Raw genomic sequence first — 57,487 nt, forward strand, 5'->3', positions numbered from 1 at the left:
GCACAGCTTCACCTATAAGCTCATAAGAAGCCGCCCCAATCAGGACTCCTGTACCAAATGCCATAATAAAGCCAATCACTTTTTTAGGGAGTGAGAAAAACATAGCAACCAGGGACCCGAGCAAAACCGCCGACCCCGAAACCGCACCCCACATTGCTGCATGCCACATAGAAACGCTCCTTTCATATAAAAAATTACCCATTAATTTTTAGAGCAAACGTAATAAATGAATGCAGAGAATCCTGAGGAGAAACAAAGAGGAGATACACTTAGACTTTCCCAATAGAAAAGATATTATTTTCACCTGTGTAAAGAAAAAAATCTTTTTTTATGAAAATATATTAATAGAATTACAGGGTCTGCAGTTGTAAAATTAGTAGTAAACAATTTGAGATTCATTTTTAAAAAGGGGAAAAAGCGAAACCTTACTTATAAATTGACCGTTTTCAGGGTTAAAATTATCTAAAAATTCCTAAATTTAAAGAAAATAAGAGGTTGATGAAGTTGAAAATGGATGTTAAAGAACAAACAATTTTTAATCACTCGGGAAATAAAATCATGACCGAAGATAGAGAAATTAATATAATTGCCAGATTACATGAACCATTGATCGTGGTTTTAGGAAATGTTTTAAGCCATGAAGAATGCGATGAATTAATTAGGATGTCAAAAGATCGATTGCACCGTTCAAAGCTTGCGGATGGTTTGGAAGTAGATGAGCTCAGAACAAGCAGCTGTATGTTTTTCGAAGAAGGAGAAAATGATTTTGTTGCCAGGATTGAAAAAAGAGTATCACAAATCATGAATATCCCGGTTGAACATGGTGAAGGCCTGCAAATTTTAAATTATAAAATTGGCCAGGAATATAAAGCACATTATGACTTTTTTACATCAAAAAATAAGGTCGTAAGCAATCCTCGAATCAGTACGCTCGTCATGTACTTAAATGACGTAGAGGAAGGCGGGGAAACCTACTTCCCTAAACTGAATTTCTCCGTATCTCCACAAAAGGGTATGGCCGTGTATTTTGAATACTTCTATGACGACCAAACATTAAACGACCTTACTTTACATGGCGGAGCACCCGTGATCGTCGGAGATAAGTGGGCCGCCACACAATGGATGAGGCGAAAGAAAGTTTAGGAACATGGGGACGGTTCTCGCGTTCCTTTCTGGAACACGAGAACCGTCCCCACGTATTAAGTTTATAGGAGTGTTTTGGTCATGATTAAGTCTGTTTGTTCTTCGTCTCCCATATAGAAAGAGTGTGCCCCAGTTTGAACAAATCCCATATTCTTATAAAAAGCTATGGCATTTTCATTCTTTTCCCATACCCCTAACCAGATGGTCCTTTTATTCTCATTCACTGCTATTTCGATCGCTTTATTGATGAGATATTTGCCGAGCCCGTGTTTTTGAAATTTGCTCCTTATATAAACCCTTTCGATTTCAAGTGATTCATCGCCCATTTTTTCAGATTGAGCATCCCCGGTGTTGACCTTTAAATAGCCCGCGACTTCATCATTAAAAGAAACAAAATAGAATTGCGAAGAAATATTAGATATTTCTTTTTCCAACTGTTTTAAGTTAAAAGCCTTTTCCAAATAGGCATTCATATTTTCGGGTGTATTCTGTTCCTTAAATGTCTCATTAAATGTTTCATAACTAATTTCTTGAAGTTTGCATGAATCTTCAAGGGTACACTTATTAATATATATAGTCATTAAATTTGCCGCTCCTTTATAAAATCAATAATTTCTCTTGTTTCCTTTTTTAACTAATTGCCAATCCTTTTCAACGTTTTTTCTTACTCTGAGAAGGAGATTGAATATGGTTTCTGCTTCTTTTTCGGAAAACCCCTCTAATGCCACGATATTTGAATAATCATGCTCTTTTTTTATAAAAGGATATACATTTTCCCCTTTCTCAGTTGGAAAAAGCTTTTTAATTTTTTTGTTTTGTTGGTCTACTTTCTTTTCGATAAACCCATTCAATTCAAGTTTTTTTATAGCACGAGCTGCGGTTGTTCGATCTACTTTTATCATCTCAGCTAACTTTTCCTGAATGATTCCTGGATTTTCACAGATTCGCACAAGGTATAAATACTGACCTTTTGTAAGGTCATATTCTTTAAATTCTATATTACTGATAGAATCCAATGCCCTTGCAATCATTCCAATTTCAAGTAAAATTTCCTTCATAGGTAGCTCCTTTGTATATATTTTTGTTGCAAATGCAATAAAAATTAATATGTATATAATTTACCTTGTATTTGTTGTATTTGCAACAAAAGGGAATGGGTTTTAGGCTGACTTCTAATGGGAAGACAAGATAGATAGTTGAACCAATAGGAGGTATGCAAGATGAGTAAGACGATTTTTATCACAGGGGCTGGGAGTGGACTTGGCAGGGGTGCGGCTATTGGTCTTGCTAAGAATGGGCACAGTGTCATCGCGACGACGGAGCTGACTGCCCAGAAAACAGATTTGCTTCGTGAGGCAGATGAACTGGGCTTAGATATGGAAGTAGTCAAGCTTGATATTACGAACGAGCGGGATCGAGAGCAGATTGAAAAATATGATTTCGATGTGTTTGTGGCGAATGCTGCAATCAATGAAGGCGGACCGCTGGCGGAAGTGCCGATGGACCGCGTCCGTGCGCTATTCGAAGTTAATGTTTTCGCCACTCTGGAAACCGTGCAAATGGCTGCGCGAAAGCTTGTGGAAAAAGGCAGCGGAAAGATTGTCTTCATGAGTTCAATGGCAGGGATCTCGGCAACGCCATATGTCGGTCCATATACAGCGACTAAACATGCTATCGAAGGAATCGCCCAAACGATGAAGTCAGAGCTCGAGGGGTTTGGGGTTCAAGTAGCCACCATCAATCCTGGTGCGTATAATACAGGCTTCAACGACCGAGCCGCTGAGGAAAAATGGAAATGGTTCGACGAGTTCAAGCATTTTACCCGAAAAGAAGATATGAAAAAGCAGGAAGAGGGACTCGGAAATCAGTTTGATCCAGAGGATATGATTCAAAAAATGATCGAAATCATTCCGGCCGACCACCATAAATTCCGCACCGTTTACCCGGAGGAAACAGAAAATCAGCTGAAGAATACGGAGAAGGAACGATGGGGGATGGAGATTTGATACGCGGGGACGGTTCTCATGTTTCATTCTGAAACGTGAGAACCGTCCCTGTGTTCTATATCTAAAGCACGCGTATGTTTAAGTACATTTTTTCACCTGGTTATTTAGCTCTTTTCTTTTTCTTGTTCTTGGATTTTCTCTTTGACCTTGGTTTTAGCCAGAAAAGAGTACGGTCGTAATCTCTTTTCTTCAAGATGACGATCCAAATGAAAGCGAATAGTTCCCAAAGGGCTAGTAAAGCAAGATAGGAGAAGCAAATGTATGCTACCCATTTTAAAACAAATTCAATTGCATCACCCAGTTTATAACCCTCCTCAGAATCTTTCCTTAACATAACTGCACCGTTAGCGTAACAAGAAAAAGGGCTGCCACCGCAACCTAATTCAAATATCTTGCCCTCGTTATTGAATGAGCATTTATCCAAAAATGGTGCAACTCGCTCCTAGTTTACTTTATAATGATTTCTAACAAGGGGGAGTTAGATGGAACAAGAAAATATTTTAACAAAATTAAGAAACTATGCAAGAAAACTAAAACAAAATTTATTCGTTCTTTATTTATCATACAAAGATAACAGAGTGTCTTGGTACGCTAAATTAGTTGCTATTTGTGTAGTCGCTTATGCGTTTAGTCCTATCGATTTAATCCCTGACTTCATTCCTGTTATAGGTTATCTCGACGACCTAATTATTGTTCCGCTAGGCATTTCATTGGCATTAAAATTAATACCATCTTACATTATTGAGGAAAACAGAGAAAAGGCTGAAGAAATCAGGAAAAATGGTAAACCAAAAAACTGGTTTGTTGGCGTAATATTCATTCTGATTTGGATCTTACTTGCGGTTTGGGTAGGTAAATTATTATATGGAATATATTATTTAAAATAGTACCCTTAGCGACATTGACTTCACCGCTTTTATATCTTCAAACGAATTATTAGTTTTGTATTTGTAGCAACTTTTATCCCGGGAAAAATGTATTCACTATCATATGAGGTTACTTTTAGAGTCAGCCTTCCTTTTGTTCATCATAATAATTTCCAGTTCTTTTTTGGTGTCAGGATGCAGTATGATTTTATCAGAAAGGTCTAAAGTCGCTGCCTTTTTCTTCCTGCCCCAATTTCTTGAAAAGGACCGCCAATCACAAACCATTTCCAGTAAATACTTTCTTGGCATTGGTACTGCTAGCTTTTTATTCGGGTCAACAACCCAATACTCCCAGTGATGCTTATTTTTATGTTGGTGATTCAGCCACGCATATCTCCATCTTAATTCATCATCTTCACTTAGTTGTTTACTAGTAAAAAATTTCTTAGCATATGGAAAAAATTCTTTCGGGGAAAACTTTGATAAATCGTGGGTAAGTCCTTGAATGTATAATCCCTCTTTCCAACATTCAACTAGAACATTCATTTTATGGTTAAGTATGTATAGGACATTCTTCCAATAGGCTCTCAACATATAAATACCCACCCAATCTAATAAACTTTAATCTATATTCTGTGTGGATATTTACATTTCCTTCCTAAAATTAATAAGAGGTGTTGTTTTTCCCACTTACAGGAGGGGATCAGAGAAACTTTTAATAAAACTTCTGAGAGCTTCAGCTAATTCATTCTTTTTACTAAGCCAAATATAATGATCTGCCCCTTTAATTTCAATATATCTAGAGCCATTTATAAGGTTGTGAATTTGTTCAATTGACCAAGAAGGGCGAATATCATTTTGGGCATAAATAAACAATGTAGGTAAGTTCAGTTGTGTGATTTCTTTTAGGAGTAGTGGTTGTTTAATAAAAGATCTCCAAGAATCGATTAGCGAGCGGTGAACAATCTCATTTGCTTCAAACTCAAAATCTGGTTTCAATTCATCTATTAACAATTTTTTTTGATTATAGGCTGCCTTCCAATCTCTATCATTTTGGATACCAGTTCCCGAAATAGATACATATCCTAATATGGACTGGGGAAATAATAGGGAGTAAGCCAATCCTAAATCAGCTCCCCAAGAGTGTCCGATTACTATCCACTTTTTATATCCATACTCTTCACGAATGCTTTCGATGTCTTGAAGAGAAGATTCTAAATCGTACCCATATCCATCATAACTTGAACGACCGCAGCCTTTTGGGTCGAACATAATAACCTCACAATGATCCTCTATAAGAGAACAAACCGGTTCTAAATAATTACAAGAACCAGGTCCTCCACTTATTAAAATGACGGGAACACCCTGCCCACTTTTTTCAGTCCAGATCCTGGCATTTTCAACTTTAATGTACCTTTCAACCACAATACCACCCTATTTTATCTGAGTTTTATTATTGAATATTTAACCTATATGACTAAAAATCCTTTTTCAACTTGCCCCTATAAAAAAAGCCATTCCCCTTGTTAAAGAATAGCCCCCAGTTAGGTCAATAAGAAAGCAAGGTATTAAAAATAATGCGAAAGATGCTAACCTAAAAAATCACTGGCAACTTTCACATCAAAAAGTCCACTCTCTTTTAAAAATTGTAAAAGTAAATGGAGATGTCCAGCACCATATAAAACAAAAATTCGTTCTTTATTTGAATCAATTAAACTTACCAAGTTTTTATAAATTAGCATATTACGGTAATACCAATACTTTGCAGTCCACATTGCTCCAGCTGGGTTGCTTTTACTACCTACTAGAGCCAGTTTCAAATACATTTCTTGTCCTTTTAATACATTTTGTGTGTCATTAAGCCAAAGTAAGAATTCTCTTACCGAATGATTTTGTAAGAATGTATTTGATTGAAATATTAATTCCTGCCCGGTCTTTGTAAAAGCTTTGAACTCGTCTGTGTCTGCCCATTCACCTAAATCTGTTATATCGTTAAAGTCTTCTTGGCTTTTATTCCAATCCACTGCATAAACATGTTTAAGGTTGCATTCCTTTGCTAAACGGAATCCTATTTGATGGACCTCATTAAGGGGTAATGAATAATCACCATTTATATAAGAAAAAAAGTTCTCATTCAATGCCTCTTCTTTCTCTGGTAATACTTCTAATGCAACCTTTGTGTGTTCGTATTTTTTCAAACAGGTGATGACCTCGCTAATTTCGTTTTGCCTTGTTTTCGATAACATATCCTCTTTTTCAGTCATAAATAAATCACTGTTATTTTGTTCGGAAAAATGGTCAGTTCCAAGGATTAATATAGATGGCTTAATAATAAACACCGCCCTAAATGTATTACTTAATAGACTTCCTAATTAACTTCCACAAAAAGGGAGCGATATCCTTCATGAAGTTTTCTGTTCCGTTAACACAATAAAAACAGGGCAATCTCCATGATAGCCCTGTTTTTAGAATCTTTCTCCGGTAGTATAAATACAATCTTTTACCTATTCTCCATCATCTTCCGATCAAGAAGCTCAAGGATCATCTTCCAGGCTTCTTCATGCCCATTTTTCGACTCTTCATCTGGAAAGCCCTTATGGCTAAGGTTCAAAAGTGTACCGGTATGGCGAGGTTCCAGCTTAATAGTGAGGACAGTTTCTGCACCCTTTGTGCCGCCAGCACCCGTTAACCATGTAAGCTCAATCAGCTGATCTGGGACTAAGCGAAGGAACCTGCCATAATGAGGGTGGCGCTGAGCTTCACTTTGCCCATCGGGTTTAAAGACGGTTTCAAAGAAAAAGGCAGAGTTGACCTCCGGTTTCATGATCAGCGTCCCAGGAGCTGCGAACCATTGATCGAAATTCTCTGTCCACGCTCTATAAAGCACATCAGGCGCGTTTTCCATTAAACGTTCAACCTGCAAATTATTTGGCCTTGCAGAAAGGTCAGGTGTTGTAATAGGTTCCATAGATTAATCCTCCAATTCATTCACTTGAAGAACATGGGGACGGTTCTTGCGTTCCTTTCTGGAACACGAGAACCGTCCCTGTGTTCTGCCCTGTGTTCTGCCGATTCATTCATTTGGGTAGGTTTCTTTTAAAAATGCAACGGATTGGTTAATTAAAGCTTTTAACACTTCGGTATCAATGTCGGCTATCTTATTTATGTACACGCATGCTTTTCCGGTGGTATGTTTGCCAAAATTCTTTAGAAGCTCTTCTCGTTTCGTGTCACCAGTTGCAAAATACAGACTGATCTTGGCCTTGCGAGGGGAGAAGGCAGCCAGAGGAGCATCACCTTCGTGACCGGATTCATACTTATAATGATAGGATCCAAATCCAATAATGCTCGGACCCCACATTTTCGCTTTATAGCCTGTCGTTTCCGTAAAAATATCCAATAATTTATAGGCATCCTCCCGCTTTTTCGGATGATCGAGCATCTCAATGAACTCAAGCACACTACAGTCATTTTCCTTCGTTTTCAGCTCGTACATATTTGCTCCTTTCTTGAAGCAGAGGGACGTTTCTTTTGCTTCCATGTCTATTTGATTGATTCTTCTGTTTCCCTGACAATCACCCAGCTGCCATCAATAAGCTGCCAGTTCGCCTGCTTCTAAAAGCCCCGTGGTCACTCCGCCCACAGCTTTTTCCTTTGTGTGTGAAGTCGTTTTCGTATGCATCTCTACATTTCTAGCAAGGTCGAAGCACAAGTCGATCGGAGCTTGTATATATTGCTCATGTCTAATGAAAGGCATTTGCATTCTCCTTTAAAAATAGGAATCATAACTCTTTTCTCTGCTGCTGCCCTAAAATCCTTTTAACTTGTTTTGGGAACTTATGTAAAAAGGAACGGTAGAAGGCGATATAGAAGAAGATGGAGAAGAAGTAGTAATAACTCTATTCGGTTACACAGAGGATGGACGAACAGTCGTATCCATTGTGTTCAAGCATGAGGAATTTATCGAGATGGACGATAAGGAACATGGGGACGGTTCTCTTGTTCCAAAATTAAAAAGCTCGCCGTGAAAAGCGAGCTTTGGTTTTATTTATCCTGGTCCATCTTGCTGTTCTTTTTATCTGTAATCTCAATGTATTTAATCGTTTCTTTCTGAAGCTTTCGATAAGTGGCTGTAAGTACAGCTGCTCCGGCTGAAATCATTGATGCCAGCAACAGTTTCTTTTTCGTCTTATCCATGATCACCCTCCATTCTTTAAATGTTTATTTCCCTAATTTCACCCGCATGAAAAGCGACTGTGTTGATTTTTTTACACAAAATGGCCTCTGTCATAATTCGTTCAAAACATTTCAACAGAATTGTGAAATCATTCACAAAAACCCCTATTATCAAGATAAATTTGTTAAATTATAAGTGTAATAATAATAAATCATTTTTGGAGAGTGAAAATCATGGTTGCAAAATGGTTAAGGGAAAACAATATTGCTGCTGGCCTATTGACTGTATTAAGAGTTTGGCTTGGATATAACTGGATGCACGCTGGATGGGGCAAGCTGACCGGCGGTGGATTCGACGCTACTGGATTTTTGAAAAATGCGGTGGCCAATCCGGTGAAAGGTCCAGACGGTAACATGGTGTATAGCTGGTACGTATCTTTCCTTGAAAACTTTGCTTTGCCAAACATTGATCTTTTCAACTTCATTGTTCCAGTAGGCGAATTTCTGATTGGCCTTGGCTTGATCCTTGGCTGCTTAACAACTGCCGCCATGTTCTTCGGCTTAGTGATGAACTTCAGTTTCTTCCTTGCCGGAACTGTATCTCACAACCCAACTGACATCTTCTTAGGATTCATCATCCTGTTTGCTGGCTACAACGCTGGCCGCTATGGCTTAGACCGTTGGGTAGTGCCATTCCTTCGTAAAAATGTTTTCAAACGAGCAGGGGAACTGGCGCATAAAGCTGCATAACCAAAGTTAAATTCCCCTTTTATATAGACGGCTGCCGAGAAATCTCGGCAGCTGTTTTTTTATGGGCGTGGGGACATATCTTATGCTTCCATTTACTAATACATCCATACTTTTACGCTGAACAAAACTCATTAAAAGAAGCAAAGGTAACGCGAGAACCGTCCCCATGTTCCTGGAGGAGTTTTGGTTATCTGAATCGAATTAGAATAGGATGGGGGTGTGGGTTATGAAGAGGATTGAGAAGGCTTGGATAAAGCTTAAACAGAATATTGATTCTGAGGATTATGAGTTGATTCAGCAGCTTCAGGAGCGGTGTTTGGAACATGATAAGACCGCGCTAAAAGTGGAACTGGATTATAAGCTTGGTGTTGCTGGTGCACGGAGCGGTGTGCAAAGTATTAATGAATTCATGTATTTTGATGGAGAGCGGCTGATTGGCTACATAGGGATTTGCAGCTTTGGCGGCCCTTGGGAAGTGAATGGCATGGTCGATCCGGAATACAGGGGGCAGGGCGTTTTTACAAAGCTTTTTGAGCTCGTCCTGGCAGAAGCTAAACGAGTAGAAACAAAAGGGATGCTGTTATTAAGCGACCGCCTGTCGGATTCAGGACAGAAATTCATCGCTGCAACAGGTGCACGGTATAACCATTCGGAATATGAAATGTTTCTGAAAGGGGAGGCGAGCCAGCAGCAGCCAGGCCTCTCGTTTCGAAAAGCGACCAATGCGGACGCAAAGGAAATTGCGCGCCAGAACGCGATTTATTTTAACGATGAGCGAGAAGAAGAGGTAAAACCTGAGGACATGATCATGCCTGAAGAGGAAGAAAAGCGGGGGATGACGTGTTATCTTGTTGAAAAAGACGGAGAAATCATCGGGAAAGTGAACCTGCAGCTGACATCCAAGCTTGGTGCCATTTTCGGTCTCGGCGTCTTGCCGGAGCACCGCCGCAAAGGATATGGAAGATCTCTACTTCTAATGGCGATTGAAAAGCTAAAGGAAGCAAACGCAAAGGACATCATGCTCCAGGTGGCGGCAGAAAACGAAAATGCCCTCAATCTCTACAAGTCCTGCGGCTTTGAAGAAACGTCTACGATGGATTATTATTTTTTACAGAATTAAGATGGGGACGTACCTTATGCTTCCATTTTCTTTATAGAAGCATGGGGACGTACCTTAAGCTTCCATTATTTATTGGGCGATAGCTTTCTGTTGAAGTTACCAAGAAAAAGAAGCGGTAAGAGGTTGAAGACTTTAGGTACTGCGTGCAGCAGCGGTACATTTGGCGATCCCTTCGTCATGAGGGTTTTGTCGTAAAAGAGGCTTTCAACAGGGAAAACAAAACCACTCGTGATCCTCACGAGTGGTTTTTTAGGCGCTCTTATCGCTATTTCTTTTCCGCAAGTGGCCTGTCCTGTAAATATAGCTCCAGATCCGGGCTGTTACCTTTTATTATATCCTCCGCAATGATTTTCGCCAGCATTTGGCTGTATACAGTGCCGTTGTCGCCAAACGCCAAGAGGAAATAGCTGTTCGGATATTCGTCATAAATCCCAATGATCGGAAGGCCGTCCGTCGTCCCACCGTAAAAAGCGGCTAAAGCATACTCCGGTTCAAATTTGATAGAAGGGAACATCTTGTTAAACTCTTCGACCAGCTTATTTCTCTTGTGAATCAGTTTACTGTCCCGGTCTTCGGGATAATTGGTATTGTCGTCCAGTCCGCCAATAATGATGCGGTTATCAGCAGTTGTCCGTAAATATAAATAGGGTCTGGCAGTTTCCCATAAAAGCGTGCGATTGTACCAGGATGATAGGTCGTCCACAGGCTTTGACGTTATGGTATACGTACTGACAAAAGAAACGAGCTTTTCCTTTCTGATGTCTATTCCCTCATAGCCGGCGGCAAAAATAACCCGGCCTGCAGAGATGGAGTGGTCCCCTTTAGTAGAAACAATCATTCGTTTTGTTTGTGAATCATAATGATGACCATTCATTTCGGTGTTTTCAAACACCTGGATCCCCTTGCTTGCTGCATGGTCCATTAACGCATGAGTAAACTTGAAAGGGTTCAGCTCGGCGTCATCATAGGAATAGATAGCCGCATCCCTGCTGAAGGGATATTTCTCCTCAATCTCTTCTTTTAGTAGAAAATCCACGTTCAAGCCTTGCTGCTTTAAATAGTCATATTCTTTTTTTAGCTTATCGATATCCTCACTGCAGCTTGCAGAATAAAGCGAATCTCTTCTGGAAAATTCACTAGGTATGGCAGCCGCCTTGGATGCTGCTTCTATTTCATTGATCGCTTCCTGCAGCAGCTGTAAATGCCTTGAAATATACTCTTTGCCAAAGGAGTTGATCAGGTTTGTGAACATTTTCTCCCCAGAATACTGAATGAGTGCTGTATTCGTACTCGTGCTGCCGCTCCCAATCTTCCCTTTCTCGATGACAGCCACTTTTAAGCCACAGTCCGCAAGATAATAAGCACATTGCGCAGCTGAACTGCCTCCTCCAACAATCAAAACATCACAGTCAAGATCCCCCTCTAAATGGGGATAGGAGGGAGGAGAAGGGAATGTTGCAGGCCAATAATACGTACCAGACATAATATCCATGTGTTTCCCCCAAATTATCAAAAAGAATAGTGATATTATTTCCTTTCTTTAGAAAGACATTCAGGGGTTTTGTTGGGGACGGAAGCACGGGGACGTATCCGATGCTTCCATTTGGGTTGAACGATTTGTTTTCCTTTTACTCTAAATTTTCATGTGAGTTCAATGCTTTAAATCCTGACCAGTATGAATCCAGGAGAAAGAAGCAAAGGGTACGTCCCTTGCTATGGAATTGAAGTTATGTTCAAAGATGAGCCTGTTACTTCATTTTCTCCTAATGCTTGCACCTCTAGATGATCTTGTAAATGCCCTGGAATCTTCCAGGTTAATGAGAAATAGTCATCCCCATCATCTTTAATGTCATAGCCAATAAGCTTTCTTTCATTCCATTGTTGAGTCCCGGTTGGAATGATCCAAAATAAGACCGTTTCTGTGTTCTTTGCTTCAACATATATGGTAATCTCGTCTGTACCTTGGGGGACAGAAACCCAATTGTCCATTTCGATAATGCTCGTATAAAATTTTTCGATTTTAGGCGACGGAGGAATATACTCCTGTTGGTCTTTAATAGGAAGATTCATTGCTAAGTTCATAGCAAATAAGGTTTTTAAAAACATGAAAGCCACCTCAGAACTAGCGTCTCCAAATATAGCTAGGTTATGAAGTGTACATGAGGTTCTGGTGTTTAATTTTTAGAGAAGAATCATGAACGTGAGAACCGTCCCCATGTTTATGTTTTATAATTCTTTGGTCATGAAAAGACTATTTGGGTCTTCTGCATAGTCGCCAAAAGGAGGGCAGTAGTGGAAGCCGTATTTTTCATAGAGCTTCCTTGCGGGTGTGAATGCCTCCATTGAGCCAGTTTCGAGGCTAAGTCTCGTATAGCCGCGCCGCTCGGCTTCTTTGATGATGTGTTCGAGCATTCTTTGTGCGACGCCTTTTCGGAGGTGGGCAGAGGCCGTCCTCATGGATTTGAGTTCTCCATGGTGACGGTCAAGCTCCTTCAAGGCACCGCAACCCATCAGCTGTTCTCCGTTCCATGCTGTCCAGAAAGTAATTTCGGGTCTTTTCAGCTTCTCGAGACCGAGGGCATGAATGCTCTCCGGGGGTGAGTGGAGCGTCATTCCATGCAGGTGTTCGTTAATGAGGGAAATGACTTCAGGTTTTGTCAGGTCATCAATATTAATATCCATATGATTCTCCGTTTCGTATCGATTATGTTGAACCAGTAAATTATCAATATCATAACCTTTTTATTGGAAGGTAGACAATGAGTTTTTGGATGAGTTTCTGCATGAAAAGGTAATCTTCAAGGAAAGGTTGTTGTTAGTCTTTTCAGGCATAATCGCCATTCATGCGCAATTGCTGTTTTGTGATGATGAGTTCCATTACAATTGAAGTGGGTGTTCCTTTAGTTAACGTCAGGGAGAATGGAGCACGGGGACGTATCTTGTTTTTTCAATTAAACCTTATATATTATTAAGAGAAGCAAAGGGTACGTCCCTTTGCTTCGGCTCGAAGGAGGAAAGAAAATGGACAATCCTGTAGTCATTGTTGGTGCTGGTTTGAGTGGCCTTCGGGCTGCGTCTCTACTTAGTGCACAGGGTATTAAATGTATGGTTCTAGAAGCTAGAGATAGGATTGGCGGTAGGGTCTTGAGTACTTCCGAGCCAGACAGACCTGACCTTGGCAAATTTGATCTTGGGCCGACATGGTTCTGGCCACAGTATGAGAGGGCTATTACTAAACTTGTTAAAGAATTGAATTTAGGAACTTTCGTTCAGTACAACAAAGGGGCAATGCTTTCAGAACGATCCGAAAATGAAGCACCCGAGCGTTATGTAATACCAGAAAATTCTGTTGAAAAATCGTTTCGTCTCATAGGAGGTATACAGTCCCTAATTGATGCTGTAGCAAATACGATTCCTTCAGGGATAGTTGAGCTAAAAACGCGAGTTACAGCCATTCGACTGGATGAAGCCGGTGCGGTCACGGTTGAAGCAGACCTTGCTGATGGAAAGAGAAAAATAATTTCGGCCAGTGCAGTTATCCTAGCATTGCCGCCTCGAATTGTTGCGCGTCATATTGAATTCTCTCCTTCTCTCCCTCCTAATATTATGACTGATCTGTTAAGCAAACCTACTTGGATGGCAGGACAGGCCAAGGCAGTTGCAATTTATGATCGTCCCTTTTGGAGGGAATCAGGACTTTCTGGATTCGTAACGAGCTGGGTTGGCCCCTTACAAGAAATCCATGATGCTTCTCCTGAAACAGGATCTGGTGCCTTATTTGGTTTCTTCGGAATGCCAGCGAAAACGCGGCAAGAACTGGGGGAGGGTGAAATTTCAAATTTGATCATTGATCAATTGGTTAGGCTCTTTGGAACCTCCGCCCGAAACGTAAGGGCTGTCCTATACAAGGATTGGTCCAGAGATTCCGAAACAGCTGTTGAGGAAGACCTGGATCCGCTAAGAGATTTTCCGAGTTATGGACAACCACCCAAAGCAGGAATATGGGAAAAGAAAATCATTTTTGCTGGTACAGAGACTAATTCACAATATGGGGGACATCTTGAAGGTGCACTCTTGTCCGCTGAACAGGCAGTTTTTAAAATCACTAATTAGCATGGGGACGTACCTTGTGCTTCCGTTTCGTTTTTTTTAGGCCAATCCTTATCGGCTGACCAAAAGAAGAATGAAAAGAAGCAAAGGGTACGTCCCTTTGCTTCCGCTTTGCTTCTATAATGATCCAAATTTTGTGGCGGATATAGCACCGGCTTCATTGGCAAATTGGGTATATTCCGTTAATTGAGCTTCGTTTGCAGGGATCCCCTTGTCATGGAAGCAGGATAGAAGGGTGGCCATAAAAGCGTCTCCTGCCCCTGTGGTATCAACCGTCTTAACAGGAATTCCGGGAACCTGGACCGTCAGATTTTGATGAACGGCGCACGCTCCGTCCTTACCTTTTGTGATAAAAAGGAATGGGATCTCCAGTTTCGCTATCTGCTCCAAGCCTTGATCGAGGGTTTCTGTTTCAGTTAAAAATAGCAATTCATCTTCGGCCATTTTTACGATATCTGATTTTCTAACATAGGATAAAATTGTTTCTCTGCACTGGTTCTCGTTTTCCCACCGTTTCAGCCGGATATTCGTATCAAAGGCTATTCTTAAATTTGCTTCGTTGGCATAAAGAAGAGCCTGGTCGGTTGTTTTTCTGGCGACGGAGTGGAATAGAGTGCCGGACCCAAAATAAAAAATCTTGCTGTTCATAAACGGCTTTTTATCAAGCTCATCCGCGGTAATCCACTCATCAGGAGTTTCGTTTACGTACGAATGGAAATACCGTTCGCCTAGCTGATTTAAGTGAATATAAACCGAGCAGATTCTCTTATTTAAATGATAGGAACAAAAGGAAAGATCCACATTTTCATTCATTAATCTTTCCGCTACAAACCCACTTGTTTCATCCTTCCCCAATTTGCATAAATAATAGGAAGGAATGCCACGTCTCCTGACTCCCACTGCCACATTAACAGTAGCTCCACCTAATAATCGCTGATACTGTGTATTGGATGGATCTGCTGCAATAAAGTCTACTATTGCTTCCCCCAGTGATGTAATCCCCTGCTTTTTCAATATGGCGCACCTTCCATCAAATATCTATTTTACAAATATATTAACAGCCATTTTAGTAGTTTGGGAAGCATGGGGACGTTTCTTTTGCTTCCGTTAATTCCAAGCTAAAAGTCTATAAAGTGAAGCACTGGGTACGTCCCTTTGCTTCACGAAAAAAACCACCGGGAGCGTCCCTTTGCTTCAAGGTGTAGAACATTGTTTTTTTTGCCCCCTGCTGTATAATTATTCCTTGTGATCCTGCATTTATTTACCTATTTATCGTAATAAAGCATAGATACAAAGGAGGTTCGAAATGAATAACTCTACGATTATTCAATTTAAAAATGTTACAAAGCAATATGACAATGACCACCCTGTGCTGGATGATGTCAGCTTTGAGATTGAGCGAGGGAAATTCTATACACTGCTGGGTCCTTCGGGCTGTGGTAAAACTACGATTCTAAGATTAATAGCCGGTTTTACCGAAGCGACGTCAGGTGACATCCTTTTTAATGATAAAAGAATCAATGACCTGCCTGCGAACAAGCGCCAGGTGAATACCGTTTTCCAGGATTACGCTCTGTTTCCTCATCTAAATGTATTTGAAAATGTCGCGTTCGGTCTGCGCATCAAGAAAATGAAGAACGCGGACATCGAGGCGAAGGTAAAAGAAGCTCTTCAGTTCGTCAATCTATCTGGCTATGAAACTAGGGAAATCCGTGAAATGTCGGGCGGCCAGCGACAGCGTGTTGCGATTGCGCGTGCGATTGTCAACGAGCCGGAGGTCATCCTGCTTGATGAACCTTTGTCAGCCCTCGACCTGAAGCTGCGCACCGAGATGCAGTATGAACTACGCGAGCTGCAGCGCCGTCTTGGCATCACGTTCATTTTCGTCACGCATGATCAGGAGGAAGCTCTTGCAATGTCCGACGAAATTTTCGTCATCAACAAAGGGAAGATCATGCAGAGCGGCAGCCCGACAGATATTTATGATGAGCCAATCAACCGTTTTGTTGCGGACTTTATCGGTGAATCCAATATCGTCAAAGGAACGATGATCAAAGACCATCTTGTAGAATTCACGGGCAAGCGTTTCGAGTGTGTCGACAAGGGCTTGAACCCGAATGAGCCGGTGGAAATCGTCATTCGTCCTGAGGATCTTGAAATCACAACGGTTGAGAACGGCAAGCTTCAGGTAAAAGTCGATTCACAGCTGTTCCGCGGCGTTCACTATGAGCTGAGCTGCTATGACGAGGAAGGCAATGAGTGGCTCGTCCATTCGACGAAAAAAGCAGGAGTTGGTGACCAGATTGGTCTTTATTTTGACCCAGAGGCGATCCACGTCATGCGCCTCGGCGAAACGGAAGAGGAATTCGATGCCCGCTTAGAAGCATATGAGGATGGAGAAGTGAAATGAACACGAGACTGACACGTTCATGGTACACGCTTCCTTATACGCTCTGGATGGTTTTCTTCGTCATCGCCCCGATTGTGCTCGTCGTCTACTATTCATTCCTGAATATCGACGGCCAATTTTCGCTCGTGAACTACCAGAAATTCTTCACGCCGGTCTATTTAAAAATGACCCTGAGCTCGTTCTGGTACGCATTTTTGATTACATTTTTCTCATTCCTGGTTGCCTATCCAACCGCCTATATTTTAACAAAAACGAAGCACAAGCAGCTTTGGCTCTTGCTGATCATCGTTCCATCCTGGATCAACCTTTTGTTAAAAGCGTACGCCTTCCTTGGCATATTTGGAACGTATGGCATCAGCAATCAATTATTAGAAGCGATCGGGATTGGCACGCAGCAAATCCTGTTCACCGATTTCAGCTTTATTTTCGTGTCGGTCTATATCTTTATCCCATTCATGATTTTGCCGATTTTCAACTCATTGAATGAAATGAATCCGACCGTGATCGATGCCGCTAATGATTTAGGTGCGTCAAAATGGACGACGTTTACCCGTGTTATTTTTCCGCTGACAATCGAAGGGGTAAAATCAGGCATCCAGGTCACGTTCATTCCAGCATTGTCACTGTTCATGCTGACGCGTCTGATTGCCGGAAACCGGGTAATCACGCTCGGTACAGCGATTGAGCAGCATTTCCTCGTCACGCAGGACTGGGGAATGGGCGCAACCATTGCAGTATTCTTAATTATCATTATGTTCGCCATCATGGCAGTAACAGGCAACCGAAAGAGAGGTGTGTAAGGTGGAGAGAAAAACGTCCAAGCTAGCCAATGTATTTTTACTCATCGTTTTCTTCATTCTATATGCACCGATCTTTTTCCTGATTTTTTATTCGTTCAACAGCGGGGGAACGATGTACAACTTTGAAAGCTTCACGCTTGATTGGTACAAGGAATTGTTTTCGGATGTGCGCTTGTTCATCATCGTGCTGAATACACTTGTCGTTGCGCTGCTGTCCGCGCTGTTTGCGACCATTATCGGTGTCATTGGTGCGCTTGGCATCCATGCGGTAAAAAGACAATCGACCCGCAACACATTGCTTTCATTAAATAACGTGCTGATCGTCAGCCCGGACGTCATCATCGGGGCATCGTTCCTGATTTTGTTCACGATTTCCGGCTACAAGCTTGGATTCTATTCGGTATTGCTATCCCATATCGCTTTTAGCGTGCCGATCGTCGTGCTGATGGTGCTGCCGAAGCTATCGGAAATGAGCTCATCATTAGTTGATGCAGCAAGGGACTTAGGGGCAAGCAGCTGGGATGTGCTGACGAAAGTCATTCTGCCGTTCATCTCGCCAGGAATCATGGCTGGGTTCTTTATGGCTTTGACCTACTCACTGGACGATTTTGCTGTGACATTCTTCGTGACAGGCAACGGCTTCAGCACATTGTCAGTCGAAATCTACTCCCTGGCACGCCGAGGAGTTTCATTGAACATTAACGCCCTATCGGCACTGTTGTTCTTATTCACGATCATCCTTGTCGTGGTCTACTACTTTATCACTCAGCGCCAGAAGCTGAACGCAGTGGGGGTGAAGAAATGAAGCAATTAGTGCGCGAATTCATTGCCATCACACTTGTTTCTGTCCTGTTATTAGTGGCCATTTCGAAATTGAATGACACGCAGGGATACTCAGGCGGCAATACTTTGACCATCTACAACTGGGGCGATTACATCGATCCAGACCTGATCAAACGCTTTGAAAAAGAAACCGGCATCAGCGTCGTGTACGAAACATTCGATTCCAACGAAGCGATGATGACAAAGGTCAAGCAGGGCGGAACATCCTACGATATCGCTGTTCCATCCGAGTACATGATTGAAAAAATGCGCGAAGAAGACCTGCTGATTCCAATCGATCATTCGAAACTGCCAAATCTGAAAAACATCGACGAGCGCTTCATGGATTTGCCATTCGATCCCGAAAACAAATACTCGATTCCTTATTTCTGGGGAACGGTTGGAATTGTCTACAATCCTGAAATGCTGGACGGGAAGGAATTCACTAGCTGGGATGATCTCTGGGATCCTGAGCTTAAAAATGAAATCCTGCTAGTCGATGGTGCCCGTGAAGTCATGGGAATGGGGCTGAACAGCCTAGGCTATTCTTTGAACGACACCAACAAAGAACATTTGCGAGAAGCTAAGAAGAAATTAGATAGTCTCACTCCAAATATTAAAGCAATCGTCGGCGATGAAATCAAAATCCTGCTCGCCAACGAAGAAGCACCAATCGGACTCGTCTGGTCCGGCGACGCGGCTGATATTATGTCTGAGAACGAAAACCTGGATTACGTTGTGCCGGAAGAAGGATCTAACCTCTGGTTTGATAATATGGTTATTCCGAAGACAGCCAAGAACGTCGAAGGAGCACATAAATTCATTAACTTCATGCTCGATGCTGAAGTCGCCGCCCAGAACACAGAGTGGGTAAGCTACTCGACGCCGAACAAAGCAGCGCTTGAGTTTATGCCGGAAGAGATGGTAACGGATGAGCGGTTTTATCCTTCGGCTGAGCTGACCGAGAAGTTGGAGGTTTATGAGAATTTGGGGCAGGCAAACTTAGGTTATTATAATGAGCTGTTTTTGGAGTTTAAGATGCATAGGAAATGATGGATGGCCCCAATGATGTTGGGGCTTTTTGTTTTTCCCCTAAATTACTGAAAGTGCTTCTTAATACTATGTTTCCGCAAACGACCTATGTTGAGTGTGTGGCGAAGATTGTTCTTGCATAATATGGGAGCCTTATCCATTCGTGGATAAGGCTCTTTTTGTAGCGATAATTTCACTAATTGAAGTAGTATTTCGGTTCTCGAGTGATACGCAGGAACCGTCCCCATGTTTCATTAGAGTAATTTGTACGAACTAATGAAGCAGACCCAACTGGATCTGCTTCGTTTTATGATGGATTTGTTGACCATAATCCAGCTGTTTTAACGAATACTCTTGGATTGAATTTTAAACTAGCCACGACTAATTCTGCAAGGTCTTCTGGGTGCATCACGTTTTCTTCATTGCCTTTAACAAGATTTGTATCAATGGCTAAATCTGTAACGACCGTACTTGGTGTTAAAGCAGTAACACGGACATTATGTTTTCTTACTTCTAGCATAAGTGATTCTGTTAGCCCTAAAACAGCGAATTTAGAAGCACTGTAAGCACTTGTAACAGGAGCACCTTTTTGGCCAGCAGATGAAGAGATATTGATAATATCACCTGATTTTCTCTCAATCATACCTGGTAACACTGCTCTTGTTACATTATACACGCCCATTAAATTAACTTGGATGATTTTTTCCCATTCTTCAGGTGTTAGGTCAAGGAAGCCACCAAATTTCGCAACACCTGCATTGTTGATTAGGATATCGATTGGACCTAAGTCAGATGTGATATGTTCAACTGCATGTGTAACGGATTCAAGATCGGTCACATCTGCTGTTGCAGCAGAAACCTTTACATCATATTGTGCAAGTTCAGAAGCAACCTTTTCAAGATTAGACATATTTAAGCCAATTAGTCCTAAATGAACGCCTTCTTTTGCTAAGGCGATAGCAGTAGCACGTCCAATGCCTCTTCCTGCGCCAGTAACTATTGCAGTTTTTCCATTTAAAGAAATCATTTTATCACTCCTTAAATTATTACAAATTAAAGTAGTTCATACTAATAGAAAGACCGCAATCTTGTATGGAAACAGCTTGCGGTCTTTCCTATTTAGAACTCGAGGAATAATCTATTTATTCTAAGTTAGCGTGTCTACCGTACATTTTATTGGTATCCAAACCTTTTTTCTCCATGAACCGAAGAATCACAGCGTCGTAAAATAGTAAAAGTGTTTGCTCAAATAATGAGCCCATTGGTTGAATCGTCTTAAAATCACTCTCCGACTGATTTTTAGGTGAGCCAGGCAACTTAATTGTGATATCCGCTAATTGTCCAATAGTGGACTCAGGGAAAATGGTTACAGCTGCAATCGTCCCACCGATGCTTTTTGCTTTCTCAGCCATGGAAACTAAACCTTTTGTTTCTCCTGAACCTGATCCAATGATTAAGATGTCATCTTTTTCAAAGTTTGGAGTTACTGTTTCGCCAATCACATAGGCATCTATCCCCATGTGCATCATTCGCATGGCGAATGATTTGGCCATAAATCCAGATCTACCTGCGCCTGCAACAAAGATTTTTTTTGATTCAAGAATCCCATTAACTAATTTTTCAGCTTCATCATTCGAAATTAAATCTACGGAGCGATTTAACTCTTTTATGATTTCAGCTAGGTATTGAGTTGTATTCACGATCTGAATTACCCTTGATTAATCATTTGTTGCATTTTGGCAGCAGCAGCTTTTTTATCAGCTTGTCCAGTTATCCCGCCACCTACAATGACAAGGTCTGGTTGTACTTTGATGACTTCTGGAAGTGTGTCTAACTTAATACCACCTGCGATTGCAGTTTTAGCATTTTTTACAACACCTTTGATGGTTTGTAAATCTTCAAAAGAGTTCTTTCCAACTGCTTGAAGATCATAGCCAGTATGCACACAAATATAATCAACACCCATTGCGTCCACTTCTTTTGCACGTCCAGCAAGATCTTTTACAGCAATCATATCAACAAGGATTTTTTTACCTTGTTTTTTCGCTTCTTCAACAGCACCTTTAATAGACATATCTTCAGCAGTTCCAAGAATTGTAATGATATCTGCACCTGCTTCAGAAGCTTTCATTACTTCATAACCAGCTGCATCCATGATTTTTAGGTCTGCTAATACCTTTAAGTTAGGGAATGCTTTTTTAACTGCCTTTACAGCATGAAGACCTTCGTTAATTACAACCGGTGTACCGATTTCAACGATATCAATATGTTCCTCTACTTCTTTTACCAGTTCAATTGCTTCTGGGATATTGACTAAATCTAATGCTAATTGTAATTCCATCTATATTCACTCCTATAATTTTTTTTGTTGTACAGTGATAATGTCTCCAAAGGGTAATAATACTTTTAAAGTAATATTATCCTTATAGTGCATTATCTTTACCTGCCAGCAAAAAGGGATATCATGTCCTCTCGCTGAACAATTGCAAGTATACAACGTATGATTAAACGTTAAAAGTACGCACTTTTATTTTACATAGTGTTAAAAAGTATACTGTAAGACAAACACTTTATATAGTCTTACTATTAACTTTAAAAGAAACAATGCACCATTCCGCATGGCCTATTTTCAGTATAAGTGCTTGAAAATTGCCCAAATTGTCATTGTTGATGTTGTTTATAAAAATCTCTTATTAACAAACACATTTCTAGCTGGGGGATTGAATGAACAATTTTTTTGATTATATTCTTTTAACAGTAGGAGCCTCCCTTTTCAGGTAAACTTATGCTACTTCGTATAGCGACACTGCTTTCTGCAGCAATTGCTTGTTATAGTGAGGCATTATCAATGGGACAAAGAAGAGACTTAACGGCAGATTACGCACGAATGAATACCGAAATTGCCTTAATTGCTGAAGATGATATAAATCTATTAATAGAAAAGGGATAGTTGGAACAACCTCCCTCTGCCACTGATCACGAAAGTTTGGCAAAGAATTAGATCAATAATAATTATGCTTTATGAAAAAGAAAGGACCTAGTTATGATGGGTGTAAAAATGGTTGATAAAAAAATAGTCGGTGAAAAAGCAGCAGATTTTGTTAAAGATGGCATGGTTGTAGGGCTTGGTACGGGTTCGACAGTTTTTTATACTATACAAAAGCTTGGTCAGCTAGTGAAGGATGGCCTTTCCATTAAAGGTATTCCAACTTCTGTTCAAACGGAAGAATTGGCTAAAGAATTAGGCATTCCACTTACTAGTTTTAGTGAAATAGAAAGTATAGATATTGCTATTGATGGAGCAGATGAAGTTAATTCAGACTTAGAAATAATCAAAGGTGGTGGCGGCGCACTTTTAAGAGAGAAAATCATAGCAAGAGCAGCTAAAACATTTATTGTTGTAGCAGATTCATCTAAAAGGGTAGAGAAATTAGGTGCGTTTCGATTGCCTGTAGAAGTTATTCCGTTCGGTTATGAAATGACGGAAAAACATATTAGAGCCATGGGGTTAGTCCCAGAAATTCGATTAAACAGAGAAAATCCGTTTATTACTGATAATGGGAACTATATTTTTGACTGCGAAATTTCTGAGCACGTCCAACCTGAGATGTTAGAACGAATGCTTAACATGATACCGGGAGTAGTTGAAAATGGGTTATTTGTTGGCATGACTGACTTAGTTATCACTCTGAATCCAGAAAAAAATGTTGTCATGTTAAGAAAGTAATTTTCTTTTTGCGAGAGACTTTGTGTCCCTCTCTATTGTTTTAATAAATCTTTACGATGATTCTACCTCTTGCTTGTTCTTTTGAAATAGTAGGTAAGGTTTCAGGTAAATCTTCAAGTGTAATTTCTTTATTCACAGTTTCAGAAAGAGTAGAAGTTTTTAAATCGGTTGCCATTCGATTCCAAAAAAAATTCCTATGGCCGTAATCAACCATCAATGCTTTAAATTGTTTCATCATTCTTTAACTTCTTTCTTGAACAGCACAATAGAATTATATTCACTGCTAATAAATATGTATGGAACAATATTGCAAGTACATACTTTTATATTATATAGTAAAAAAAGTATACTGTGGGTTATAATAAATATGGAGGTGAAGTGAAATGTCACGAATGCAGGATAAGATGTTTAATTGTGAAAAAGAATTAACTCTTTCCGTTATCGGTGGTAAATGGAAGATGCTTATACTATGGCATTTAGGAAAAGAGGGAACGAAGCGATTTGGTGAACTGAAAGCTCTTATGCCAGGGATCACGCAAAGAATGCTAGTTAATCAATTGCGAGAACTGGAAGAAGACTTGATTGTTCACCGCGAAGTCTATCCCGTGGTTCCTCCAAAGGTAGAATACTCCCTTACTGAACAAGGAAGAAGCTTGATGCCGATTCTCGATGCGATGTATAACTGGGGGAAAGATTATATGGAAACTGCCGGGTTGAATCCTTTAGTACGACAAGAGTCGATTAGGTAAACACCACTATTCCATTCTATCTTCGATCACCATCCTACCCTCGTTGAGTGTGCAGCAAAGCTTATAATAACAAAAGGCAACTAATCCATTTTGGAAAGGTTGCCTTTTTTTTGCAATAAATTTAGCCTAAATAATGAGCTATTCATAGTTTTTACAATTGTGAAACAAGGTTACTGAAACAAGATTATTCGAGTAGTGCCAGGCACAGCATGTAAAACTGGGAGTTTTCCAATACCGGTAAAGGTGTCTTGCATTTTATTTATATAACCCATTTGTATACATTTCTGTAATGTTTCTTACAATTATTTCATTGCTTTTTGTGGTTTTATCTAATGCAATATTCCAAAGGTAGTTTTCTGTAACATAAAATAAGACTCCCGCCACAATCTGGGGATCATAATTGGGATTCCTTGCTAAGTTTTTTGCTTTCGCTTGCTCCACATTGATGGCAATTCGTACAATAAGCCTTTGGCTAATATCCTCCCATTTCTCGCGAACAAGCTCAGAAAAGTGGATTGCTTCATGTAGGACAACTAACAATTTTTTATGGAATAGGACAAGGCTGATTAAGTTTTCGATGTTTTTTTTAATGAAAATAAATGCATTTTCCTTAGATTCTACGGTATAGGCATTGTTGGCCACTTGGTGGAAGTCCTCCATGATTTCTTCCATAATCATTAATAAAATTTCATCTTTACCATTTGGAAAATGGTTATAAGCTGTACCATATCCAATATCGGCATTATTAGCAATCATCATGATCGTTGTCTCTTTAAAACCATGTTCAATGAAAAGTTCTTTTGCTGATTCTAAAACTTTTCTTTTATAACTTTCAGCCCTAGCTGTTCTTTGATCGATTTTTTTATCCATTAATTCCATCAATTCCTTAATAAAGCCCTTTTAAATACCAATATATTTAAAAAAGGTATTGTATTCCTATCAAGTGTTAAAGGCTATTTATATATTGAGTATATTCATTGTGGAAATATTTTTCAAACAATATGATATAATATCATTATCTGAAAATTAAAAACGGAATTTAATGGGGGAAGTAAAGTGGATTTTGATGTAATTGTAGTGGGAGCAGGACTTGCTGGTCTTGTAGCAACAGCAGAAATAGCTGATGCCGGAAAAAAGGTCTTGCTTTTAGACCAGGAGCCGGAATTGTCAATGGGTGGGCAGGCATTCTGGTCGTTCGGCGGTTTGTTCCTAGTTGATTCACCAGAGCAGCGACGGATGGGAATCAAGGATTCCAAGGAACTGGCATGGCAGGACTGGCTGGGTACTGCTGGGTTTGACCGGGAAGAGGATGAGGATTATTGGGGCCGAAAATGGGCGCAAGCATATGTGGATTTTGCCGCAGGAGAGAAACGGGCTTGGTTACATGAAATGGGTGTCCGCTTCTTTCCGGTAGTTGGCTGGGCGGAGCGTGGCGGGTATCTTGCTGATGGACATGGAAACTCAGTCCCCCGCTTCCATATTGTTTGGGGGACAGGTCCCGCCCTTGTCGCGCCTTTTGAACGCCGGGTTCGCGAACACATGAAAAAAGGGTTAGTGGAGTTTCGCCCGCGGCATCGTGTCAATCAATTGCTTACTGATAATGGTGTGGTTGTTGGGGTAAGCGGCTCGATTCTTGTTCCAAGTTCTGCAGCCCGTGGTCAGGATAGCAGCCGGGAGGTTATCGGCAACTTTGAATATCGTGCCCAATCGGTATTGGTGGCGAGTGGCGGTATTGGAGGCAACCTTGATTTGGTACGAAAAAATTGGCCAACCCGGCTTGGGGAACCCCCTAAGCAAATGGTTACAGGTGTACCTGCTTATGTAGACGGAAGGATGCTTTCCATCACAGAGGAAGTTGGTGGGCGAATAGTAAACAAGGATCGCATGTGGCACTACACAGAGGGACTAAAAAACTGGGATCCTATTTGGTCTAATCATGGCATTCGAATTCTTCCGGGACCATCCTCCATTTGGCTGGATGCAACAGGCAAGCGTTTCCCAGCCCCAAACTTTCCAGGTTTTGATACATTAGGTACGCTCGAAGCTATTAAAAAAACAGGTTATGACTATTCCTGGTTTATTTTGACGCAAAAAATAATTGAAAAAGAATTTGCCCTCTCAGGGTCTGAACAAAACCCGGATTTAACAGGAAAAAGTATTCGAAAAGTATTGGGACGGGCGTTGCCTGGTCCATCTGATCCTGTAAAAGCGTTTATGGAACACGGAGAAGATTTCGTGATTGCGGATAATTTGACCGACCTTGTTAAAGGCATGAATCAATTAACCGGAGAAAATTTATTGAACCTGTCGGATATTGAGCGGCAAATAAAAGCAAGAGACCGCGAAATTGATAATACCTTCACGAAGGATCTTCAGATTACTGCTATACGCGGAGCCCGAAATTACCTTGGCGACAAATTAATTCGCGTGGCTCCTCCGCACAAAATACTAGAACCGAAAAACGCCCCGTTGATTGCCGTACGTCTGAATCTTTTGAGCCGCAAAACTTTGGGAGGACTGCAAACCGACTTATCGGGCAGAGTCCTGAATTCTGGAGGAAAGCCTGTTCCCGGACTATATGCTGCCGGAGAAGTTTCTGGTTTTGGTGGCGGCGGTATACACGGCTATCGTGCCCTTGAAGGGACATTTGTTGGCGGCTGTCTTTTTACAGGACGTGTAGCAGGAAGGGCTATAGCTACTGAATTATAGTAAGTTGGATTTCATTTATTTAATCAATATGAATTTACATGACGCAGGGAAGATATTTCGAGTCTCAGATGAGACTTGAGAACCGTCCCCATGTCTCTAATTATATTCACTATCATCCCTCCGGTGTGCTGCAGTCAACATATTGTGAGGATGTTGCACAATAAGTCATTTTGGAGACAGCGGGACCTTCCCTCTGTCTCTGGGACTGAAAACTGGTTGTCCTTATATATAAACGAGTGAAAGAGTCTTTTCTTTAGGAAAAGGCTCTTTATTTTTTGCGAAGATTGGGAACGGTTATAATATTTCCTTTGCTCTATGTTCCAGAAAAAGGTACACAGTAATTCAGGGTTCGGGTAGAATGTATTTGAAAGAATATTTAGAAAATAACAAGAATAGTCATAATATTAATCTTGTTATTTATAAGACAAGCTTTAAAAAGCATGTCACAAAATTAATGAATTTTATATTTCAGAAAGGAGGATAAGTTTAAATCAAACAATTAATAAATCAATAAAGGAGAGATGAAATGAAAAAGAAGAAAATATCACTCTCAAACAAGACACTGATTGGGATGATACTGGGAGCAATTATAGGTTTTATTGTAGGCCCTAAAATTGAAATTATCGGAATTGTAGGCGATATATTTTTAAAAATGTTGCAAATGGCTATTGTGCCGTTAATTTTCTTTACGGTGGTTGCAGCCATTGCAAGTATGAACGACTTAAAGATACTCGGACGAATTGGAAGTAAAATGATTCTATTATTTATGGGAACAACTATAGCTGCTTCAGCGATCGGAGTTATTGTTGGGCGAATTATAAACCCGGGAAAAGGGCTTATATTAAATGATTTACCACCCGTTGATGCCGTAGCAGAAGCACCGACGGTTCAAAGTGTCATAATAAATATGTTTCCCCAAAATATTATACAAGCAATGGCTGAAGCAAATATGCTCCAGGTTATTGTCTTCGCTATTTTTTCTGGAATCGCAATTCTCTTGCTAACACAAGAGGATCGTGATCGGGTTACTGGCATTTTCCAAGTGCTTTCTCGTTTTATTATGAAAATACTAAACATTGTTCTTGAATTCTCGCCGTACGGTGTTTTTGCGTTAATGGCTGTTACAGCCGGAAAATATGGAACTTCAATTATTGGTCCTTTAACTAAGTTTATTGGAACAATCTATTTTGGGCTGTTTTTGCAAGTTATTGTAGTATATTTTGTCTTATATTATATTTTTACAAAAAAGAACCCATTCATCATGTTTAAAAGGATAAAATCCGTTTGGATTACAAGCGCTACTACTTGTAGTTCTAAAGCAACAATGCCGGTATCAATTCGAGCTTGTGAGGAAGAGCTTAATTTGTCGAAAGACGTTGTTGGTTTAACAATTCCAGTAGGTGCCTCAATGAACATGGATGGAAATGCTTTGTGGTTCGGTGTTGTGGCTATTTTTGTTTCAGTCATGGCTGGTGTTGAATTAACCCTGACTCAACAACTGGTTGCAGTGTTCATGGGAGTTTTGATGACCTTGGGAAGCCCTGGTATTCCAGGTGGGATTTTTGTAGCAACGGCAGTATTTTTAAATGTGTTGGGATTGCCTCTTGAAGTGATCGGATTATTAGCAGGAATCTTCCGAATCATGGATATGGGAATCACTACGGTTAATGTAGTCGGATCCGTTGTCGTAGCTTCTATTATTGGACAGAAAGGAACAAAGAATATTTCTATAGATACACCTGAAATGGATAGCAAAGTTTTTTAAGTGAGAATGAACAAACAATGAGGTGTTAATATGAAATATGCAGAAACAATTGCTGACTTGATAGGAAAGACACCATTGTTGAAATTACAAAAACTATCAGTTGAAGCAGATTTATTTGTAAAATGTGAATTCCTTAACCCAATCAGCATCAAAGACAGGCCGGTTCTGAATATTATTGAAGAAGCTGAGAAAAGAGGACATATTAAACCTGGAGATACGCTAATTGAGATGACAAGCGGAAACACTGGTATGGCATTAGCCTATATTGCGTCCGTAAAGGGATACAGAGCCATTCTTGTAATGTCCGAAATCCAGAGTGTGGAAAGAAGAAAGATAATGAAAGCTTTTGGTGCTGAGTTTATCCTGACGCCAGCAGGAGAAGGAACTGCAGGAGCGAAAAAGAGACTTCAGGAAATATTAAAATCACACCCCGATTATTTTTACGTAGGACAACATAAAAGTATGAGTAACCCTGAATCCCATTATAGAACAACGGGTCCTGAGCTTTGGGAAGACACTGACGGTGAAATTGATATTCTTGTTTCAGGATTAGGTACAGGTGGAACAATCTGCGGTGCAGGAAAATACCTCAAGGAGAAGAATCCTGATGTGAAGCTTGTGGCTGTTGAACCTTACGATGCACCATTCATTTCAAAGGGAGTTTTTAAAGCACATAGAATCATGGGGACTGCTCCTGGATTTCTGCCAGAAACCCTTAATAAAGAAATAATTGATGAAATTATGTTGGTAAAAGAAGAAGAAGCCTTTGATATGTGCAGACAATTAGCAAAAAAGGAAGGCATACTTGTAGGGATATCATCAGGGGCTGTGGCTCATATAATGGTTGAATTATGTAAAAGACCAGAAAATAAAGGTAAGAACATCGTTGGAATTTTTGCTGATTCCGGCCAAAGATATTTAAGTGTTGAAGGTTTATTTAATGCGTAGATTAAAAGGAGTCATGATTTTACTTTTATAGTGAAAACCTAATTCCCTCTATTATGAATAAATCTACAATGTAATACTCGGTTTTCAAGATGCCTAGGAAATGATGTAGGAAGCCCTGACTTAATGTCGGGGCTTATTTTATTGAATCGATTCATAAAACTTGAAAACCCTATCGTTGCTACCAAAGATTTAATTTCTGAAACGCAAGAACCGTCCCCACGTTCACAACTCTACTATCCCATTCAAGCAATGATATCCATACATTTTTCCGATCTACCAATATTAGCCGACACCAGCTTGTCTAATTTTCATTTACTAATATAGAAGCAATGCTTCAATAGAATGAAAACTACAAACAAGGAAGGTGAGTATTATGATTGAGAATTCCGGAGTCTCTGAAACAAATAATTGTCCTGAGTATAATCCCAATGTTGTAGCAGTAAAACTTCCAAATACAATTGAAAAATTTGTTGATGAGCTTCCAATTCCACCGGTTTTAGCTCCTTTGTCTCAAGGAGAGGATTCTGCTTATTATGAGGTCGAGATGAAGTGTGGAAGTCATAAGTTTCATAGGGACTTTGATGAGACGCTTATCTATGGTTTTAATGGCATCTATCCTGGGCCCACGATTGAGACTAGGAGGGGGGAAACTCTTCATGTTAAATGGATTAATCATTTGCCATTGGACCACTTTTTGCCGGTAGATCCAACTTTACATGATTCAGGGCCAGCTAATGATGAGGTGCGTACTGTTGTGCATCTTCATGGCGCAAATGTAGCACCTGACAGCGATGGTCATCCTATGGCCTGGTTTTCACGCAACTACGCACAAGTTGGTGATAAGTTTAGCAGGCAAGTATATTTATATCCAAATGACCAACAGGCAACTACGCTTTGGTACCATGACCATGCATTAGGAATTACAAGGCTTAATTTATATGCTGGCTTGGCGGGCTTCTATCTTATTCACGATTCTAAGGAAGAAGATCTTGATCTTCCGACAGGGAAATATGATATACTGCTGATGATTCAAGATAAAACGTTTAGGGAAGACGGTTCGCTTTTTTACCCGCCAGCTCCAATCGTTCGTGCCTTTATTGGCAATACGATGGTTGTGAATGGTAAGGTATGGCCTTATCTTAACGTTGAGCCAAGAAAGTACCGCTTCAGAATGTTAAATGCTTCAAACACGAATGGCTTTGATTTCTTGCTTTTAGATGAAGATTTAAACCAGCATCCCTTCTGGCAAATTGGCACGGATGGCGGATTGATTGAAAGGTCGCAACGAATTGAAAAATTTCCGCTGGATCCTGCTGAACGATTAGATGTGATCATTGATTTTTCGGAATTAGCAGGCAAAACGATTACTCTCAGGACAGAAGAATTGAATCTGGCAGGACAAGTAGAACCTTTTAAAAGAGATGTTATGCAGTTTAGAGTAGGGTTTGAATGTGAAGGTGAAGATGAAAGTGAAATTCCAAAAAAACTTCGTGATGTTAAAGAATTAAAACCTTCTCGAAAACTAAAAACAAGAAGATTTGTGATGACTCAGGATGGAAACAGGCTAACGATCAATCACAAAGGATTTATGGATGCTGCGACAGAAACCCCTGAAATAGATAGTGTGGAAATTTGGGAACTTGCTAGCCCTACTTTCAATCCTAATAGTCCTCTTGGGATTCCGCCAAACATTACCCACCCTATTCATTTGCATCTTGTTCAATTCCAGATCCTTAATCGCCAGGATGTTGATGTGACCAATTTTAATGAAGAGGAATGGATTAACACGGGCGAAGGGATCATACTTGGCGAAGAACATGAGCCACATCCAAGCGAAAAAGGATGGAAAGATACAGTAAGAGTTGAACCTGGTAAAGTAACGCGGATTATCGTTCCCTTTAGAAACTACACAGGAGAATATGTATGGCACTGCCACATCCTTGAACATGAAGATAACGACATGATGCGGCCGTTGATGATTACTGAAAAGAATTGTGATTAGCGTAAACGTATATTATTAAGGTAGAAGCGAAGGGACGTATCTTATGCTTCCCGTTTTTTAGTACTGTACATCCGTAATTTATCGCTGAATAAAAATAATGAGAAGAAGCAAAGGGTGTCCCTTTGCGTCTTCTCATTATTAGTTTTTCTCTGAGATTTCTTTTCTATTAGGAGCGAGTGGAGGTTGTTCTAACCATTCGTTTTTTTCCATGATATCAAACCACTTTTTTGTTACTAGTAAATTACTTAGGATTATACTTTCATATGTTGTAATAAGGTCTGTTCGCATGGAGGATGCCAAACCTGTACCATGATAAACTTGAGCAGCCTGGAACATAAAGCCAATATGATACAACATGAGCTTGTCGGAAAATGGAGAGTCTGTTGAAGTGGTAACTTCTGTCTCCCACGATCGAGGAACTGGTAAATTATCCTTGTGCAAAATTTCTGCAAGGGTTTGTATGTGTTGATCAGACGTTTTCTCAGACTCCATTAAAAATTTCCTTATTTTTTCTGACTTAGCAACTTGACTGAATGCAATACCAAGAGTTTTACCCATAATACTCTTTTTAATGTTGAAAGAAATACTAATCATTTCTGTGGCAGATAAACTTCTCCCTTTTCCAAAAAGTCCATCTGTGAAATCTTTACTAACAATGAATTCAGGACCCTTGGAAGGATAAAACATGGGATCTCTCTGGAAATTCCCCTTCTCCAGTAAGAGTTCAATTGTCTGGTGGTACATACTCTTTGCGTCGTTATCGCATGTATCGTAAAATTCCCTTAAATCTTTTCTTACAGAAACCCCAAGTGCAGTGACATGTCCAATCAAACCATGCAATGTCATAATATGTAGATAATTTAAACAAAAAATGTCCGTGAATAGCCTTTTTGCCCCTTTATTTAGGTCGGCTTCACTAAAGCCTATTGGAACTGGAAAACCTTCATTCTCTATAAATGTAACCAGTTGTTTCTTTTGGCGCTCGAACGTCTTAATCGCATCATCAAAAACTGCTTTTATTGCTTCATCCTCAATAATGGAGTACATATATCTATTTACAGTATCAATCATTGTCCCGTTTACATACTCTCCCCATAATGAACCAATCTCTGAGGAAGTAAGCTTTAATTTTTCCTTATCCATGTCTTCACCTCAATAGTATTGTTTCCATATTTAGAATAAATATGAACCTGTTCTGGTTGTTTTGAGAAGAAGCTGGTTTCGTTTTCTTGAGCTAGACTCTTGTCCATTCCAATTTTTCAATAGTGAATAAAATAGTGTGAGCATTTATTTTCAATGAAACAAAGGGAAGGAAGAGAATGGAAAAGCAAAAAACAAACCAAACTTACTCAAACCGAGTATTAAGGGCAGAGTTTGATGATAATTGGAAGACAACGATTACCCAAACCGGCTATGTAAAATATACAGCACTTGAAAACAGGGCCAGAGTAGATCTTATACTTTCTGATGGTTCAACCAGAGCCGCGTTGTTCCCAAAAAACGGATACGTACTAGTAGGCAGCGGGGGAACAAGCCACTTCAGTAAACCCCATTTAGTTATCACTTAGAAGCATGGAGGACGTTTCTCATGCTTCCAAGCTGTGTGAGAGCAATACTTTTTGCTGAACAAAAGCTTATGAAAAAGAAGCACCGGGAACGCCCTTTGCTCCTCTAGAATCTTCATTAAAGATCAGGACATCCTATCGGTAGGAGGGATGATCTTGAAATTTCGTATACTTTTCATTCTTATTTTCATCACTTTTCCTTTATCAACGACTGTCAGCGCAGAAGCCCCGCTTACTGCTGCGTTTATCCGTGACCATCAGCTATGGATCAAAAAGGGAGATGAGGAAACGCAAATCACAAAGGGGCGATATGTGCATACTCCGAAATGGTCCTATGACGGTCGGTTCATTGCCTATATTGATGGGGATGAAAAAGGAGAAAAATCGGATTTATACATTTATGATACGAAGGAAAAAGACAGCTACCAGCCTTATATCAGGGTGGAAACATCCGACTTTAAATGGTCACCTGCGAAAAATCAATTAGCCTATAAGGACGGCGGAATACTGAACGTGACAAAAATGAAGGATGGCCGGCCACACGGGTTTGAGAATGTCTCACTAGGTGTGAGCGGGTTCGAATGGTTCCCGAATGGAAAGGAATTTATCGTTTCCTCCCAATCAGCCTTGCGTCCTACCGGATGGGGACCGATCCCTCTTTATAAAATTCCCGTCGATGCCAATCTAGCGTCAGAAAAAATGCAGCATTTTTATACGATTCAAACGAGTGAAACGGGCCTATTTGCGATTGATGCCTACGACTTTAAGTGGAGCCATGATGGCAAGTGGGTCAGTTTTATCGCATATCCTACGGCCTCCTGGTCCATGGATAGCAATACATTATGTGTCCTTTCGAATAAAGGCGAACAATTTCAGGCAGTCGGAAAAATGCTCGGGTACAAAGACTGGGTGAAGTGGGCTCCATCATCCAACCAGCTGGCCTACATATCAGGCGAAGGACGATTCTTTGTCGAAAACAAGAAAACAAAAATTGCTGACATCCCGATTTTTAAGGAGCAAAAGGAATACACACCAAAGGGTTTCGTAGACCTTGGTTTGGAATGGTACTCACCGGATCAAGTGATCGTCGCCCGTGCAAAAGAAAACAAGGAATGGACAGAAGGACCGGTTCCGACCATGTTCACTGCACTTTATGAGATCAATATTAAAACGGGAGAACAAAAGCAAATCACTTTTCCTGAGAAGAATGAACTGGATGAGGATCCGCAGGTGGTTGGACAACAACTTACCTGGGTTCGGAGAAATGTGAATGATAGGCAAAGCGATGTGTGGGTGATAGAAGGGTTGAGCGGCCGGGAGTTTAGATGGATAAAGAACGTTGAATCTGCTCCGGTCTTTTTCTAGGGGACGTATCTTATGCTTCCAATTGGAAGCACAAGATACGTCCCCCTTGCTCAAGCGTCCCCCCTGCTTCATGCTATAATAAAACTACAAAAATTCGGAATGATGGGGACCTGGCATGAAGAGGAAATTAATCCTTATGGGAATTGGTTTTATTGTGATTGCTCTTATATTCGGGGGTTTATTTAAAGTTACGAAATTACGAACCTTTCAATTTTTTGGAGACTTGACGTACAAGGCTGAAACGGAAGACAAAGTGATTGCTTTGACGTTCGATGACGGTCCGACAAAGAACGTGGATCAGCTTCTGCCTTTACTGGACAAGTACAAGGTTAAGGCAACATTTTTCCTGATTGGCAAGGATATTGAAAAGCATCCTGAAGAAGCTGAGAAATTGGTGGAAGCAGGGCACCAGATCGGAAACCACACTTATTCACACGAAAGAATGGTGCTGAAATCTCCTTCTTTTATTCAAGAGGAAATTGAAAAGACGGATGCATTGATACGGAAAGCAGGGTATAAGGGCGAAATTGACTTCCGCCCTCCTTATGGAAAAAAACTGATTGGATTGCCGTATTATTTAGTTAAGCACAACCGAGAAACCATTATGTGGACACTGGAACCGGAAACGTATTACGCAAATGCTGAGGATAAAGTAAAAAATGTACTGGATAACATTAAACCCGGATCGATTATCTTGCTGCATCCAATGTATGATCAAACGGATGGGACAATCCAGGTGATTGAAGAAATTTTACAGGAACTGACGAAGGAAGGATATGCCTTCGTGACCGTGGATGAACTTCAGGAATATGATTCGGGCAAATAAAAATGAGATTCAACAGGTGCGATTCTTCTTTTACGGAGGATCGCTTTTTTATATGTTGATTTTCGTTCCAGGTGCTCTGATATGCCAAACTGAAAATTCGTTAAAGATAAAGGATGTTAAAGAAGGAAATAGAGACGAACTTGTTGAAGAATGAATCTAACAATATATTTCGCGAGGCGAAAAAGAGAGGATTCATGATGATGCATAAGAGACCAGAGTATGATGATTTCCCATTAAAGACATATGACAAGTTCAGGTATGCAGATACGGATCGCCAGGGACATGTGAATAACGCACTGTTTTCAACCTTCCTTGAAACGGGAAGGACTGAGCTTTTATATGCAGCGGAACCGCTGCATGCTGAAAATGCCTCATTTGTTATCGTGAGTCAAAAGCTGGATTTGCTTACAGAAATACGGTGGCCTGGAAAAGTAGATATTGGCACTGCCGTTACTAGAGTTGGGAACAGTTCTTTGTCGTTATTTCAAGGACTGTATCAGGATGGCAGGCTTGCTGCGGTGGCAGATACCGTCATCGTGCAAATGGACGACCACACTAGAAAATCAAAACCACTTTCACCAGAAACAATTGAGCGATTAAAGCAGTATTTAGTGGAAGTTCAATAATTTCGTGTCTCATAAATCATAAACAGCGGAATCTCATAAAGGAGTGATTGTTTTGGAATTGAATGATGTGATCCACGGGCACAGGTCGATACGAGAATATGTAGATAGGGAAATCAGTCAAGATCTGCTGGACCAGATTTTAGAGGCGGGCATTCGGGCCTCCTCAAGTGGCAATATGCAAACGTATTCGATTATCGTCACGAAAGACAAGGAACTCAAGAAAAAATTATACACTGCTCATATGGAGCAATCGATGGTGGTGGATGCGCCGATACTAATAACCTTTTGTGCTGATTTTAACAGGATGAGGAAATGGCTTGCACTGAACGATGCACCTGTACATTTTGATAATTACATGAGCTTTATGATCGGTGCGATTGATGCGACTTTAGCAGCGCAAAACTGTGCGTTAGCAGCTGAAAATGCGGGACTCGGCATTTGCTATATGGGCTCGACGCTGGCAAATTGTGATCAAATCGGCGAATTGTTAAACCTGCCGCCAAATGTCGTCCCCGTTGTTGGTTATTCATTAGGGTATCCTGCAGAAAACCCTGCCCCGCGTGATCGATTGCCGATGCATGGACTTGTTCACTACGACCAGTATCGTGATTATTCGGATGAAGATATTCTCGAAATCTATAAAGATCGAAATGAAAAAGGCTGGGATCGCTACATGGCCGTCCCAAGACTGAAAGAAATGACAGAACGATTAGGATTAAAAAATCTTGCCCAAATCTATACGAAAGCCAAGTATACGAAGGAATCGCACCGCGAATTTTCACAAACGGTGCTGAAGTATTTGGAGAGACAAAACTTTATGAATAATGGATGAGAATGAGGAGAACTATTTTTCATAAAAAAAAGCGTCTCAATCCTCAAGATTAGTGGATAAAGACGTTTTTATTTTTATCCGGAAGTTGTTTCAACGACGAACCTTTAATGGATTATTATTCCATATATAGGTCTCAAGTCTGATATCAAGTTAAAGCCTCAGCCTGTTATGGGATATTCAGGATTGCCTTATGATTAACTCATAATCAATCGGAGGCGATATTAAATGAAAAAAGTGATTGGATTTGGATTGGCAGCAGTATCAGCCGTTTTACTATTGTCAGGATGCAATAATACGATTTTAGCCCGTGATAAAAGCAATGATGAAATCGTGGTTGAGAAGGATAAAGCAAAAGAGCTTGAAGTTGTCTTAAATTTTGGCGCCGGAAAAATGAAGGTTGCAGGCGGTGCTGAAGAGTGGGTAAGTGGTAACGCAATCTATGAACCGGAAAAAATGAAGCCGGAAGTTTCCTATGATTTGGACGGGAAAGTCGGCAAGGTGGAGATTGCTCAGCCAGATCATATTAAAATGGGCAAGCTGAAGAATGAATGGAACCTGAAAATAACTGAAGATGTTCCAGTCGATCTTGAGGTAAATGCCGGAGCATCAGAAACCAATCTTGATTTACGAGGATTCGAACTTTCCAGCCTTGAAGTCAACGCAGGGGTTGGTGAAATCAGGGTGGATCTTAGCGGCGATTGGAAAGAAAGCTTCGACGCCCACATTTCATCGGGAGTAGGAAAGATGACCGTCATTCTTCCTAAAGATACAGGCGTAAGAATAAAGTCAGACAAAGGAATCGGTTCTTCGTCTTTTGAAAATTTGATCTCCAAAGGAAATGGCGTTTATGTTAACGACGCTTACGAAGATGCAAAAGTGAAGATTGATCTGGATGCAGATATCGGTGTCGGGGAAGTGACTTTTAAAACGGAAAAGTAGCAGGGGGACGGTTCTGCTGCTTCCGGGGAAGCATGGGGATGGAAGCATGAGATACGTCCCCGTGCTTCTTGTCATTATTAGCTTCTTTCCAATTAAAGTAAAAAAATACAGAACCTTTTTAGACCTCATTCGTATGAAACGTAACGAACTATTTATTGGAGGTCGGTTGATATGGAAAAAGCTAAGAATAATATGGAAAGATATACTCAAATATATTCACAGCTAAGGGAAAGGTACCGCTGGAAGGTTTCCAATCCATCCGTATTGATGATGGTGGCATCTTTGTATATTACGAACAATTGCAATTTTGATATCGAAAGGTTCAATGATGTTGCTGAACACATTAAAAATGAGTCTGGCTTGTTTTCTCCTTTACGGTCTCAGTCTCGATTTACCTTTGCAGCCCTGCTCGATTCAAAATGTGATAATCCCAAGGAGATGTTTCCGCTCTTTATTGCTGCATACGATGAACTGGTCTCAGCGGGATTCAGCAGAAATATCTTCACCTATATTGCCGCCATGCTGCTGATTCCAACAGATGCACAAGACCTTGGACCCCTTTCTGATCGGGCAAGAGTCATTTACAAGAAGATGAGGGAGGAGCATTTATTTTTGACAGGTCACAGCGATTATCCGCTCGCGGTCATGCTCGCACAAAACGACCGCCAGACGAATGAACTGATTTTCCAAATGGAAGACCTATACAGCAAGCTTTCACAAAATGGGTTCCGGAAAGGAAATGATCTGCAAAGTATGAGCCATATTCTTTCCTTGCATGAAAACAGCTCTGCAGATGATCTGGTTGCGAAATCAACAGAAATATTTAACGCAATGAAAAAAGAAGGAATCAAGCCGAAATCCATGTTCTATCCCCAAATTGCTTTGCTCACCTTCATTGAAAAAGGCATGAACAACCTTACGGAAATAAAAGAAATATGGGAGCAATTGAACTTAGTGAAGGCATTCAAATGGAAAAAAGACATCAATTTCATGATGGCTGTTACCTTCTTAATCAGTGACAAAATTGAAAATTCCTCCCTGCTTCAGAAAAACCTTTCAACCACTATCGAAACATTGATACAGGCTCAACAGGCGGCTTCGATCGCAGCCATATCAGGTGCCGCTGTGGCATCGTCTTCATCTGGAGGGGAATAAGCTATTTGATGAGGCTATCCAAAAAGAATAGCTATTTGACAGTCTTTCAGAGTAAAGTTAAGGGAGGGTTTGGTATTTAACCTTCAAAATTTCTTAATCAAACGTTTGATTAAATATGGGTCAAGTCGAGTAATTACTGGGGGCAATACCGTCCCTTCGTATCTTTACGCACAACATTGGAGGAAATGATGCAGAACGAATCAAAAGCAACCAATTCTTTCAGATATAAAGTAGGAATGGTCCTGATCATTTCATCATTTATATTTTGGGTCCTACCCCTGGGTATTCCTTTTTTGCCCCTCACTGGTAAAAGGATGGCAATCAGTATTACAAGCTCCCTGGTCATTGCAGAGGTTTTCTTCTGGATCGGTGCAATAATGGCGGGCAAAGAAGCCGCGAGGAAAATAAGAACAGCTTTTAATCCGAAAGATTGGAAAAGAAGAAGGACAGAAAGACGCAAAGATAGTGAGTAAGTGGATAAGTATGGTTTTGGTGGATCAAACTTAGGGTGATCAATGAAGAGAAATACTTTTAGACTAAAAAAGGAAATAGATAGTTTCTTATAATATTACATTCTGATGACAATTCCTGTAAAACCCTCCTCTTTTTTCGATTGATGTGGTAGTATGACGGACATGTTGGTTGAAAGGGGAGTTTGTTTATGATGAAGCGCATTTTTACAGGCATTCTTTTATTGAGCATAGCCGTCCTTGTGCTAGGCGCATGCGGCAAAGATAGCTCAAAAGGGAATACTGAGAGAGAAAATAAAAAAGATTTAGTTGCAACAGTAGATGGAAAAGGCATTTCAAAAAAGGAATACAACAAAGAGCTGGATGCCATGAAAGCATCTTACGAACAGCAAGGCATGCCGGTAGATCAGATGGATAAAAAGATGAAGGAACAACTAGAAAAGTCAGTTCTGGACAAAATGATCAATGCGGAGCTGCTTCTCCAGACAGCCGAGAAGAGCGACATCTCCATTAAAGAAAAAGAAGTGGATACAGAACTGGAAAAAATCAAATCCAACTTCGAAAATGACAAAAAGTTTGAAGAAGCTCTGAAAAAGAATAAAATGACCGAGAATGAGCTCAAAGACCAAATGAAAAAGCAAATGACGGTCAATAAATATTTGGAAAGCAAGATTGGCAAGGTAGAAGCGACACCACAAGAAATCCAGGCCATGTATGACCAATATAAAAAGTCACTCGAAAGCCAAAAGCAAAAGCCAGAAGAGTTCGCGAAGATCAGTCCACAGCTTGAGCAGCAAGTGATCTCTCAGAAAGAGAATGAAGAGGTTGGTAAGCTGGTGGATGAACTGCGTAAAAAGAATGAGGATAAAATTAAAATTCATGAGGCGTAGGAAGATGCTTGCTTCGAATTTTTAAATGGAGGATAGACATTTGTCTATCCTCTTTTCATTGGAAGCACGGGGACGTATCTTATGCTTCCATGTTCTTCATGGAAACTTCAAGAAATGAATTCATTTGGCGATGATTCATGAGATAACAAAAGAAGCAAAGGGTACGTCCCCTCGCTTCATGGGGGTAACAAAAGGAGCAAAGGGAGCGTCCCCTCGCTTACATGTGTCACAAATCGTTTGCTTTAATCGTCTTGTGATTAGGACGGTTGAAAAGGAGACGAAAGCTATGGGTAGTGTGAAAACGATTGTGGTTGTAGGTGGCGGGTATGCGGGGATTAACCTGATTGAAGCACTTAAGAAAGAGTTTCATAGGGAGTTAAAGCGGAATATAAGAGTGATCCTGATTGATAAAAATTCTTTTCATTTTAAAAAGGTTAAATTATTTAAGGCGATCGTTCATGAAAATGTGGCGGATTTATCCGTTCCACTAAAGGATTATTGCGGCATTGATATTGAGTTCATACAAGGTGAGTTAGCTAAGATAGATCCTAAAAAGCAAACGATCCACATTACCGTGCAGGATGGAACGTTTAATGAAATTTATTACGATCAGTTAGTGCTGGCCATGGGAAGTGTAATGCGTGAGGCTGATTCAGAACGTGGAGGCTTAAGTTTAACGAGCCTTGAACGTGCAAAAACGATTCGGGAGCAGCTGCTGAGGAAGTTGGAGTCACCCGAGACCAGGCTTCGATTGGCGATAGCGGGGAGCGGGATTACCGGTATCGAAACAGCTGCAGAAGTAGGAACATGGCTTAAGGAAGAAGCTGAAAAAGCAGGGAATAAACAGAAGGGCATTGAAATATACCTTATCAATGATAAACAGAGACTATTAAATGATGTCCCTGTGAAAATCAGTGAACGGATCGAGGGCAGGCTGAAGAAACTAGGCATTACCGTGCTGCATCTTAAAAAAGCAGAAAGATTTACAGATCATACACTCTACTTCTCCGATCTGTCCCATCTTGATGCAGATCTTTGTATTTGGACTGTCGGATTGAAGCCTCACCCTGATCTTTGGAAGTTAGGTCTTAGTCTAACTGAAGAAGGAAAAATAAAAGTTGATGCATGGTATCGCGCAAGTGAAAATAACATTTATGCCATAGGAGACTGCGTTCATGTAGTCGACCCAACAAGTGGAGCGGCTGCCGGAATGAGCTGTAAAGAAGCAATATCCCAGGCACAGCGGCTCAGTAAAATAATGAAAGCCCATATTGAGGAATCCACTGCAGCACCCCATCAAACCTACCCAAAATTACTTTGTATAGGATTGGGTCCTTCCGTCGGGATGGTATGGGCGCAGAAATGGGGAATTGATTTTGTCCTATCAGGTAAAATGGCAGGGGAAATCAGGGAGTATACCTGGGATCTTGCCAGCATAAATCATTGAATGTATGGGTACAGGGGGGAAAGCATGGGGAAGGAAATACAGGAACTTTATTCTCAGTTTCAGCCTTTGCTATTTACGATTGCTTATAGAATGCTCGGTACCGTTTCAGATGCAGAGGATATCGTCCATGACGTCTATGTTCATGCTGCTGGAAAAACATTGGAACATGTGGAAAATAAAAAGGCCTACCTTTGTAAGATGGTCACAAACAAATGTATTGACCATTTAAAATCTGCCGGGCACAAGCGTGAGGTGTATGTGGGTCCCTGGCTGCCCGAACCTTTAGTTTTAAAAGAAAACGACCCGATCTCTGAGGTAGTGAACGGAGAAGCTGTATCATTTGCCTTTCTGCTGCTGCTCGAGAACCTAAAACCGATCGAGCGAGCTGTTTTCATCCTACGAGAAGTACTGGAATATGAATATGCGACCATTTCGGAAATTTTAAATCGCAGTGAACCTAGCTGCAGAAAAGTATTCAGCAGGGTGAAAAATAAATTCCCATTAATAAAAGAAGAGCTGGAAGAACCCTCTGTTTCAAAAAACAATCAAATCATCCAGACTTTCGTATCAGCCTTACACGAAGGAAACACCAAGAAGATTGAGGAATTGTTGTATAACGACGTTACTCTGTATTCAGATGGCGGAGGAAAAGTATATGCAGCCTTAAAGTCGATCCATTCTAAGAATCTTGTTCTCCGGTTTATATCAAACTTATTGGCGCAAAATCAAAAGGGAGAGAAACCCGCACTGGTTAAGTTAATCAATGTGAATGGTAGAATGGGAATCTTCGTAATAGGAGAGGACAATATCAAAACCATTTTTAGTTTTCATGTTAAAAAAGATCAAATCGCCAATATCTATATTGTCAGGAATCCGGATAAACTACAGCATGTGTCTTTGGCAACAGATTGATTTTTAGCGATAAAGAGGCGGTTTTAGCGTTTGTCAAATTAAATGTGAAATAGGATGTTAAAAAGAAGCAAAGAATGCTTTGCTTCTTCTTTTATTTGTCTCTATTTTCGGTATCTCGATTTTTTGCGACGTGGGAACCGTCCCTGTGCCGCTGAGGGGTGGAAGAACCCGCCCTCCCAACTTCTAGCTGATCGATTTGTTCTTTACAGGTGAAGACAACCGGATCAAGGTAGAGGGCTGACCGTATTTCATTGATTCATCAATAAAAGTTTCTAAGGTTAGAACCGATCCTGTGATTAATTTCACCATAAAATTGTATTGCCCTGCAAGACGGTGACATTCCAATACCTCCGGGTGATTCTTGCAGAATTGTATGAACTGGTCACATTTTGTATTGGCATAGAGGATGATGGCCATAATGGGTTTTTCAATCTTTTCCGCATTGATCACCGCTCTGTAACCCTCAATTACCCCTTTATCTTCTAGCTTCTTAACCCTTTCATTCACTGCCGGGGTAGATAATCCAACTTTCTTTCCTAACTCTGTAAAAGAAATACGAGCATTCTCCTGTAAATGAAAAATGATGTCCCTGTCGATTTCGTCCATATTTAAAACCTCTTTTCATTATTAAGTAAAATGAGTGAAATACGATAAATATTTAGGTATTTATACAAAATACAATAATTACTTCATGTAACAAATGCAATGGATAAAATAAAATAATAAAGGAATAAGAAAAATATGTAAAATTCAGGAGGTAATGAAAGATGGCTTTATTAATGAAAACAGAGTGTGAGAAGTGCACGAAAACAATACAAGAAATCGAAATAGCCTATATTTGTGTTCATGAATGTACCTTCTGCCAAGACTGTACAGAAAATATGGGACATACTTGCCCCAACTGCGGAGGAGAACTTGTGCAGAGACCGAGAAAGGCAGGAGCAGTCATCAGTTGCTCGTTGTAGATAGTAGATACACTGTAAAATATGATAGTAAGAAGAAGCAAAGAGTGCTTTGCTTCTTTTTTTATTTGTCTCTAAAGATATTAACTTTGAGGCGATTCAACGCAAGGCATTATTGAAGATGCGAACATACAACCATGCCTCAACCTTTTGGGCATTTCGATTTTTACGACAGTGGAACCGTCCCCATGTCGTATAATATATATAAGGTTAATAATTAGAGATTTAGAATAGGTTTATTGGAAAATTTCGGGGTAAAGGTCAACAATGGTTATCATTACAAAAAAAATCCCGTAGTTTAGGAGGAAGGATCCGCACATGGAAGTGGAGAAGAGCAGGGTTGTATCTAACCAAAAACCGGTGCTTCAAAGGTATTTGATTCCGATTACAATTATTTCTTCAATATTAATTTCAGGATCAACCGGATATATAGCTAGTAAAATAGCTGTTAACAATAGTGTTAGTAATCCAACAGAGATAAATAATATGAAAGAAGTAAATGAAGCTAGAAATCATTCGTTAAAAGTAATAGAAACGGAACTGCCGAAAATCATTAGCGATCTAGATCAATACAATCAGGATATAAACTTAGTAGTTGAAAATGTTGAGTGGGTAAAAGATAATCTAGCCCCAATAAGGGATGCAATAGGCAAATTTGATTCAGTCATTACCGTTGCTAAAGGAGTCAACACTTTTGTTGATTTTCCTGTTGTAGGTAACATAAGTTTTAAATTAGCTTCAGCACAGATGCAAATTAATGAAATTGATCGTACATTATCTCGTTTGGAGGACTTAACAGTTATTCAACAAGAGATCAGTGATTCTCATCAAAAGTTAAATTCATTATTTGAAGAATATCAAAAGAAAAAGGACATAGAACTGTTATTTCAAATTGAACAAGAGTTAAACTCAAATTTGATTTATCAGATTGAAGATTTAAGAAGTTCTACTCTAGAAGCTCATAAAGTTCTTGAACTATCTTCAAGTGTTTTAATTACAGTAAATAAAACTAGATCTCTTTTTAGTTCAATGCAGGAAATGGGTGAAAAAACGCTAGATGCCATTCAATTTTGGAAAGAAAATGAAGACAGTTCTGAAATTGGGGCAGATTTAAAAGAAAGTCTAGAAAAAGATTCTATGGAAAAGCTTCAAAAGCTGCCTGATGAATTAGCTCATCGATCAAAGAGTAGTATTACGTCAATAAGCATTGTTCAAAAAGAGCTACAGACTATAAAGATGGCAGAAATGATTAGTAGTGAGTGAAGAGGGGTAACCCTCTTTTTGTTTTTTCTAATTTAGATAGGTTACGGAGAACCGCACCAAAAATAATGGTGTGAGGACAAAGAGGAGATGCCGCTGACCCGACGGTAATACAGGGCATTGTGATGTGCCTCTCGCAAAATCGTCATACCTTTTACAACACAACGAAGGTTCGAATCGTTTGTCTGGAAGCAGGAAGACGTATCTAATACTTCTGTTTTCTATATAGATTTATAATTCCCTCAAAAGAAGAAAAAGGTCGTCCTTTTGCTTCTTTTGAGTATTTACTGTGCGACGGTGGAACCGTCTCTGTGTAGTAATTTCCCTTCTTAAGGAATCATCCTATCAAAATATACTTATTGACATCTAGTAGACTTTCTGAAATAATAAGAACAATTAAATAATGGTACCTTTAATTCAGTCCCGTGAGGCTGACAAGGACAGCGGATGTAATGATGGCCATTGGGTGAGGTGTACCCATGCTCTTTGGTTCATCATGGCGAAAAGGCTACTTGTCGGAAAACGGCAAGTAGCCTTTTTTCGTTTCCAAATGTCTAAATCGAAGATCTCTTCGGTACCAGGTACAAAAACATTAGACATTGGAGGAATTGAAATGAAAAAAGTAGATTTAGATTTTCCTTTACAGGCCGTGCCACAAGAGAACCGAAGTGGATTCTGGAAAATGCTTGTTGTGATGCTTGGGCTTACTTTTTTCTCAGCTAGTATGTGGTCGGGAGGAACGTTAGGAACTGGGTTAACATTTATCCAATTCATCGGAATTGTCCTGGCTGGAAACTTGATTCTGGGGGCTTATACAGGAGCCCTTGCTTATATCGCAGCAAAAACCGGGTTATCAACACACTTGCTTGCACGCTACGCTTTTGGGGAAAAAGGCTCCTATCTTTCTTCGTTTCTGCTCGCAGCTACACAGGTAGGCTGGTTTGGAGTTGGAGTAGCGATGTTCGCTCTTCCTGTCCAAAAGGTGACTGGAATGGATACGACTTTGCTTATCGCAGTTGCAGGTATTTTAATGACGGCCACCGCATTCTTCGGCATGAAGGCCCTGGCAATTCTTAGTTTCATAGCGGTACCGCTCATCACTGTATTAGGAGGCTTCTCAGTTTTCAAAGCAACCGAAACAGCTGGCGGGTTGGAAGGATTATTGCAATATCAGCCAGCAGAAGCGATTGGACTGGCGGCAGCTCTAACAATTACTGTGGGATCCTTCATCAGTGCAGGTACATTGACGCCTGACTTTGCCCGCTTTGCTCATACGAAAAAGTCAGCAGTCATCACAACAGTCGTTGCCTTCTTTATGGGAAATTCCCTCATGTTCGTGTTTGGAGCTATCGGTGCGATTGCAACAGGGCAGTCCGATATCTCAGAGGTTATGTTCCTGCAAAAATTGATCATCCCGGCAATCATCGTGCTTGGCTTGAATATCTGGACAACAAACGATAACGCTCTATATGCGTCAGGCCTAGGATTTTCCAATATCACCAAAATCGCGAAAAAGAAGGTCGTCATCTTCAACGGCATCATGGGTACGATTGCAGCAATGTGGCTTTACAATAACTTTGTTGGCTGGCTGACGATTTTAGGAACTGCTCTGCCATCAATCGGAGCGATTATTTTAGCGGATTATTTCATCGTCAATCGTGGAAAATACAAGCGATTTGAAGAAATGGAATTTAAAGCAGTTAACTGGATTGCAATGCTTGCATGGGGCGTTGGTATTGCAGGGGCTAATTTTGTTCCAGGCATCCCGCCAATCAATGCTCTATTGGGATCAGTCTTAACATTCGTAATCGTTTCAAAGCTTGCGGTTTTAGTGCAGGCAAGAAAGGCTTCTATGACAGAACTGAAGAAGGTGGCTTAAAACATGATTATTACAAATGCAAAGCTCAGAGGAAGAGACGGACTATGGAATATAGCGATAAAAGCAGGGAAGTTCGATGAAGTTACACAGGATGTAATAGAAGAAAAAGGGCAGGAAGTGCTTGATGTTGAAGGTTCACTTGTACTGCCCCCGTTCATCGAGCCGCATATCCATCTTGACACCACTTTGACTGCAGGTGAGCCGGAATGGAACCAGAGCGGGACATTGTTTGAAGGCATCCAGAGATGGTCCCAGCGCAAAGAAACTTTAACAGAGAATGATGTAAAAACAAGAGCCAAAACAGCCTTGAAATGGCAAATTGCCCAGGGAATCCAGCATGTCCGCACACATGTAGATGTGACGGATCCTAAGTTAACAGCTTTAAAAGCGCTGCTTGAGGTAAAAGAAGAAATGGCCTCCTATGTAGACTTACAGCTTGTAGCCTTTCCTCAGGAAGGAATCAATTCTTTCCCAAGCGGGGCAGAGCTGCTTGAGGAAGCCCTGAAAATGGGGGCTGATGTCGTCGGCGGAATTCCTCATTTTGAATTCACAAGGGAATATGGCGTTTCTTCATTAAAAACAGCATTTGATCTGGCTGAAAAATATGACCGCCTGATAGATATCCATTGCGATGAAATCGATGATGAACAATCTCGATTCGTTGAAGTAGTGGCTGCCGAGGCTTATGAACGCGGACTGAACAACCGGGTCACAGCCAGCCACACAACAGCAATGGGCTCTTATAATGATGCCTACACGTATAAACTGTTCAGATTATTGAAGATGTCCAACATCAATTTTGTTGCAAACCCGTTAGTGAACATCCATCTTCAAGGCAGGTTTGATACGTATCCAAAGCGCAGGGGAATCACACGGGTAAAAGAATTGCTTGAATCAGGTCTGAATGTAAGCTTCGGCCATGATGACATTTTTGACCCGTGGTATCCACTTGGAACAGGCAATATGCTTCAGGTTCTGCATATGGGCATCCATGTTTCCCAATTGATGGGCTATGAGCAAATCATGAACTCTATCGATTTAATTACAACAAACAGCGCCAAAACCTTGAACATCGAGGAGAGTTATGGAATAGAAGCAGGCAAGCCTGCCAATCTGATCGTATTATCAGCTGAAAATGAGTATGAAGCAATCCGGAAGCAGGCAGCAGTAAGGTACTCGATTCGTGAAGGGAAAGTAATTGCAGAGACTAAACCGAGTGAAGCATCCATTCGAATAGATCAGTCAGAAGAGAGAATTCATTTTAATAAATAGTGAGATCAACCTAAAAGCAGAGGGATTCAGTTTTGGAATCCACTGCTTCTTTTATTGCGATCGACTTTCATCGCAGTTGAACCGTAACGTTCTCATCCAACTAAGGTCCCTTGCAATTTTTCCTAAATCTTGTTATTCTTAGGTAGAATTATTTTTGTTCGGTGTAAAGTTCGACTCTTCGTTCTAATGATCACTTTGGGCAAGGATAGTAATACAATGTGCATTAGCACTAGGAGGCAACAAACATGGAACAAGGTACAGTTAAATGGTTTAACGCAGAAAAAGGTTTCGGATTCATCGAGCGCGAAGGTGGAGAAGATGTATTCGTTCATTTCTCTGCAATCCAATCTGAAGGCTTCAAATCATTAGACGAAGGTCAAAAAGTTACTTTCGACGTTGAGCAAGGTGCACGTGGACCTCAAGCTGCTAACGTTCAAAAAGCTTAATTTTGATATAGCATACCGAAACAGACTCCAAAAGGGTCTGTTTTTTTATTTTCAAAAATAACAGCAATAAAAAACCCTACTCAACGAATGAGTAGGGGCATGGTACCGGTAAAGTGAAAAATTTTAAGCAAAAGGTTATTTACATTATAACACAACAATCTCATAATCAAATGATTAGCAGAAATTTAGCAAGTGCATGATAATAACAACATAGAAGGCACACAAATGGAGGAATGGATGATGAAATTTCCAAATGACGCGGATGGAGAAGCATTGCGCAGTTTGTTTAATGAAGGTGTCAGTTTTAAAAAGCCGCAGCCAGTCGAGTTTTTTATAGCAGTTCCGGATAAGGCAACTGGCGAGAAGCTTCTGCCCGTATTGAAGGAAGAAGGCTTTCATGGCTTACTCGAGCAGGATGATGAGACAGATGAGTGGGCTTGCAGTTGCTCGAAAAGGATGCTCCTTAACCATAGCGAATTAAAAAAAGTGCAGGAAAAGCTGGATAAAATAAGCAAGCCTTATGGCGGCCATTCTGATGGCTGGGGCGTATTTATAGAATAAAATGCAGGTGATGACATGCTTCATACTTTTTTAGGTGAAACAATCGGGTATGATGTGATTTATAAAAATCGGAAAACAATCGGCATTTATATAGATTTGTATGGCCGTGTCGAAGTCCACGCTCCTAAGGGGACCTCAGATGCAAATGTGCTTCAAATCCTAGAAGGCCAATGGGACTTGATCCTGCAAAGGGCGAAGGAAATGAAAGAGCGGGCCTCAGCCGGCAGGGAAAAAGAGTACGGACCAGGCGGACAATTTCTATATTTGGGCAGGCTCTATCACATTCTGATTTCCCAGGATGCAGATATCGAAAAAGACAATGCCGTGTTCGAGGCAGACAAGCTCCACGTATACGTGAAAGAGCAAAATGAAGAGAGCATCAAACAGGCTTTGAAGCGATTTTACTATAAGCAGTGCAAGGCATTAGTCGAAAAACGGGTTAAATTTTATCAGGGCGAATTCAAAATAAAGCCGCGCTCGATTCGAATCACGGACAGTAAGACGAACTGGGGAACGTGTGATTTCATGAGGAATTTGACATTCAATTGGAAGCTATCTATGGCACCAATCGAAGTGATTGATTATGTTGTCGTCCATGAAATGTGCCATATGGTCCATATGAATCACGACCGTTCATTTTGGCGGCTTGTCGGAAAAATCATGCCTGAATATGAACGGTATGAGCGCTGGCTCGCTGTGTCGGGGTGGAGGATGGAGGTTTAGTGTAGCGGGGGTGACAGATCCTCTCAGCGGAGCAAAAAGCTTCAAAAATACTATCCTTATCCTAAAAAGGGGTAGATGAGCATTCTTTTCTGTTGGAATCGGTAAGTTACATCATCCCCTTCCTCATGTTTATATTCATACTGGAATTTGGAAAGAAGCTTGCTTCCAACAAAGTATTCCCGGAGCAAAATCAGATATATTCTATGTAATGTTCCACCTTGGAAACGTGGGGACGGTTCTTCCATTTCAGTGGATAGCATATTTTAACAATTTATGAAACGCCAGAAGAAGGAAATCGAAACCTTAATGTCGAATTTATGGCATAAAAAAACTTTTCGACTTCCTTCTTGCTATGGCAATCAAAAATTTTGCGTGAATCAATGATTGCTAGTTCTCCTACAATTCTTATTGATATCACAATTTATTTTAATCTCTTCTGTATGAGCAAAACTTCCGATTGTCCACACTTAGAACCGTCCCTGTGTTTCTCCTGGGAAGTTTATCTCCACCTCACAAGATTGAATTTACCGTCAAGTCGGAAGGTGCTTCGAAGTGGGTGGAATGGATGCTGGGGATTGACATTCTTACAGTCATGAATGTTCATATGACACCGAATTTTTTATCATTATTTTTAATCGCTATATCACTTCTATACTTATCGCTCATTATCGTCAGTTTCAAAAAAGTGAAACCATATATCGCCTTGCTCTTTGGGGTGAGTTATATCTTTGCCATGTACTTTGGGCTGATGCTGTCTTTATCCCTGTAATTGGTAATCAAAAACACTTTAAATGACAATTTAAGGTGTTTTTTTGTTATCTGTTTGTTGTTATTGAATCTAGTTATTTTGATGAGAAAAGATGATAACCAAAAGCTCCATTCTTCTTCAAAATTGTCTACTTCCCTACTATCAAGATGAATAACCTTTTACCCGCCAGAATATGAATGGACAAGAGGGAGGGGGATTCAATGGGGAAAAGAAAATATAGAAGGAGGAGTTCGAAAGTTCAGGGAAATATTGAATGGGTTGTGATAGGAGCTGTCGTTTTATATGCCCTGTACAAAAAGGCTTCCCAAGAAATTCAAAGTCTTATTATAAATGTTAAGTATCAAATTCAAACGTTTTCAGCGTTGGATTGGATATATTGTACCGTTATTATTACATCACTTCTATGTGTAGTTTTTATCATTTTAAATTATCGTACAAATAATCAGAGACAATACCAACAGGAACAAGCAAAGCTGAGGGTACAAAGAGATTCAGAATATCAAAAGTTGATGTCATTGTCGTCATTTGAGTTTGAAGAATTTGTAGCTGATCTATATCTTGCTAAAGGTTTTGATGTAAAATTGACACCTCGCACTGGAGATGGGGGTAAAGACATCATCTTAAGAAAAGATAATGAGATTTATTTAGTGGAATGCAAGAGATATCATGAAAAGAATAAAGTTTCACGTCCTGCAATCCAGAAGTTTCATAGTGCTTTAATGGACATGGATGCTAAAGAAGGATTTTTTGTAACAACTAGTTTTTTTACACAACCCGCCAGTGCCTACTGCATAAACAAGCCGATAAAACTAATTGATTTGCCTCGGCTAATTGAATTAATCGAAGAAGTAAGGAAGCAGCGGTAGTCAGGAGGCATCCCTGAATCAATCCTTTTATTACATTGAAATTTATTATAAGTCTAGAAGTCAGTAAGAGATAACTATCCTAAAAAATTGGCATTATACCTATGTATAGTGCTTTTCAATTTTTCTTTTTTAGAATGGGAATCATAAAGTATGTAATGAATCTTCCAGCCTCGAATACTTGGTTCTGTAATGGGATAGTTATAATTTTTGGGAACTTCGTCAAAGGGAAGATTACACTAATAAATTTACAATAGTAAAAAAGACCTATGACTGTGTGTGAATAAATAATAAAAACCCCGAATTTTAGACTTGAAAATTCGAGGTTATAAACTGTTTAATTTACTAGTCTCCCTTTTGTTACTCCACGAAGGAAACTATCTAGTTTACTGAACTTAACTACATAGAGTGAAAAACCAGGTACAGCTGTTGGTAAAAATTCTAAAAAGGATATTAATTCATTTACTAAATCCTTTCTAATATTTTCAACTACTAAAACAATATGGTCAATATCTCTCCCCTCATGATGCAATTTTAGGTAGTACAATACAGTTTGACCAATATGATTATAAGAAAAGTCTCCAACTTTTATTTCAACAATTTTATCCTTGAATTTACCAGGAGTAGAAGTCTCAATATCAGTTCTTACCACGACATAATCATTTTCGGGAGTTGGAATTTCACCAATTGCTGCTAATTTCTCTATACAAATGTTTAATAATTCTGTATGTCGTTGCTTTTTAGACGTTTTTGTCTGGCGTTTTTGTTTACTTACTAATGCCTTTAAAACAAGCACTATAAACTGATATACAAAATGGTCTTGCTGAAAAGCGGTTTTATCGGCTTGAGTAGGAATAAAAAGTTCAGGGTCCTTTATGTCAATGTTTGAAAATAGGAACATCTGATTGGAACTTGGGTGACGCTTAATTCCATATACATCCCGATCTACATCTTGAACCATACGACCATTTTGTCCCAAAATTGATCGAGGACTGTTAGATTCAATTTTATAAAAATACCTATTTGAGTCGCTAGATTCTTCACTTAGTAACCCCTCTTCCATCGTCAAGAAGAAAGTATTAGGTCTTTTTAGTTTTTCTAAATCAGAATCTTTATAACCTCTTTTAGCTAATTCCTTAATAATTGAATCCATATCAAGGTTTGCTATGGTAGTAATATCCACTTCCTGAATTGGTTCAGAAAAATGCTCTTTGAAAATTGGGAATAAAGGTTCAACAGGTGATGCCTTTTTATCATTTAATTTAGCTTCAACAACAATGCCATGTCTTTTTATTAAAAGAGCATATGTAGAAGCAATCTTTTCAATAATATAGTTGAAACATGTTTCGACGGAGAATGATGTATCTTTAATGTCAAAATCGTTTCTTACGCTTAAGAATTTAGACTTGTCAGTGATTATACTTATTGCAGTTCCTTCCTCGTCAATATCCTTGTAGTGGAAATTGAACCATTCATAAGGAGAAACGAATTCTTCTAATCTGTCACTAAGTTCACCGATCCAACGAAATGTCTTTTTACCATCTTTTGTAATATCGTCAGCAGTCCTAGTTTGAACTATCCATTTCCCATTTGTCCTGTCAAATGAAGCGACAGCTGTATTAAAGCCGATTTGGTGTTCTTGAAGAGAACTCTTAAATGATCTATCCATGGAGTTTTGGTCCAGATGTCCAAAAGTCACTAAACTCGGTAGGGAAGGAATCCCACCTGCATTGTCATGATAGTTTAATAAGATTTCGTTATTCTGTAATTCATCTACACTAAATAGCACCTTTTTAGTATCTTTTGTTATTCTTGTAAACATACCAATCGGATTATCCATTAGATCTAATACGTTAGAAGTTAGTTTAGTATAGGTAGCAGATGAAACCTTATATACACCATGAGCAGAGGTTTGAAAGTCTACTTCATTAACCTCTATTACATTTTCTTTTAAAGTTTTTTTATTCAATGGTAATGAATCTTCATTTATAATATGCAATTCCATTTTTTGCACTCTCCCGAAAATCTAATTTTGCAAAGTTATTATCCGCATCTCCAATTATTACCATTCTTTCCTGAAAATATTAAAAATATACTGATTACTTGTTGAAATGTATTAATTAGCTATCTTACTTATCAAATAACCTATTTGATCGAATAAACACCTTTACGATACGAAGGCTGGGGCGTATTTATAGAATAAAATGCAGGTGATGACATGCTTCATACTTTTTTAGGTGAAACAATCGGGTATGATGTGATTTATAAAAATCGGAAAACAATCGGCATTTATATAGATTTGTATGGCCGTGTCGAAGTCCACGCTCCTAAGGGGATCTCAGATGCAAATGTGCTTCAAATCCTAGAAGGCCAATGGGAATTGATCCTGCAAAGGGCGAAGGAAATGAAAGAGCGGGCCTCAGCCGGCAGGGAAAAAGAGTACGGACCAGGCGGACAATTCCTATATTTGGGCAGGCTCTATCACATTCTGATTTCCCAGCAGATATCGAAAAAAGACAATGCCGTGTTCGAGGCAGACAAGCTCCACGTATACGTGAAAGAGCAAAATGAAGAGAGCATCAAACATGCTTTAAAGCGATTTTACTATAGCAGTGCAAGGCATTAGTCGAAAAACGGGTTAAATTTTATCAAAGCGAATTCAAAATAAAGCCTCGCTCAATTCAAATCAAGGACAGTAAGACGAACTGGGGAACGTGTGATTCCATGAGAAATTTGACATTCAATTGGAGGCTGTCCATGGCACCAATGGAAGTGATTGATTATGTTGTCGTCCATGAAATGTGCCATATGGTCCATATGAATCACGACCGTTCATTTTGGCGGCTTGTCGGAAAAATCATGCCTGAATATGAACGGTATGAGCGCTGGCTCGCTATGTCGGGGTGGAGGATGGAGGTTTAGTGTAGCGGGGGTGACAGATCCTCTCAGCGGTGCAAAAAACTTCAAAAATATTATCCTTATACTAAAAAGGGATAGTTGAGCATTCTTTTCTGTTGGATCCCCTTCCTCATGTATATATTCATACTGGTATTTGGAAAGAAGCTTGCTTCCACAAAGTATTTCCGGAGCAAAATCAGATACATTCTATGTAATGTTCCACCTTTCATATTGCAGTTTGGCAAAAGATACTGGCTTTGAGTAGGAAGTGTTGGCAAAGGGTATTAATACCATTATGCATACCTGTTTAACTGTGGAGGTTTACCTATTGAAATTAAGCGTTCTTGATCAATCAGTCATAAGTAAAGGGGACTCGGCAAGCACCACTTTACAAAAAACAGTAAAACTGGCTCAACTGACTGAAGACCTGGGCTACACTCGTTTTTGGGTAGCGGAACATCACAATACGAATGGAATAGCAGGGTCCTCTCCAGAGATCCTGATTTCTCATATAGCTTCAAATACCAGGAAAATCCGTGTAGGTTCGGGCGGTGTTTTGCTTCCTCAGTACAGCCCCTATAAGATTGCTGAAAACTTCAAGCTATTAGAAGCCTTGTTTCCGAACCGTATTGATGCAGGAATTGGGCGATCACCAGGCGGTTCCGCTACAACCCGATTGGCACTCACAGATGGATTAAGGAAGAGCCTGAATGAATTCCCCCGGCAGGTTAAGGATCTGCAAGGCTTTTTAGTGAACCATTTACCCATAGACCACCCTTACCATGACGTCAATGCCTTTCCTGTGACAGGCAGCATACCGGAAGTGTGGCTTTTAGGGATTACACAACGGGGGGCAAGGCTGGCCGCAGAAAGTGGTACAGCTTTTACTTATGGACATTTTATCACTCCGGTTAATGGAGAACAGGCCCTGGACTATTACTATAAAAACTTTCAGCCCTCGCCAATGCTTGCAAAGCCTAAAGGAAATGTATGTGTGTTTGTTGTTTGTGCCCCAACACTGGAAAAAGCTGAAGAAATCGCCCTAAGCCAGGATATGTGGCTGTTATCAGTTGAAAAGGGTGGAGACACGAGGATCCCTGCCGTCGAAGAGGCCAAAAACATACCCTTAACAAAAGATGAACGAAAGAAGATACAGGAAAATCGAAAACGCATGATTATTGGTACACCCCAAATGGTTAAGGATGAAATTCTTAGATTGAGTGAAATGTACAAGACTGAGGAATTCATGATTATCAACAATGTATATAACTTTCAGGACAAAATTACAACCTACACATTATTGGCTGAGGCGTTCCTTTAATCAAAAGGACGGTTCTTTTGCAGAAGGATGCAGAAGAACTGTCCTTTTTACTTTTATTACAAGCTATTTACGGTGGAGGACGCGATTGGCTGCCCTGAAATACGGGGACGTATCTAATGCTTTTCTTTTCCGTTAATCACTAGAGAAGGAGCACAGGGTACGTCCCTGTGCTCTTGAAGAGACGGTAGAACTGTCCCGCTGTCGCTTTTTCCGACATTTTTGAGATTATTCTCCCCTAAGCTCTATGTATTTACTATAATGTAAATATATGGAGTTTTTTATTAATCTGATTCTTGAACTTATAGTTGCTTTGGGAAGTTAAAGAAAACTGGAGGAGATTGAGTGTCAGGAACAGTAAGAAATTTAAATGATGGAAATTTATTAGATTTGTATATAAATAAGCTGCTAAGAGGTAATGGAGAAGAACTTGATGCGTATTTAACCACTGTGGCTACAAAACAACAAATACTGGGGACAAAAGCAGCAACGCGATGTTATATGGTCTCTTCCGATGGACAGCATCTTCCTAAAGTGGAGGACTTTGCTTTGCATATAGCTACCTTTATGCTGGACTATGCAATTCCACGTTCAGAAATCGAAAAAGCAAAAGCTTTGGACGATGAACAAAACACGACTGTTCATACGACCAAATTGAAAATGAAAGCAAGGAAGCTTTTCACCGAGTTAGAGAATACTGGTGAAGGTGGAGAGTTATTGCTGTATTTATTGATTCAAAGCATTTTAAAGTTACCGCAAGCCATTTCTAAAATGTCATTAAAAACAAGCAGGCAATTGCATTATCAAGGTGCTGATGCCGTTCACCTTGGATTTGACAGCACTTCCAAAAAGCTTTTGCTTTATTGGGGAGAAGCAAAACTTTATCAATCCATTGATCAAGCCATTAGAAATTGTTTTATAAGCCTTGCTCCATATTTAATTAGCAGTGGCGGAGCTGAAAATCCAAGGGAGCGTGATTTACAACTGCTAATGAGCAATTTGGATTTTTCTAATCCAGAGCTTGAGAAGGCACTAGTGAATTATTTAGATCCTGATCACCCTTCCTTCAATTCATTAGAATATAGGGCGGCTTGTTTAATTGGATTTGATGTGGATTCATATTGTTCTGAACCATTCGCAAAGACACAAGAATTGGTTTTGGATGAGTTGAACCAGTCCCTTACAAAATGGGTGGGAAAGCTGAACAAGGGTATTAAAAGCCATCTGCATTTGGATAAATTCACGATTGATGTTTTTCTTATCCCATTCCCTTCCGTTCAAAAGTTTAGGGATGCTTTTTTGGAGGCAATTCGCAATGTCTAGTTTTACGTTATTCAAAAGTATTTTTACTCTCGATGGCTTTCAAAGGAAGTACAAGCCTTTACTTTATAGGTCCGTTATTGATCAATTTTCAATACAAGCATATGAAGGCCCCTATGGAGAGATAGATGTTGCCTATTTACTCATGTGCGCGAGTATATTTGCTGAATCAGATGACGCTAAGCATTTAGATACAGCTTTTAGAATTGCCCAATTTGTTTTACAACAAGATGGGGCAACTGAAGTACAAAAAAATTCTGCCGTTTATATTTTAGAAAAAATGACAAACCACCCAACCGTTAATCTTGCCATAAGCAGGAACAAGGTCGAAGCTGATTACAAGGACAGCATTCCTACTGAATTCAATTTGGATTCTATGAAGCGGCTTATGAAATATTCCATTTATGACCCCAACAACGAAACAATTGTTCCGATTAATAAATTTCAATACGACGTACTAGAAGAAAGCGAGAAAAATGATTGGGTGAGTATTTCCGCCCCTACATCGGTAGGAAAGTCATTTATCCTTCTGCAATTAATAAAAATTTTCCTAGAGGGGAATACAGAAGGAACCATAATTTATATCGTTCCAACAAGGGCTTTGATTCAACAGGTGGAGCAGGATATACGAAAAATGCTGATTGAAAATAAATTAACAGGAGTATTCGTAACAACAGTACCTCTGCCAGGGACTGAAAACAATGACTATCCAAAAAGGATATTTATCTTTACGCAGGAACGTTTACAGTGGCTCTTAACGGAAGAAAAAGATTTAACCGTCAATATGCTTATTGTTGATGAAGCGCAAAAGATAGGGGACGGTTCAAGGGGAGTTTTGCTTCAGCAAGTAATCGAAGATGTCGGCAGGAAAAATCCAAAGGGAAAAGTCATTTTTTCAAGTCCAATGACTGCAAACCCAGAGGCTTTGCTTGAGACTGGCTATCATCAGATCAAAAAAGAGACTGTGGAAAGAGAATTTGTTACAGTTAACCAAAATTTAATTTGGGTTGATCAGGTTTTCAGGAAACCAAAGGAGTGGCAAATGTCGTTATGC

The 57,487-nt window shown here is 40.1% G+C and carries 61 protein-coding genes and 2 pseudogenes (2 of these 63 running past the window's edge); 41 read left to right on the plus strand and 22 right to left on the minus strand.

Going from position 1 to position 57,487, the window contains the following annotated elements:
• Positions 1-169, minus strand: the 5' end (the start) of a protein-coding gene (locus tag AABM38_RS02375; protein WP_423408960.1) for a ZIP family metal transporter. The gene continues 560 nt to the left of window position 1, outside the view; the window shows 169 of its 729 coding nt (coding positions 1-169); its start codon is at positions 167-169; its stop codon lies off the left edge, out of view.
• A 329-nt stretch (positions 170-498) separates the two neighbouring features.
• Here AABM38_RS02375 and AABM38_RS02380 point away from each other — a divergent pair, with 329 nt between their 5' ends.
• Positions 499-1,143, plus strand: coding sequence for a 2OG-Fe(II) oxygenase (locus AABM38_RS02380; protein ID WP_423408961.1), 645 nt, complete (start codon positions 499-501; stop codon positions 1,141-1,143).
• Between the two features lie 62 nt (positions 1,144-1,205).
• Here AABM38_RS02380 and AABM38_RS02385 read toward each other — a convergent pair whose 3' ends face one another.
• Both AABM38_RS02385 and AABM38_RS02390 read right to left on the minus strand, forming a co-directional pair.
• A complete protein-coding gene (locus AABM38_RS02385) occupies positions 1,206-1,724 on the minus strand; it encodes a GNAT family N-acetyltransferase (RefSeq protein WP_423408962.1) in 519 nt (172 codons plus the stop codon).
• A gap of 24 nt (positions 1,725-1,748) precedes the next feature.
• The gene (locus tag AABM38_RS02390; protein ID WP_423408963.1) at positions 1,749-2,201 is read right to left on the minus strand and encodes a MarR family winged helix-turn-helix transcriptional regulator; all 453 of its coding nucleotides are present in this window, start codon (positions 2,199-2,201) and stop codon (positions 1,749-1,751) included.
• Positions 2,202-2,363: 162 nt separating this feature from the next.
• Here AABM38_RS02390 and AABM38_RS02395 point away from each other — a divergent pair, with 162 nt between their 5' ends.
• Positions 2,364-3,149, plus strand: coding sequence for an SDR family oxidoreductase (locus tag AABM38_RS02395; protein WP_423408964.1), 786 nt, complete (start codon positions 2,364-2,366; stop codon positions 3,147-3,149).
• A gap of 482 nt (positions 3,150-3,631) precedes the next feature.
• Positions 3,632-4,036, plus strand: coding sequence for a YkvA family protein (locus AABM38_RS02400; protein WP_423408965.1), 405 nt, complete (start codon positions 3,632-3,634; stop codon positions 4,034-4,036).
• A 99-nt stretch (positions 4,037-4,135) separates the two neighbouring features.
• Here the strand turns inward: AABM38_RS02400 and AABM38_RS02405 are convergent, their stop codons facing one another.
• From AABM38_RS02405 to AABM38_RS02435, 7 genes are all read right to left on the minus strand, one after another.
• Positions 4,136-4,609 (minus strand): DUF5662 family protein, encoded by a 474-nt coding sequence (locus AABM38_RS02405; protein WP_423408966.1) that lies wholly within the window; start codon positions 4,607-4,609, stop codon positions 4,136-4,138.
• A gap of 96 nt (positions 4,610-4,705) precedes the next feature.
• On the minus strand, positions 4,706-5,440 hold the full coding sequence (locus tag AABM38_RS02410; RefSeq protein ID WP_423408967.1) for an alpha/beta fold hydrolase: 735 nt from the start codon (positions 5,438-5,440) through the stop codon (positions 4,706-4,708).
• A 164-nt stretch (positions 5,441-5,604) separates the two neighbouring features.
• Positions 5,605-6,279: a DUF5694 domain-containing protein gene (locus tag AABM38_RS02415; protein ID WP_423408968.1), complete on the minus strand. Its 675-nt coding sequence runs from the start codon at positions 6,277-6,279 to the stop codon at positions 5,605-5,607.
• Between the two features lie 236 nt (positions 6,280-6,515).
• Positions 6,516-6,983 carry an SRPBCC family protein gene (locus AABM38_RS02420; RefSeq protein ID WP_423408969.1) on the minus strand — a complete coding sequence of 156 codons (468 nt, stop codon included), beginning with the start codon at positions 6,981-6,983 and terminating at the stop codon, positions 6,516-6,518.
• A gap of 105 nt (positions 6,984-7,088) precedes the next feature.
• Entirely contained in the window at positions 7,089-7,511 is a 423-nt protein-coding gene (locus AABM38_RS02425; protein ID WP_423408970.1) for a DUF1801 domain-containing protein, read from the minus strand.
• 93 nt (positions 7,512-7,604) lie between these two features.
• Positions 7,605-7,772 carry a hypothetical protein gene (locus tag AABM38_RS02430; protein WP_423408971.1) on the minus strand — a complete coding sequence of 56 codons (168 nt, stop codon included), beginning with the start codon at positions 7,770-7,772 and terminating at the stop codon, positions 7,605-7,607.
• A 287-nt stretch (positions 7,773-8,059) separates the two neighbouring features.
• Entirely contained in the window at positions 8,060-8,212 is a 153-nt protein-coding gene (locus tag AABM38_RS02435) for a hypothetical protein (RefSeq protein WP_423408972.1), read from the minus strand.
• Positions 8,213-8,425: 213 nt separating this feature from the next.
• Here AABM38_RS02435 and AABM38_RS02440 point away from each other — a divergent pair, with 213 nt between their 5' ends.
• Together AABM38_RS02440 and AABM38_RS02445 are read left to right on the plus strand one after the other, a co-directional pair.
• On the plus strand, positions 8,426-8,941 hold the full coding sequence (locus tag AABM38_RS02440) for a DoxX family protein (protein ID WP_335376909.1): 516 nt from the start codon (positions 8,426-8,428) through the stop codon (positions 8,939-8,941).
• Between the two features lie 226 nt (positions 8,942-9,167).
• Positions 9,168-10,061, plus strand: a complete 894-nt coding sequence (locus AABM38_RS02445) for a GNAT family N-acetyltransferase (RefSeq protein ID WP_423408973.1) — start codon at positions 9,168-9,170, stop codon at positions 10,059-10,061.
• Between the two features lie 265 nt (positions 10,062-10,326).
• On the opposite strand, the gene AABM38_RS02450 is transcribed toward AABM38_RS02445, so the two are convergent.
• The 3 genes from AABM38_RS02450 to AABM38_RS02460 all read right to left on the minus strand — a co-directional run bounded on the left by AABM38_RS02450 (position 10,327) and on the right by AABM38_RS02460 (position 12,743).
• Positions 10,327-11,553 carry an NAD(P)/FAD-dependent oxidoreductase gene (locus tag AABM38_RS02450; protein WP_423408974.1) on the minus strand — a complete coding sequence of 409 codons (1,227 nt, stop codon included), beginning with the start codon at positions 11,551-11,553 and terminating at the stop codon, positions 10,327-10,329.
• Between the two features lie 221 nt (positions 11,554-11,774).
• A complete protein-coding gene (locus AABM38_RS02455) occupies positions 11,775-12,167 on the minus strand; it encodes a hypothetical protein (protein ID WP_423408975.1) in 393 nt (130 codons plus the stop codon).
• Between the two features lie 120 nt (positions 12,168-12,287).
• Positions 12,288-12,743, minus strand: coding sequence for a GNAT family N-acetyltransferase (locus tag AABM38_RS02460; protein WP_423408976.1), 456 nt, complete (start codon positions 12,741-12,743; stop codon positions 12,288-12,290).
• A 339-nt stretch (positions 12,744-13,082) separates the two neighbouring features.
• Here AABM38_RS02460 and AABM38_RS02465 point away from each other — a divergent pair, with 339 nt between their 5' ends.
• Positions 13,083-14,174, plus strand: coding sequence for a flavin monoamine oxidase family protein (locus AABM38_RS02465; RefSeq protein ID WP_423408977.1), 1,092 nt, complete (start codon positions 13,083-13,085; stop codon positions 14,172-14,174).
• A gap of 114 nt (positions 14,175-14,288) precedes the next feature.
• On the opposite strand, the gene AABM38_RS02470 is transcribed toward AABM38_RS02465, so the two are convergent.
• Positions 14,289-15,185 (minus strand): carbohydrate kinase family protein, encoded by an 897-nt coding sequence (locus AABM38_RS02470; protein WP_423408978.1) that lies wholly within the window; start codon positions 15,183-15,185, stop codon positions 14,289-14,291.
• A 292-nt stretch (positions 15,186-15,477) separates the two neighbouring features.
• Here AABM38_RS02470 and AABM38_RS02475 point away from each other — a divergent pair, with 292 nt between their 5' ends.
• From AABM38_RS02475 to AABM38_RS02490, 4 genes are read left to right on the plus strand one after another with little or no spacing between them, the layout of a single operon-like run.
• On the plus strand, positions 15,478-16,581 hold the full coding sequence (locus AABM38_RS02475; RefSeq protein WP_423408979.1) for an ABC transporter ATP-binding protein: 1,104 nt from the start codon (positions 15,478-15,480) through the stop codon (positions 16,579-16,581).
• Positions 16,578-17,381, plus strand: a complete 804-nt coding sequence (locus AABM38_RS02480; RefSeq protein ID WP_423408980.1) for an ABC transporter permease — start codon at positions 16,578-16,580, stop codon at positions 17,379-17,381. The genes AABM38_RS02475 and AABM38_RS02480 overlap by 4 nt, the downstream gene beginning before the upstream one ends.
• A gap of 1 nt (position 17,382) precedes the next feature.
• Positions 17,383-18,186 carry an ABC transporter permease gene (locus AABM38_RS02485; protein ID WP_423408981.1) on the plus strand — a complete coding sequence of 268 codons (804 nt, stop codon included), beginning with the start codon at positions 17,383-17,385 and terminating at the stop codon, positions 18,184-18,186.
• The gene (locus AABM38_RS02490) at positions 18,183-19,256 is read left to right on the plus strand and encodes an ABC transporter substrate-binding protein (protein ID WP_423408982.1); all 1,074 of its coding nucleotides are present in this window, start codon (positions 18,183-18,185) and stop codon (positions 19,254-19,256) included. The genes AABM38_RS02485 and AABM38_RS02490 overlap by 4 nt, the downstream gene beginning before the upstream one ends.
• Before the next feature lie 286 nt (positions 19,257-19,542).
• Here AABM38_RS02490 and AABM38_RS02495 read toward each other — a convergent pair whose 3' ends face one another.
• From AABM38_RS02495 to hxlA, 3 genes are all read right to left on the minus strand, one after another.
• Positions 19,543-20,262: a 3-ketoacyl-ACP reductase gene (locus tag AABM38_RS02495; RefSeq protein ID WP_423408983.1), complete on the minus strand. Its 720-nt coding sequence runs from the start codon at positions 20,260-20,262 to the stop codon at positions 19,543-19,545.
• Between the two features lie 115 nt (positions 20,263-20,377).
• Complete coding sequence (hxlB, locus tag AABM38_RS02500; RefSeq protein ID WP_423408984.1) at positions 20,378-20,935, minus strand: 6-phospho-3-hexuloisomerase; 558 nt, start codon at positions 20,933-20,935, stop codon at positions 20,378-20,380.
• 8 nt (positions 20,936-20,943) lie between these two features.
• Positions 20,944-21,576, minus strand: a complete 633-nt coding sequence (hxlA, locus tag AABM38_RS02505) for a 3-hexulose-6-phosphate synthase (protein WP_423407781.1) — start codon at positions 21,574-21,576, stop codon at positions 20,944-20,946.
• Between the two features lie 435 nt (positions 21,577-22,011).
• On the opposite strand from hxlA, the pseudogene AABM38_RS02510 reads away from it, so the two are divergent.
• Both AABM38_RS02510 and rpiA read left to right on the plus strand, forming a co-directional pair.
• A pseudogene (locus AABM38_RS02510) lies at positions 22,012-22,185 on the plus strand (DUF3231 family protein); the annotation flags it as partial.
• A 108-nt stretch (positions 22,186-22,293) separates the two neighbouring features.
• Positions 22,294-22,962 (plus strand): ribose-5-phosphate isomerase RpiA, encoded by a 669-nt coding sequence (gene rpiA / locus AABM38_RS02515; protein WP_423410628.1) that lies wholly within the window; start codon positions 22,294-22,296, stop codon positions 22,960-22,962.
• Between the two features lie 40 nt (positions 22,963-23,002).
• On the opposite strand, the gene AABM38_RS02520 is transcribed toward rpiA, so the two are convergent.
• Positions 23,003-23,200, minus strand: coding sequence for a hypothetical protein (locus AABM38_RS02520; protein WP_423408985.1), 198 nt, complete (start codon positions 23,198-23,200; stop codon positions 23,003-23,005).
• Positions 23,201-23,345: 145 nt separating this feature from the next.
• On the opposite strand from AABM38_RS02520, the gene AABM38_RS02525 reads away from it, so the two are divergent.
• Positions 23,346-23,711 carry a winged helix-turn-helix transcriptional regulator gene (locus tag AABM38_RS02525; RefSeq protein ID WP_423408986.1) on the plus strand — a complete coding sequence of 122 codons (366 nt, stop codon included), beginning with the start codon at positions 23,346-23,348 and terminating at the stop codon, positions 23,709-23,711.
• Between the two features lie 255 nt (positions 23,712-23,966).
• Here AABM38_RS02525 and AABM38_RS02530 read toward each other — a convergent pair whose 3' ends face one another.
• Positions 23,967-24,581 carry a TetR/AcrR family transcriptional regulator gene (locus AABM38_RS02530; protein ID WP_423408987.1) on the minus strand — a complete coding sequence of 205 codons (615 nt, stop codon included), beginning with the start codon at positions 24,579-24,581 and terminating at the stop codon, positions 23,967-23,969.
• 186 nt (positions 24,582-24,767) lie between these two features.
• Here AABM38_RS02530 and AABM38_RS02535 point away from each other — a divergent pair, with 186 nt between their 5' ends.
• From AABM38_RS02535 to AABM38_RS02550, 4 genes are all read left to right on the plus strand, one after another.
• Positions 24,768-26,420, plus strand: coding sequence for an FAD-binding dehydrogenase (locus AABM38_RS02535; protein WP_423408988.1), 1,653 nt, complete (start codon positions 24,768-24,770; stop codon positions 26,418-26,420).
• Between the two features lie 526 nt (positions 26,421-26,946).
• Complete coding sequence (locus tag AABM38_RS02540) at positions 26,947-28,185, plus strand: dicarboxylate/amino acid:cation symporter (protein ID WP_423408989.1); 1,239 nt, start codon at positions 26,947-26,949, stop codon at positions 28,183-28,185.
• Positions 28,186-28,215: 30 nt separating this feature from the next.
• Positions 28,216-29,133, plus strand: coding sequence for a cysteine synthase A (cysK, locus tag AABM38_RS02545; protein WP_423408990.1), 918 nt, complete (start codon positions 28,216-28,218; stop codon positions 29,131-29,133).
• Positions 29,134-29,506: 373 nt separating this feature from the next.
• A complete protein-coding gene (locus tag AABM38_RS02550; protein ID WP_423408991.1) occupies positions 29,507-31,135 on the plus strand; it encodes a multicopper oxidase family protein in 1,629 nt (542 codons plus the stop codon).
• Positions 31,136-31,273: 138 nt separating this feature from the next.
• On the opposite strand, the gene AABM38_RS02555 is transcribed toward AABM38_RS02550, so the two are convergent.
• Positions 31,274-32,278, minus strand: coding sequence for a DUF3231 family protein (locus AABM38_RS02555; RefSeq protein WP_423408992.1), 1,005 nt, complete (start codon positions 32,276-32,278; stop codon positions 31,274-31,276).
• 176 nt (positions 32,279-32,454) lie between these two features.
• Here AABM38_RS02555 and AABM38_RS02560 point away from each other — a divergent pair, with 176 nt between their 5' ends.
• From AABM38_RS02560 to AABM38_RS02610, 11 genes are all read left to right on the plus strand, one after another.
• Positions 32,455-32,703 carry a hypothetical protein gene (locus AABM38_RS02560; protein WP_335376892.1) on the plus strand — a complete coding sequence of 83 codons (249 nt, stop codon included), beginning with the start codon at positions 32,455-32,457 and terminating at the stop codon, positions 32,701-32,703.
• A gap of 153 nt (positions 32,704-32,856) precedes the next feature.
• Entirely contained in the window at positions 32,857-34,065 is a 1,209-nt protein-coding gene (locus AABM38_RS02565) for a translocation protein TolB (RefSeq protein WP_423408993.1), read from the plus strand.
• 115 nt (positions 34,066-34,180) lie between these two features.
• Positions 34,181-34,891 carry a polysaccharide deacetylase family protein gene (locus AABM38_RS02570; RefSeq protein WP_423408994.1) on the plus strand — a complete coding sequence of 237 codons (711 nt, stop codon included), beginning with the start codon at positions 34,181-34,183 and terminating at the stop codon, positions 34,889-34,891.
• 194 nt (positions 34,892-35,085) lie between these two features.
• On the plus strand, positions 35,086-35,517 hold the full coding sequence (locus AABM38_RS02575) for an acyl-CoA thioesterase (RefSeq protein WP_423408995.1): 432 nt from the start codon (positions 35,086-35,088) through the stop codon (positions 35,515-35,517).
• A gap of 43 nt (positions 35,518-35,560) precedes the next feature.
• Positions 35,561-36,349, plus strand: a complete 789-nt coding sequence (locus AABM38_RS02580) for a nitroreductase family protein (RefSeq protein ID WP_423408996.1) — start codon at positions 35,561-35,563, stop codon at positions 36,347-36,349.
• 225 nt (positions 36,350-36,574) lie between these two features.
• A complete protein-coding gene (locus AABM38_RS02585) occupies positions 36,575-37,288 on the plus strand; it encodes a toast rack family protein (protein WP_423408997.1) in 714 nt (237 codons plus the stop codon).
• Positions 37,289-37,459: 171 nt separating this feature from the next.
• A complete protein-coding gene (locus tag AABM38_RS02590; RefSeq protein ID WP_423408998.1) occupies positions 37,460-38,443 on the plus strand; it encodes a DUF4003 family protein in 984 nt (327 codons plus the stop codon).
• A 185-nt stretch (positions 38,444-38,628) separates the two neighbouring features.
• The gene (locus tag AABM38_RS02595; RefSeq protein WP_423408999.1) at positions 38,629-38,916 is read left to right on the plus strand and encodes a transporter suffix domain-containing protein; all 288 of its coding nucleotides are present in this window, start codon (positions 38,629-38,631) and stop codon (positions 38,914-38,916) included.
• Positions 38,917-39,104: 188 nt separating this feature from the next.
• Positions 39,105-39,803, plus strand: coding sequence for a SurA N-terminal domain-containing protein (locus AABM38_RS02600; protein WP_423409000.1), 699 nt, complete (start codon positions 39,105-39,107; stop codon positions 39,801-39,803).
• 286 nt (positions 39,804-40,089) lie between these two features.
• Entirely contained in the window at positions 40,090-41,250 is a 1,161-nt protein-coding gene (locus AABM38_RS02605; RefSeq protein WP_423409001.1) for an NAD(P)/FAD-dependent oxidoreductase, read from the plus strand.
• 24 nt (positions 41,251-41,274) lie between these two features.
• Positions 41,275-42,162 (plus strand): RNA polymerase sigma-70 factor, encoded by an 888-nt coding sequence (locus tag AABM38_RS02610; protein ID WP_423409002.1) that lies wholly within the window; start codon positions 41,275-41,277, stop codon positions 42,160-42,162.
• A gap of 183 nt (positions 42,163-42,345) precedes the next feature.
• On the opposite strand, the gene AABM38_RS02615 is transcribed toward AABM38_RS02610, so the two are convergent.
• Positions 42,346-42,768, minus strand: coding sequence for an Lrp/AsnC family transcriptional regulator (locus AABM38_RS02615; protein ID WP_423409003.1), 423 nt, complete (start codon positions 42,766-42,768; stop codon positions 42,346-42,348).
• A 173-nt stretch (positions 42,769-42,941) separates the two neighbouring features.
• Here AABM38_RS02615 and AABM38_RS02620 point away from each other — a divergent pair, with 173 nt between their 5' ends.
• The 9 genes from AABM38_RS02620 (at position 42,942) to AABM38_RS02660 (ending at position 50,900) form a co-directional block, all read left to right on the plus strand.
• Positions 42,942-43,127 (plus strand): DUF1272 domain-containing protein, encoded by a 186-nt coding sequence (locus AABM38_RS02620; RefSeq protein ID WP_423410629.1) that lies wholly within the window; start codon positions 42,942-42,944, stop codon positions 43,125-43,127.
• Between the two features lie 315 nt (positions 43,128-43,442).
• Positions 43,443-44,387 carry a hypothetical protein gene (locus AABM38_RS02625; RefSeq protein WP_423409004.1) on the plus strand — a complete coding sequence of 315 codons (945 nt, stop codon included), beginning with the start codon at positions 43,443-43,445 and terminating at the stop codon, positions 44,385-44,387.
• A 610-nt stretch (positions 44,388-44,997) separates the two neighbouring features.
• Positions 44,998-46,263, plus strand: a complete 1,266-nt coding sequence (codB, locus tag AABM38_RS02630; RefSeq protein WP_423409005.1) for a cytosine permease — start codon at positions 44,998-45,000, stop codon at positions 46,261-46,263.
• Positions 46,264-46,266: 3 nt separating this feature from the next.
• On the plus strand, positions 46,267-47,535 hold the full coding sequence (locus AABM38_RS02635) for a cytosine deaminase (RefSeq protein WP_423409006.1): 1,269 nt from the start codon (positions 46,267-46,269) through the stop codon (positions 47,533-47,535).
• Between the two features lie 245 nt (positions 47,536-47,780).
• Positions 47,781-47,981: a cold-shock protein gene (locus tag AABM38_RS02640; protein WP_026694123.1), complete on the plus strand. Its 201-nt coding sequence runs from the start codon at positions 47,781-47,783 to the stop codon at positions 47,979-47,981.
• A 237-nt stretch (positions 47,982-48,218) separates the two neighbouring features.
• Positions 48,219-48,542 (plus strand): ribonuclease E inhibitor RraB, encoded by a 324-nt coding sequence (locus tag AABM38_RS02645; RefSeq protein WP_286181113.1) that lies wholly within the window; start codon positions 48,219-48,221, stop codon positions 48,540-48,542.
• Positions 48,543-48,557: 15 nt separating this feature from the next.
• The gene (locus AABM38_RS02650) at positions 48,558-49,265 is read left to right on the plus strand and encodes a M48 family metallopeptidase (protein WP_423409007.1); all 708 of its coding nucleotides are present in this window, start codon (positions 48,558-48,560) and stop codon (positions 49,263-49,265) included.
• A 556-nt stretch (positions 49,266-49,821) separates the two neighbouring features.
• Positions 49,822-50,034, plus strand: a complete 213-nt coding sequence (locus AABM38_RS02655) for a hypothetical protein (protein WP_423409008.1) — start codon at positions 49,822-49,824, stop codon at positions 50,032-50,034.
• Between the two features lie 200 nt (positions 50,035-50,234).
• Positions 50,235-50,900, plus strand: a complete 666-nt coding sequence (locus AABM38_RS02660) for a restriction endonuclease (protein WP_423409009.1) — start codon at positions 50,235-50,237, stop codon at positions 50,898-50,900.
• A 334-nt stretch (positions 50,901-51,234) separates the two neighbouring features.
• Here AABM38_RS02660 and AABM38_RS02665 read toward each other — a convergent pair whose 3' ends face one another.
• Entirely contained in the window at positions 51,235-52,902 is a 1,668-nt protein-coding gene (locus AABM38_RS02665; protein ID WP_423409010.1) for a hypothetical protein, read from the minus strand.
• A 213-nt stretch (positions 52,903-53,115) separates the two neighbouring features.
• Here AABM38_RS02665 and AABM38_RS02670 point away from each other — a divergent pair.
• The 4 genes and pseudogenes from AABM38_RS02670 to AABM38_RS02685 all read left to right on the plus strand — a co-directional run.
• A pseudogene (locus AABM38_RS02670) lies at positions 53,116-53,819 on the plus strand (M48 family metallopeptidase).
• Positions 53,820-54,123: 304 nt separating this feature from the next.
• Positions 54,124-55,116: an LLM class flavin-dependent oxidoreductase gene (locus AABM38_RS02675; RefSeq protein WP_423409011.1), complete on the plus strand. Its 993-nt coding sequence runs from the start codon at positions 54,124-54,126 to the stop codon at positions 55,114-55,116.
• A 342-nt stretch (positions 55,117-55,458) separates the two neighbouring features.
• Entirely contained in the window at positions 55,459-56,436 is a 978-nt protein-coding gene (locus AABM38_RS02680) for a HamA C-terminal domain-containing protein (protein ID WP_423409012.1), read from the plus strand.
• On the plus strand, positions 56,429-57,487 hold the 5' portion of the coding sequence (locus tag AABM38_RS02685) for a DEAD/DEAH box helicase (protein ID WP_423409013.1). Its footprint extends 1,527 nt past the window's final position; 1,059 of the gene's 2,586 nt are visible here — the first part of the coding sequence; its start codon is at positions 56,429-56,431; its stop codon lies off the right edge, out of view. The genes AABM38_RS02680 and AABM38_RS02685 overlap by 8 nt, the downstream gene beginning before the upstream one ends.

Origin of the sequence: Heyndrickxia sp. MSNUG, assembly GCF_049532715.1 — a bacterium.
In the GTDB taxonomy this organism is placed as follows: domain Bacteria; phylum Bacillota; class Bacilli; order Bacillales; family Cytobacillaceae; genus Mesobacillus.

Excerpts from the sequence above, each read along its gene's own strand:
- AABM38_RS02550 (WP_423408991.1), top strand. The coding sequence starts at position 29,507 with ATGATTGAGAATTCCGGAGTCTCTGAAACAAATAATTGTCCTGAGTAT.
- AABM38_RS02520 (WP_423408985.1), bottom strand. The coding sequence starts at position 23,200 with ATGATGAAACAATTTAAAGCATTGATGGTTGATTACGGCCATAGGAAT.
- AABM38_RS02475 (WP_423408979.1), top strand. The coding sequence starts at position 15,478 with ATGAATAACTCTACGATTATTCAATTTAAAAATGTTACAAAGCAATAT.
- AABM38_RS02665 (WP_423409010.1), bottom strand. The coding sequence starts at position 52,902 with ATGGAATTGCATATTATAAATGAAGATTCATTACCATTGAATAAAAAA.
- AABM38_RS02610 (WP_423409002.1), top strand. The coding sequence starts at position 41,275 with ATGGGGAAGGAAATACAGGAACTTTATTCTCAGTTTCAGCCTTTGCTA.
- AABM38_RS02600 (WP_423409000.1), top strand. The coding sequence starts at position 39,105 with ATGATGAAGCGCATTTTTACAGGCATTCTTTTATTGAGCATAGCCGTC.
- codB (WP_423409005.1), top strand. The coding sequence starts at position 44,998 with ATGAAAAAAGTAGATTTAGATTTTCCTTTACAGGCCGTGCCACAAGAG.
- AABM38_RS02425 (WP_423408970.1), bottom strand. The coding sequence starts at position 7,511 with ATGTACGAGCTGAAAACGAAGGAAAATGACTGTAGTGTGCTTGAGTTC.
- AABM38_RS02460 (WP_423408976.1), bottom strand. The coding sequence starts at position 12,743 with ATGGATATTAATATTGATGACCTGACAAAACCTGAAGTCATTTCCCTC.
- AABM38_RS02590 (WP_423408998.1), top strand. The coding sequence starts at position 37,460 with ATGGAAAAAGCTAAGAATAATATGGAAAGATATACTCAAATATATTCA.
- AABM38_RS02400 (WP_423408965.1), top strand. The coding sequence starts at position 3,632 with ATGGAACAAGAAAATATTTTAACAAAATTAAGAAACTATGCAAGAAAA.
- AABM38_RS02555 (WP_423408992.1), bottom strand. The coding sequence starts at position 32,278 with ATGGATAAGGAAAAATTAAAGCTTACTTCCTCAGAGATTGGTTCATTA.
- AABM38_RS02465 (WP_423408977.1), top strand. The coding sequence starts at position 13,083 with ATGGACAATCCTGTAGTCATTGTTGGTGCTGGTTTGAGTGGCCTTCGG.
- rpiA (WP_423410628.1), top strand. The coding sequence starts at position 22,294 with ATGGTTGATAAAAAAATAGTCGGTGAAAAAGCAGCAGATTTTGTTAAA.
- AABM38_RS02640 (WP_026694123.1), top strand. The coding sequence starts at position 47,781 with ATGGAACAAGGTACAGTTAAATGGTTTAACGCAGAAAAAGGTTTCGGA.
- AABM38_RS02660 (WP_423409009.1), top strand. The coding sequence starts at position 50,235 with ATGGGGAAAAGAAAATATAGAAGGAGGAGTTCGAAAGTTCAGGGAAAT.
- AABM38_RS02575 (WP_423408995.1), top strand. The coding sequence starts at position 35,086 with ATGATGATGCATAAGAGACCAGAGTATGATGATTTCCCATTAAAGACA.
- AABM38_RS02595 (WP_423408999.1), top strand. The coding sequence starts at position 38,629 with ATGATGCAGAACGAATCAAAAGCAACCAATTCTTTCAGATATAAAGTA.
- AABM38_RS02645 (WP_286181113.1), top strand. The coding sequence starts at position 48,219 with ATGATGAAATTTCCAAATGACGCGGATGGAGAAGCATTGCGCAGTTTG.
- hxlA (WP_423407781.1), bottom strand. The coding sequence starts at position 21,576 with ATGGAATTACAATTAGCATTAGATTTAGTCAATATCCCAGAAGCAATT.
- cysK (WP_423408990.1), top strand. The coding sequence starts at position 28,216 with ATGAAATATGCAGAAACAATTGCTGACTTGATAGGAAAGACACCATTG.
- AABM38_RS02530 (WP_423408987.1), bottom strand. The coding sequence starts at position 24,581 with ATGGATAAAAAAATCGATCAAAGAACAGCTAGGGCTGAAAGTTATAAA.
- AABM38_RS02650 (WP_423409007.1), top strand. The coding sequence starts at position 48,558 with ATGCTTCATACTTTTTTAGGTGAAACAATCGGGTATGATGTGATTTAT.
- AABM38_RS02440 (WP_335376909.1), top strand. The coding sequence starts at position 8,426 with ATGGTTGCAAAATGGTTAAGGGAAAACAATATTGCTGCTGGCCTATTG.
- AABM38_RS02625 (WP_423409004.1), top strand. The coding sequence starts at position 43,443 with ATGGAAGTGGAGAAGAGCAGGGTTGTATCTAACCAAAAACCGGTGCTT.
- AABM38_RS02405 (WP_423408966.1), bottom strand. The coding sequence starts at position 4,609 with ATGTTGAGAGCCTATTGGAAGAATGTCCTATACATACTTAACCATAAA.
- AABM38_RS02450 (WP_423408974.1), bottom strand. The coding sequence starts at position 11,553 with ATGGATATTATGTCTGGTACGTATTATTGGCCTGCAACATTCCCTTCT.
- AABM38_RS02415 (WP_423408968.1), bottom strand. The coding sequence starts at position 6,279 with ATGACTGAAAAAGAGGATATGTTATCGAAAACAAGGCAAAACGAAATT.
- AABM38_RS02585 (WP_423408997.1), top strand. The coding sequence starts at position 36,575 with ATGAAAAAAGTGATTGGATTTGGATTGGCAGCAGTATCAGCCGTTTTA.
- AABM38_RS02435 (WP_423408972.1), bottom strand. The coding sequence starts at position 8,212 with ATGGATAAGACGAAAAAGAAACTGTTGCTGGCATCAATGATTTCAGCC.
- AABM38_RS02540 (WP_423408989.1), top strand. The coding sequence starts at position 26,947 with ATGAAAAAGAAGAAAATATCACTCTCAAACAAGACACTGATTGGGATG.
- AABM38_RS02380 (WP_423408961.1), top strand. The coding sequence starts at position 499 with ATGAAGTTGAAAATGGATGTTAAAGAACAAACAATTTTTAATCACTCG.
- AABM38_RS02635 (WP_423409006.1), top strand. The coding sequence starts at position 46,267 with ATGATTATTACAAATGCAAAGCTCAGAGGAAGAGACGGACTATGGAAT.
- AABM38_RS02615 (WP_423409003.1), bottom strand. The coding sequence starts at position 42,768 with ATGGACGAAATCGACAGGGACATCATTTTTCATTTACAGGAGAATGCT.
- AABM38_RS02420 (WP_423408969.1), bottom strand. The coding sequence starts at position 6,983 with ATGGAACCTATTACAACACCTGACCTTTCTGCAAGGCCAAATAATTTG.
- AABM38_RS02560 (WP_335376892.1), top strand. The coding sequence starts at position 32,455 with ATGGAAAAGCAAAAAACAAACCAAACTTACTCAAACCGAGTATTAAGG.
- AABM38_RS02495 (WP_423408983.1), bottom strand. The coding sequence starts at position 20,262 with ATGATTTCTTTAAATGGAAAAACTGCAATAGTTACTGGCGCAGGAAGA.
- AABM38_RS02430 (WP_423408971.1), bottom strand. The coding sequence starts at position 7,772 with ATGCCTTTCATTAGACATGAGCAATATATACAAGCTCCGATCGACTTG.
- AABM38_RS02445 (WP_423408973.1), top strand. The coding sequence starts at position 9,168 with ATGAAGAGGATTGAGAAGGCTTGGATAAAGCTTAAACAGAATATTGAT.
- AABM38_RS02525 (WP_423408986.1), top strand. The coding sequence starts at position 23,346 with ATGTCACGAATGCAGGATAAGATGTTTAATTGTGAAAAAGAATTAACT.
- AABM38_RS02605 (WP_423409001.1), top strand. The coding sequence starts at position 40,090 with ATGGGTAGTGTGAAAACGATTGTGGTTGTAGGTGGCGGGTATGCGGGG.
- AABM38_RS02455 (WP_423408975.1), bottom strand. The coding sequence starts at position 12,167 with ATGTTTTTAAAAACCTTATTTGCTATGAACTTAGCAATGAATCTTCCT.
- AABM38_RS02390 (WP_423408963.1), bottom strand. The coding sequence starts at position 2,201 with ATGAAGGAAATTTTACTTGAAATTGGAATGATTGCAAGGGCATTGGAT.
- AABM38_RS02620 (WP_423410629.1), top strand. The coding sequence starts at position 42,942 with ATGAAAACAGAGTGTGAGAAGTGCACGAAAACAATACAAGAAATCGAA.
- AABM38_RS02480 (WP_423408980.1), top strand. The coding sequence starts at position 16,578 with ATGAACACGAGACTGACACGTTCATGGTACACGCTTCCTTATACGCTC.
- AABM38_RS02385 (WP_423408962.1), bottom strand. The coding sequence starts at position 1,724 with ATGACTATATATATTAATAAGTGTACCCTTGAAGATTCATGCAAACTT.
- AABM38_RS02570 (WP_423408994.1), top strand. The coding sequence starts at position 34,181 with ATGAAGAGGAAATTAATCCTTATGGGAATTGGTTTTATTGTGATTGCT.
- AABM38_RS02490 (WP_423408982.1), top strand. The coding sequence starts at position 18,183 with ATGAAGCAATTAGTGCGCGAATTCATTGCCATCACACTTGTTTCTGTC.
- AABM38_RS02395 (WP_423408964.1), top strand. The coding sequence starts at position 2,364 with ATGAGTAAGACGATTTTTATCACAGGGGCTGGGAGTGGACTTGGCAGG.